Annotated in this window: 56 protein-coding genes (2 of these 56 cut by a window edge); 22 read left to right on the top strand and 34 right to left on the bottom strand. The window is 66.2% G+C overall.

The annotated features are described in order from the left end of the window. From bamB to ndk, 8 genes are all read right to left on the bottom strand, one after another. A protein-coding gene (gene bamB / locus GV068_RS22935) for an outer membrane protein assembly factor BamB (protein ID WP_159703452.1) crosses the window boundary here: on the bottom strand, window positions 1-757 show its 5' portion. 407 nt of this gene lie to the left of the window's left edge; only the first 757 of its 1,164 coding nucleotides appear in the window; it begins with the start codon at window positions 755-757; its stop codon lies beyond the left edge, outside the window. Between the two features lie 85 nt (window positions 758-842). After that, window positions 843-1,505 (bottom strand): tetratricopeptide repeat protein, encoded by a 663-nt coding sequence (locus GV068_RS22930; protein ID WP_159703450.1) that lies wholly within the window; start codon window positions 1,503-1,505, stop codon window positions 843-845. 49 nt (window positions 1,506-1,554) lie between these two features. Continuing rightward, window positions 1,555-2,910, bottom strand: a complete 1,356-nt coding sequence (hisS, locus tag GV068_RS22925; protein WP_159703448.1) for a histidine--tRNA ligase — start codon at window positions 2,908-2,910, stop codon at window positions 1,555-1,557. Window positions 2,911-3,023: 113 nt separating this feature from the next. Then, the gene (gene ispG, locus GV068_RS22920; protein WP_159703446.1) at window positions 3,024-4,319 is read right to left on the bottom strand and encodes a flavodoxin-dependent (E)-4-hydroxy-3-methylbut-2-enyl-diphosphate synthase; all 1,296 of its coding nucleotides are present in this window, start codon (window positions 4,317-4,319) and stop codon (window positions 3,024-3,026) included. Window positions 4,320-4,334: 15 nt separating this feature from the next. Next, window positions 4,335-5,357, bottom strand: a complete 1,023-nt coding sequence (locus GV068_RS22915) for a helix-turn-helix domain-containing protein (protein ID WP_159703444.1) — start codon at window positions 5,355-5,357, stop codon at window positions 4,335-4,337. A 10-nt stretch (window positions 5,358-5,367) separates the two neighbouring features. Then, on the bottom strand, window positions 5,368-6,177 hold the full coding sequence (pilW, locus tag GV068_RS22910; protein WP_159703442.1) for a type IV pilus biogenesis/stability protein PilW: 810 nt from the start codon (window positions 6,175-6,177) through the stop codon (window positions 5,368-5,370). Next, entirely contained in the window at window positions 6,177-7,346 is a 1,170-nt protein-coding gene (gene rlmN / locus GV068_RS22905; protein WP_201303338.1) for a 23S rRNA (adenine(2503)-C(2))-methyltransferase RlmN, read from the bottom strand. The genes pilW and rlmN overlap by 1 nt, the downstream gene beginning before the upstream one ends. A gap of 84 nt (window positions 7,347-7,430) precedes the next feature. Then, the gene (gene ndk, locus GV068_RS22900) at window positions 7,431-7,844 is read right to left on the bottom strand and encodes a nucleoside-diphosphate kinase (protein WP_159703440.1); all 414 of its coding nucleotides are present in this window, start codon (window positions 7,842-7,844) and stop codon (window positions 7,431-7,433) included. A 220-nt stretch (window positions 7,845-8,064) separates the two neighbouring features. Here ndk and GV068_RS22895 point away from each other — a divergent pair, with 220 nt between their 5' ends. Then, entirely contained in the window at window positions 8,065-8,760 is a 696-nt protein-coding gene (locus GV068_RS22895; RefSeq protein WP_159703438.1) for a Bax inhibitor-1/YccA family protein, read from the top strand. 173 nt (window positions 8,761-8,933) lie between these two features. Here the strand turns inward: GV068_RS22895 and rlmD are convergent, their stop codons facing one another. The 7 genes from rlmD to GV068_RS22860 all read right to left on the bottom strand — a co-directional run bounded on the left by rlmD (window position 8,934) and on the right by GV068_RS22860 (window position 17,031). After that, complete coding sequence (rlmD, locus tag GV068_RS22890; RefSeq protein WP_159703436.1) at window positions 8,934-10,322, bottom strand: 23S rRNA (uracil(1939)-C(5))-methyltransferase RlmD; 1,389 nt, start codon at window positions 10,320-10,322, stop codon at window positions 8,934-8,936. Between the two features lie 127 nt (window positions 10,323-10,449). Then, window positions 10,450-11,442, bottom strand: coding sequence for an RNA polymerase sigma factor RpoS (gene rpoS, locus GV068_RS22885; RefSeq protein ID WP_159703434.1), 993 nt, complete (start codon window positions 11,440-11,442; stop codon window positions 10,450-10,452). Between the two features lie 10 nt (window positions 11,443-11,452). Further along, window positions 11,453-12,388 carry a peptidoglycan DD-metalloendopeptidase family protein gene (locus GV068_RS22880; protein ID WP_159703432.1) on the bottom strand — a complete coding sequence of 312 codons (936 nt, stop codon included), beginning with the start codon at window positions 12,386-12,388 and terminating at the stop codon, window positions 11,453-11,455. A 194-nt stretch (window positions 12,389-12,582) separates the two neighbouring features. Continuing rightward, the gene (locus GV068_RS22875) at window positions 12,583-13,485 is read right to left on the bottom strand and encodes a protein-L-isoaspartate(D-aspartate) O-methyltransferase (RefSeq protein ID WP_159703430.1); all 903 of its coding nucleotides are present in this window, start codon (window positions 13,483-13,485) and stop codon (window positions 12,583-12,585) included. Next, the gene (surE, locus tag GV068_RS22870; protein WP_159703428.1) at window positions 13,482-14,216 is read right to left on the bottom strand and encodes a 5'/3'-nucleotidase SurE; all 735 of its coding nucleotides are present in this window, start codon (window positions 14,214-14,216) and stop codon (window positions 13,482-13,484) included. The genes GV068_RS22875 and surE overlap by 4 nt, the downstream gene beginning before the upstream one ends. 116 nt (window positions 14,217-14,332) lie before the next feature. Beyond that, window positions 14,333-16,414 (bottom strand): tetratricopeptide repeat protein, encoded by a 2,082-nt coding sequence (locus tag GV068_RS22865; RefSeq protein ID WP_159703426.1) that lies wholly within the window; start codon window positions 16,412-16,414, stop codon window positions 14,333-14,335. An 8-nt stretch (window positions 16,415-16,422) separates the two neighbouring features. After that, on the bottom strand, window positions 16,423-17,031 hold the full coding sequence (locus tag GV068_RS22860) for a toll/interleukin-1 receptor domain-containing protein (RefSeq protein WP_159703424.1): 609 nt from the start codon (window positions 17,029-17,031) through the stop codon (window positions 16,423-16,425). Between the two features lie 187 nt (window positions 17,032-17,218). On the opposite strand from GV068_RS22860, the gene GV068_RS22855 reads away from it, so the two are divergent. Further along, window positions 17,219-18,193, top strand: coding sequence for an NADPH:quinone oxidoreductase family protein (locus GV068_RS22855; protein WP_159703421.1), 975 nt, complete (start codon window positions 17,219-17,221; stop codon window positions 18,191-18,193). 177 nt (window positions 18,194-18,370) lie between these two features. Here GV068_RS22855 and GV068_RS22850 read toward each other — a convergent pair whose 3' ends face one another. Further along, window positions 18,371-20,464: an ATP-dependent DNA helicase gene (locus GV068_RS22850; RefSeq protein ID WP_373888428.1), complete on the bottom strand. Its 2,094-nt coding sequence runs from the start codon at window positions 20,462-20,464 to the stop codon at window positions 18,371-18,373. Between the two features lie 26 nt (window positions 20,465-20,490). Beyond that, window positions 20,491-20,691 carry a YdcH family protein gene (locus GV068_RS22845; RefSeq protein WP_027867157.1) on the bottom strand — a complete coding sequence of 67 codons (201 nt, stop codon included), beginning with the start codon at window positions 20,689-20,691 and terminating at the stop codon, window positions 20,491-20,493. Window positions 20,692-20,884: 193 nt separating this feature from the next. Between GV068_RS22845 and GV068_RS22840 the strand changes: the two genes are divergently transcribed. Next, window positions 20,885-21,679 carry a PP2C family serine/threonine-protein phosphatase gene (locus GV068_RS22840; RefSeq protein ID WP_159703418.1) on the top strand — a complete coding sequence of 265 codons (795 nt, stop codon included), beginning with the start codon at window positions 20,885-20,887 and terminating at the stop codon, window positions 21,677-21,679. 15 nt (window positions 21,680-21,694) lie between these two features. Here GV068_RS22840 and GV068_RS22835 read toward each other — a convergent pair whose 3' ends face one another. From GV068_RS22835 to GV068_RS22810, 6 genes are all read right to left on the bottom strand, one after another. After that, on the bottom strand, window positions 21,695-22,381 hold the full coding sequence (locus tag GV068_RS22835) for a hypothetical protein (RefSeq protein WP_159703414.1): 687 nt from the start codon (window positions 22,379-22,381) through the stop codon (window positions 21,695-21,697). A 14-nt stretch (window positions 22,382-22,395) separates the two neighbouring features. Continuing rightward, window positions 22,396-23,493 (bottom strand): cell division protein ZapE, encoded by a 1,098-nt coding sequence (zapE, locus tag GV068_RS22830; protein WP_159703411.1) that lies wholly within the window; start codon window positions 23,491-23,493, stop codon window positions 22,396-22,398. A gap of 171 nt (window positions 23,494-23,664) precedes the next feature. Further along, complete coding sequence (gene lpdA, locus GV068_RS22825; RefSeq protein WP_159703408.1) at window positions 23,665-25,095, bottom strand: dihydrolipoyl dehydrogenase; 1,431 nt, start codon at window positions 25,093-25,095, stop codon at window positions 23,665-23,667. Window positions 25,096-25,291: 196 nt separating this feature from the next. Beyond that, entirely contained in the window at window positions 25,292-25,639 is a 348-nt protein-coding gene (locus GV068_RS22820) for a PspC domain-containing protein (protein ID WP_159703405.1), read from the bottom strand. Between the two features lie 64 nt (window positions 25,640-25,703). Next, window positions 25,704-26,954, bottom strand: a complete 1,251-nt coding sequence (gene odhB / locus GV068_RS22815; RefSeq protein WP_159703402.1) for a 2-oxoglutarate dehydrogenase complex dihydrolipoyllysine-residue succinyltransferase — start codon at window positions 26,952-26,954, stop codon at window positions 25,704-25,706. Window positions 26,955-27,022: 68 nt separating this feature from the next. Further along, entirely contained in the window at window positions 27,023-29,878 is a 2,856-nt protein-coding gene (locus tag GV068_RS22810; protein ID WP_159703399.1) for a 2-oxoglutarate dehydrogenase E1 component, read from the bottom strand. A 300-nt stretch (window positions 29,879-30,178) separates the two neighbouring features. On the opposite strand from GV068_RS22810, the gene GV068_RS22805 reads away from it, so the two are divergent. The 5 genes from GV068_RS22805 to GV068_RS22785 are packed head-to-tail and all read left to right on the top strand — an operon-like array spanning window position 30,179 to window position 34,577. Then, on the top strand, window positions 30,179-30,841 hold the full coding sequence (locus tag GV068_RS22805; RefSeq protein WP_159703396.1) for a PepSY-associated TM helix domain-containing protein: 663 nt from the start codon (window positions 30,179-30,181) through the stop codon (window positions 30,839-30,841). Between the two features lie 47 nt (window positions 30,842-30,888). Next, window positions 30,889-31,392, top strand: a complete 504-nt coding sequence (locus tag GV068_RS22800; protein WP_159703393.1) for a DUF2271 domain-containing protein — start codon at window positions 30,889-30,891, stop codon at window positions 31,390-31,392. A 21-nt stretch (window positions 31,393-31,413) separates the two neighbouring features. After that, window positions 31,414-32,229, top strand: a complete 816-nt coding sequence (locus GV068_RS22795; protein WP_159703390.1) for a DUF4198 domain-containing protein — start codon at window positions 31,414-31,416, stop codon at window positions 32,227-32,229. Window positions 32,230-32,232: 3 nt separating this feature from the next. Further along, window positions 32,233-33,237, top strand: coding sequence for an FAD:protein FMN transferase (locus GV068_RS22790; protein WP_229464431.1), 1,005 nt, complete (start codon window positions 32,233-32,235; stop codon window positions 33,235-33,237). Further along, window positions 33,234-34,577 carry a sulfite reductase subunit alpha gene (locus tag GV068_RS22785; protein ID WP_159703387.1) on the top strand — a complete coding sequence of 448 codons (1,344 nt, stop codon included), beginning with the start codon at window positions 33,234-33,236 and terminating at the stop codon, window positions 34,575-34,577. Before GV068_RS22790 ends, GV068_RS22785 begins: the two co-directional genes overlap by 4 nt. A gap of 36 nt (window positions 34,578-34,613) precedes the next feature. Here GV068_RS22785 and GV068_RS22780 read toward each other — a convergent pair whose 3' ends face one another. After that, window positions 34,614-34,985 (bottom strand): KGG domain-containing protein, encoded by a 372-nt coding sequence (locus GV068_RS22780; RefSeq protein WP_159703384.1) that lies wholly within the window; start codon window positions 34,983-34,985, stop codon window positions 34,614-34,616. A gap of 268 nt (window positions 34,986-35,253) precedes the next feature. On the opposite strand from GV068_RS22780, the gene GV068_RS22775 reads away from it, so the two are divergent. The 8 genes from GV068_RS22775 to GV068_RS22740 all read left to right on the top strand — a co-directional run bounded on the left by GV068_RS22775 (window position 35,254) and on the right by GV068_RS22740 (window position 40,588). Beyond that, the gene (locus tag GV068_RS22775) at window positions 35,254-36,795 is read left to right on the top strand and encodes an ATP-binding protein (RefSeq protein ID WP_159703381.1); all 1,542 of its coding nucleotides are present in this window, start codon (window positions 35,254-35,256) and stop codon (window positions 36,793-36,795) included. Continuing rightward, on the top strand, window positions 36,792-37,454 hold the full coding sequence (locus GV068_RS22770; RefSeq protein ID WP_159703378.1) for a response regulator: 663 nt from the start codon (window positions 36,792-36,794) through the stop codon (window positions 37,452-37,454). Before GV068_RS22775 ends, GV068_RS22770 begins: the two co-directional genes overlap by 4 nt. 75 nt (window positions 37,455-37,529) lie before the next feature. Next, complete coding sequence (locus tag GV068_RS22765) at window positions 37,530-38,597, top strand: S41 family peptidase (RefSeq protein WP_159703375.1); 1,068 nt, start codon at window positions 37,530-37,532, stop codon at window positions 38,595-38,597. A 38-nt stretch (window positions 38,598-38,635) separates the two neighbouring features. After that, on the top strand, window positions 38,636-39,097 hold the full coding sequence (locus tag GV068_RS25040) for a hypothetical protein (RefSeq protein WP_201303337.1): 462 nt from the start codon (window positions 38,636-38,638) through the stop codon (window positions 39,095-39,097). A gap of 50 nt (window positions 39,098-39,147) precedes the next feature. Then, on the top strand, window positions 39,148-39,537 hold the full coding sequence (locus GV068_RS22755) for a BlaI/MecI/CopY family transcriptional regulator (protein WP_159703372.1): 390 nt from the start codon (window positions 39,148-39,150) through the stop codon (window positions 39,535-39,537). 1 nt (window position 39,538) lies between these two features. After that, complete coding sequence (locus tag GV068_RS22750; RefSeq protein ID WP_159703369.1) at window positions 39,539-39,715, top strand: oxidoreductase-like domain-containing protein; 177 nt, start codon at window positions 39,539-39,541, stop codon at window positions 39,713-39,715. 82 nt (window positions 39,716-39,797) lie between these two features. Next, window positions 39,798-40,262: a DUF421 domain-containing protein gene (locus tag GV068_RS22745; protein WP_159703366.1), complete on the top strand. Its 465-nt coding sequence runs from the start codon at window positions 39,798-39,800 to the stop codon at window positions 40,260-40,262. Window positions 40,263-40,453: 191 nt separating this feature from the next. Further along, window positions 40,454-40,588: a CHRD domain-containing protein gene (locus GV068_RS22740; RefSeq protein ID WP_229464429.1), complete on the top strand. Its 135-nt coding sequence runs from the start codon at window positions 40,454-40,456 to the stop codon at window positions 40,586-40,588. A gap of 61 nt (window positions 40,589-40,649) precedes the next feature. Here the strand turns inward: GV068_RS22740 and gluQRS are convergent, their stop codons facing one another. Both gluQRS and GV068_RS22730 read right to left on the bottom strand, forming a co-directional pair. Further along, a complete protein-coding gene (gluQRS, locus tag GV068_RS22735) occupies window positions 40,650-41,561 on the bottom strand; it encodes a tRNA glutamyl-Q(34) synthetase GluQRS (protein WP_159703363.1) in 912 nt (303 codons plus the stop codon). 22 nt (window positions 41,562-41,583) lie between these two features. After that, window positions 41,584-42,084: a nuclear transport factor 2 family protein gene (locus tag GV068_RS22730; RefSeq protein ID WP_159703360.1), complete on the bottom strand. Its 501-nt coding sequence runs from the start codon at window positions 42,082-42,084 to the stop codon at window positions 41,584-41,586. A gap of 248 nt (window positions 42,085-42,332) precedes the next feature. Between GV068_RS22730 and GV068_RS22725 the strand changes: the two genes are divergently transcribed. The 5 genes from GV068_RS22725 to GV068_RS22705 all read left to right on the top strand — a co-directional run bounded on the left by GV068_RS22725 (window position 42,333) and on the right by GV068_RS22705 (window position 47,178). Further along, the gene (locus GV068_RS22725) at window positions 42,333-42,713 is read left to right on the top strand and encodes a hypothetical protein (RefSeq protein ID WP_159703357.1); all 381 of its coding nucleotides are present in this window, start codon (window positions 42,333-42,335) and stop codon (window positions 42,711-42,713) included. Between the two features lie 32 nt (window positions 42,714-42,745). After that, complete coding sequence (locus GV068_RS22720) at window positions 42,746-43,435, top strand: response regulator transcription factor (protein ID WP_159703354.1); 690 nt, start codon at window positions 42,746-42,748, stop codon at window positions 43,433-43,435. Further along, window positions 43,422-44,642, top strand: coding sequence for a sensor histidine kinase (locus GV068_RS22715; RefSeq protein WP_159703351.1), 1,221 nt, complete (start codon window positions 43,422-43,424; stop codon window positions 44,640-44,642). Before GV068_RS22720 ends, GV068_RS22715 begins: the two co-directional genes overlap by 14 nt. Before the next feature lie 87 nt (window positions 44,643-44,729). Next, window positions 44,730-46,367 carry a phosphoethanolamine transferase gene (locus GV068_RS22710; protein WP_229464428.1) on the top strand — a complete coding sequence of 546 codons (1,638 nt, stop codon included), beginning with the start codon at window positions 44,730-44,732 and terminating at the stop codon, window positions 46,365-46,367. Beyond that, window positions 46,348-47,178, top strand: coding sequence for a phosphatase PAP2 family protein (locus GV068_RS22705; protein ID WP_229464426.1), 831 nt, complete (start codon window positions 46,348-46,350; stop codon window positions 47,176-47,178). The genes GV068_RS22710 and GV068_RS22705 overlap by 20 nt, the downstream gene beginning before the upstream one ends. Here GV068_RS22705 and rnk read toward each other — a convergent pair. The 6 genes from rnk to GV068_RS22675 form a co-directional block, all read right to left on the bottom strand. Continuing rightward, window positions 47,123-47,530, bottom strand: coding sequence for a nucleoside diphosphate kinase regulator (gene rnk / locus GV068_RS22700; protein ID WP_159703345.1), 408 nt, complete (start codon window positions 47,528-47,530; stop codon window positions 47,123-47,125). The two genes, GV068_RS22705 and rnk, sit on opposite strands and share 56 nt — an antisense overlap. Window positions 47,531-47,829: 299 nt before the next feature. Beyond that, the gene (locus GV068_RS22695; RefSeq protein WP_159703342.1) at window positions 47,830-48,774 is read right to left on the bottom strand and encodes a hypothetical protein; all 945 of its coding nucleotides are present in this window, start codon (window positions 48,772-48,774) and stop codon (window positions 47,830-47,832) included. 122 nt (window positions 48,775-48,896) lie between these two features. Beyond that, window positions 48,897-51,155 carry an aldehyde oxidoreductase molybdenum-binding subunit PaoC gene (gene paoC / locus GV068_RS22690; RefSeq protein WP_159703339.1) on the bottom strand — a complete coding sequence of 753 codons (2,259 nt, stop codon included), beginning with the start codon at window positions 51,153-51,155 and terminating at the stop codon, window positions 48,897-48,899. A gap of 15 nt (window positions 51,156-51,170) precedes the next feature. Further along, the gene (locus GV068_RS22685) at window positions 51,171-52,121 is read right to left on the bottom strand and encodes a xanthine dehydrogenase family protein subunit M (protein WP_159703336.1); all 951 of its coding nucleotides are present in this window, start codon (window positions 52,119-52,121) and stop codon (window positions 51,171-51,173) included. Continuing rightward, window positions 52,118-52,768, bottom strand: a complete 651-nt coding sequence (gene paoA, locus GV068_RS22680) for an aldehyde dehydrogenase iron-sulfur subunit PaoA (protein WP_159703333.1) — start codon at window positions 52,766-52,768, stop codon at window positions 52,118-52,120. Before paoA ends, GV068_RS22685 begins: the two co-directional genes overlap by 4 nt. Window positions 52,769-53,014: 246 nt before the next feature. Beyond that, window positions 53,015-53,341 (bottom strand): TfoX/Sxy family protein, encoded by a 327-nt coding sequence (locus tag GV068_RS22675; RefSeq protein WP_159703330.1) that lies wholly within the window; start codon window positions 53,339-53,341, stop codon window positions 53,015-53,017. Between the two features lie 113 nt (window positions 53,342-53,454). On the opposite strand from GV068_RS22675, the gene GV068_RS22670 reads away from it, so the two are divergent. Next, window positions 53,455-53,880, top strand: coding sequence for a hypothetical protein (locus GV068_RS22670; RefSeq protein WP_159703327.1), 426 nt, complete (start codon window positions 53,455-53,457; stop codon window positions 53,878-53,880). Window positions 53,881-54,108: 228 nt separating this feature from the next. Here GV068_RS22670 and GV068_RS22665 read toward each other — a convergent pair whose 3' ends face one another. Next, on the bottom strand, window positions 54,109-55,050 hold the full coding sequence (locus GV068_RS22665) for a prolipoprotein diacylglyceryl transferase (protein ID WP_159703324.1): 942 nt from the start codon (window positions 55,048-55,050) through the stop codon (window positions 54,109-54,111). Between the two features lie 145 nt (window positions 55,051-55,195). After that, window positions 55,196-55,236, bottom strand: partial view of a citrate synthase gene (gene gltA, locus GV068_RS22660; protein WP_159703321.1) — the end only. The gene runs 1,261 nt beyond the window's last position; the window shows 41 of its 1,302 coding nt (coding positions 1,262-1,302); its start codon lies off the right edge, out of view — the gene reads right to left on this strand; the stop codon is at window positions 55,196-55,198.

Below are 55,236 nucleotides of genomic sequence, written 5' to 3'. Positions count from 1 at the left end.
AGACGTCGCTTTCGAACAGCACCGGGGTGCCGCCGATGTCGGTCACGCGTTCCAGCTCGGTGGCGCCGCGCGCCACGCCGACTTCGACGTCCCAGCGCGGCGCGCCGGTGGCCAGCAGCATTGACGACAGCTTGCCGGCCGGCTGGGCGACGATCACGTCGGTGTTATTCACGATCATGCCCGGCGAAGTACGCAGGGTCAGGGCCGGCGCAGTGCGCTGCACGGTCCATTTCTTTTCGCCGGTCTTGGCATCCAGGCCGACGATGCGGTTGTCCAGGCTGCGCGCAACGACGATGCCCTGGCCGACCACCGGCGAGGACAGGAGTTCGCTCGACAGCTGGGTGCTCCACAGCTTCTTGCCGTCCATGTCGAAGGCCAGCACGGTGCCCTTGGCGCCGCCGACCACGATCAGGTTGCCGTCGGTGCCGACGCCGCTGGAGAGCTCGCTACCAGCCTTGGTGCGCCACATCAGCTTGCCGCTGACGGCTTCGACGCGTGCGATATCGCCGCCGGCGCTGGCCACCACCACCGTGTTGCCGGCCAGTGCAGGCGAGAACTGGTAGGCGCCGGCCTTGCCGATGTCGAGCTTCCACGCGGTGCGCACGGCCATCGAGGCTTTCAGCTCGACGAGGGGCGCCGGCTGGTCGGTCTTCGACTTCGACGAGAACGGATTCAGCGAGCTGAGCGAAGGAAGGCTCGAGCAGCCCGTCATCAGGGCCAGTACACCAACACCAACAAGTTTGCTGCTAATACGCATATTCTTTAACCTTGTTCCTTGGACTGTAGAGGACGAAAGCCCGCGCTCGCCATTTGGGCGGACGCGGGCCTGTCAATCTTAGATCTTACGCAGCTGCTTTCGCGTCTTTCGCTTCCGGCACCGAGCCGCCGATTGCTTCAAGCTTGACCTGGACCAGCTGGCGGCCCGGGTTATTCTTGTCCATCGCGGCATACGCGGCAATGTAGGCCTGACGTGCTTCGGCCAGCTTGTTCTGCGCCACCAGCACGTCGCCTTTGCGGTCCGACACTTCAGCCGAGAACTGCGCCGGGTAGGTCTCGTTCAGCAGCTTCAGGGCGGCGTCGAAGGACTTCTCGTCCAGCAGCACGCCGGCCAGGCGCAGCTTCGCGACCGCCTTGTATTCGTCGTTGCCATGGTCCGCCACCCACTGCAGCTGGGTTTTGGCGGTTTTGAGGTCGTTCGCCTCGAAGGCGGTCTTGGCGGCGCCCAGCGCGGCCATCTGCGCGTAGACGGTGCCGTCGTACTTCTTCTGGATGTCGCCGGCGATGCGCTGGGTCTTGGCGTTGTCGTTCGCCGCCAGCGCCGCCTGCAGTTCGTCGTACAGCGCCGAAGCCTCGACGGCCTGGTTGCGCTTGTGCGAATTCCAGAAGTTGTAGCCCGCATAGGACAGCAGCGCGACGATCAGCACGCCCATGATGAGGTTACCGAATCGGGCCCAGAAGGCCTTGAAGTTCGCTATCTGTTCCTGTTCTTCGAGGTCGTATGCCATGTTCTGCTCTGTTTTTTATCGTGGTGGTGGATCGGGTGCTACGGGAATCTTAGTGGTGGTGATGGCCGTGCTCGTTGCAGTTCTCGTCGTCGCAGTCGTGTCCGCCGCCGCCGACGATCTGGTCGACCACGTAGTCGACCACTTGCTCGAAGGCGACCTTGGCCTGCTGCTGTTCGCCGGCTTCGCCGCGCATCGCCTTCACGGCCGCCTGGCCGGACGCGATCTCGTCTTCGCCGATGATCACGGCAAACGAAGCGCCGCTGCCGTCGGCCTTCTTCATCTGGCTCTTGAAGCTGCCCGCGCCTGCCGGCGTTGCGCAATGTAACACAACATCCAGGCCGGCATCCCGCAGGCGCTCGCCCAGGATGAAGGCCTGCAGCTGCGCTTCCTCGCCCTGATGGACCAGGTAGACGTCGCACTGGCTCGGGCTCTGGGTCTCGCCCAGGCCCTTCATCAGTTCGATGATGCGCTCGATGCCCATCGCGAAACCGACCGCCGGGGTCGGCTTGCCGCCGAACTGCTCGATCAGCGGATCGTAGCGGCCGCCCGCGCAGATGGTGCCCTGCGAGCCGAGCTCGTCGGTGACCCACTCGAACACGGTGCGGTTGTAGTAATCCAGGCCGCGCACCAGGCGCGGGTTGATGGTGTACTGCACCGCGTTGCGGTCGAGGATGTTCTTCAGGCCGTTCAGGTGCGCCAGCGATTCTTCGCCCAAGTAATCCAGCAGCTTCGGCGCCGCGTTGACCATCTCCTGCATGGCAGGGTTCTTGGTGTCCAGGATGCGCAGCGGGTTGCTGTGCAGGCGGCGCTTGGCTTCGGCGTCGAGGATGTCCTCGTGCTTTTCCAGGTAGGCGATCAGGTCGGCGCGGTGGCGCAGGCGCTCGTCGGCATTGCCGATCGAATTCAGCTCGAGGCGCACGTTCTGCAGGCCGAGGTCGTCCCACAGGCGGCGGCACAGCATGATCAGCTCGGCGTCGATGTCCGGGCCCGAGAAGCCGACGGCTTCGGCGCCGAACTGGAAGAACTGGCGGTAGCGGCCGCGCTGTGGACGCTCGTGGCGGAACATCGGGCCCTTGTACCACAGGCGCTTGGGGCCGTCGTACACGAGGTTATGCTCGATCACGGCGCGCACGGCGCCGGCGGTGCCTTCCGGACGCAGGGTCAGCTGGTCGCCGTTCATCGAGTCCTCGAAGGAGTACATCTCCTTCTCGACGATGTCGGTGACGGCGCCGATGGCGCGCGCGAACAGCGAGGTGTCCTCGACGATCGGGGTGACGATCTTCTGGTAGCCGTAGCTCTTCAGGATGGTCTCGGCGGTGTTCTCGAACAGCTCCCACATCGGTGCATCTTGCGGGAGGATGTCGTTCATGCCTTTGACGGCGACGATTTTTTCTGGTTTGGACATATTGTTACCCTAAAGACCGTCGTTCCGGCGAAGGCCGGAACCTAAGTTTGCGGGCAGACCGGCTGCTCGACGAAACTTGGGTCCCGGCCTGCGCCGGGACGACGTTGTATATCTTATTGTGCGACCGCCTCTTGGCGCCCGTAATTCTTCTGCACGTAGTTCAGCACGATGGTCTTGAACTCCTCCACGATGCGCTCGCCGCGCAGGGTGGCGAACTTCTGGCCATCGACAAACACCGGCGCCGCCGGCGATTCGCCCGTACCCGGCAGGCTGATGCCGATGTTCGCGTGCTTCGATTCGCCCGGGCCGTTGACGATGCAGCCCATCACGGCCACGTTCATCGCTTCCACGCCCGGATAGGTCTTCTTCCACTCCGGCATCTGCTCGCGCAGGAAAGTCTGGATGTTGTCCGCCAGCTCCTGGAACACGGTGGACGTCGTGCGGCCGCAGCCCGGGCAAGCGATCACCATCGGGGTGAACTTGCGCAGGCCCATGGTCTGCAGGATCTCCTGGCCGACCACCACTTCCTTGGTGCGGTCGCCGCCCGGTTCCGGGGTCAGCGAAATGCGGATGGTGTCGCCGATGCCTTCCTGCAGCAGCACCGACAGCGCCGCGGTCGAGGCGACGATGCCCTTGCTGCCCATGCCGGCCTCGGTCAGGCCCAGGTGCAGCGGATAGTCGCAGCGGCGGGCCAGCTCGCGGTAGACCGCGATCAGGTCCTGCACGCCCGACACCTTGCAGCTCAGGATGATCTTGTCGCGCGCCAGGCCGACTTCTTCGGCGCGCATGGCATTCTCGATCGCCGAGGTGATCAAGGCTTCGTACATCACGGCCTGCGCGCTCCACGGCGTGGCGCGGGCGGCGTTCTCGTCCATGATGCGGGCCAGCAGCGACTGATCCAGCGAGCCCCAGTTGACGCCGATGCGCACCGGCTTGTCGTACCTGGCGGCGATCTCGATCATCTGGGCGAACTGGGTGTCGCGCTTGGCGCCCTGCCCCACGTTGCCCGGATTGATGCGGTATTTCGACAGCGCCTGCGCGCATTCCGGATAGTCGCGCAGCAGCAGGTGGCCGTTGTAGTGGAAGTCGCCCACCAGCGGGGTGTCGATCTCCATGCGGTCGAGCTGTTCGCGGATTGCCGGCACCGCGGCGGCCGCGGCCGGCGTGTCCACGGTGATGCGGACGATCTCGGAACCGGCGCGCGCCAGTTCCTTGACCTGGATCGCGGTGCCGATCACGTCGGCCGTGTCGGTGTTGGTCATCGACTGCACCACGACTGGCGCGTCGCCGCCGACCCAGACCTTGCGCTGACCGTGCGAGACCAGCACCTTGCGGCTGGCGCGGCGCGCCAGCGGGCCGGAGGGAATCGGTCGGGCCGCGCCAGGCTCGCCAATGCAGCGTTCGTTCATGTTCTGTTCCATTGCTTACTTCAATGCCACTTGCGCAAACTTCTTGCCCGGCGCTTCCTGCAGGGCGACAGCAGCGCCGCGCAGGGTCGCCGTCACGGCGCCCGGATTACCGACGGTCAGCACGCCCGGACCGGTGACGTCGATCGTCTCGGTCGCACCGGCCTTGACTTCGCGCCAGAGGACACGCTTGCCGCCGACGACGACGCCGATCCAGGCATCTTCGCGCACGTTCAGCACCAGCGCGTTGCCGCCGGCGGCTGCGGCTGCCGGAGCAGGTGCGGCGGTGACGGGTGCGGCCAGCGTCGCGGCAGGCGGCGTGGCGGCGGCCGGTGCGGCCGGCGTGGTGGCAGCCGGCGCCGCACTTGGCGCCGTCGCCGGAGCCGTGCCCGGCGCGGCGGCCGGGGCAGTAGTCGGGGCAGCTGCAGGCGCGGTCGCGCCCTCGCCTGCCGGCGCCGGCACCGAGATCAGCGGCACGGACGGATTCTGCAGCGTGTCGTGGCCCGCGGCCGGCGCGGTGGTGCTCGGGGCCACCACCGGCGATTCGAGGACGGCCTCGCCTTCGGTAGCCGACTGCGGGCGGCTGCCCGGGATCAGGCCGAAATGCCACAGCGCGGCGCCGGCGGCGATCACGGCGATGGCGCCGGCGATCAGGCCGACCGGCACTTTATTGCGCTTGCCGCCGATCGGGAAACGGCTTTGCGAGAACGAGGCCGGGCGCTGTTCGCGGCGCGGGATCGAGGCGGTCGCGCCGGCTTGCGCTTCCGGCGGCATGTTCATCTCGATCTTGGCCACCAGCGGGGCGGCGTCGATCTTCAGGAGCTTGGCGTAGGCGCGCACGAAGCCGCGCGTCACGGCCGGGCTCGGGAGCGAGGCGTAGTCGCCGGCTTCCAATGCCACCACCTGGCGCGGCGCCAGCTTCAGCTGGTCGGCCACTTGCTCCACGCTCCAGCCCATCGCTTCGCGCTGGGATTGCAGGGTCTTGCCGGGAAGGCCCGCGTCATTGCCCGGCGTCGCCGGCTGGTCTGCATGCTCGTTCATGGTTCTTGTCTCACTCATCAAATGCGCCGCGCTCGAAGGCCGCGTACTCCGGCGAACCGGGGAAGCGCCGCCGCAGCTGGGCTGCGAGGCTGGCTTCATTGGACCGGTCGCCCGTCTTGCGCTGCACGCGCAGCGCCAGCCACAGTGCGTCGGCCGACAGGGTGTCGAGTTTCGAAGTCTCGATCAGGCGGTTAATGAAAAAACCGGCGCGCTGGTAATCGCGCCGCTCGTAGTAGATCCGTGCCAGGCCGGCGTTCGTGGCCTGCAGGTCCGGGTTGTAGCGCACGGCCTCGAGCAGGTAGCGCTCGGCGGCCTGGTGGTTCTTGCTGCGTACGCTGCACAGGCCCGCGTTCACCAGCGCGCTCACTGGGGTCTGGTAGGCCGGGTTGCGCAGCGCCGTGTCGAAGTAAGGCATGGCCTGGGCCGGCTTGTTCAGCGACTGGCACAGGAAGGAGCCGTAGTTGTTCGACAGGTCGGGATTGCCCGGCTTCAGGCGCAGGGCCTGCTGGTAGTTGTCGTCCGCCAGCTGCAACTGGCCCATCGCGGTATAGACCAGCGCGCGCACGCCATAGGCTTCGGCGTAGGACGGGTCGGCGGCGATCGCCTGCTTGACCTCGTCCAGCGCGATCTCGTACTGGCCGTTCTGGTAGTAGCCGACCGCCAGCTGCAGGCGCAGCGAGGCGCGTTTTTCCGCCGCGGTGACGTCGGACGCGGTCTTCAGTTCGCCGCCGCCATTGCTGGCGCAGCCCCCGAGCAGAGCGAGAGTTGCCAGGAACGCCGCCAGAGGCGCGGCGCAAAACCCTACCGCGGCGCCGCGCATCAGGAAGGGATCTCCACGATACGCCCGAAGTCGGCGCCGAACTTTTTCTGGTACTCGGCCATCTTCTCCATGCGCTGGGCCACACGGGTGCGGTCCTGCACCTCGCCGGCCAGCTGGCCGCAGGCGGCGTCGATGTCGTCGCCGCGCGTCTTGCGCACGGTGGTGACGATGCCGGCGTCTATCAGCACCTGGGCGAAGGCCTTGATGCGCGGGTTCTTCGAGCGGGTCAGGCCCGATTCCGGGAACGGGTTGAACGGGATCAGGTTGAACTTGCAGTTGATACCGACCACCGGGTCATTCACCAGGGCGATCAGCTCGCGCGCGTGCTCGTCGCTGTCGTTGAAGCCGTCGAGCATGCAGTATTCGAAAGTGATGAAGTCGCGCGGGGCGAATTCCAGGTAGCGCTTGCACGCGGCCAGCAGCTCGCGCAGCGGGTATTTTTTATTCAGCGGCACCAGGATGTCGCGCAGGGCGTCGTTCGACGCGTGCAGCGACACGGCCAGGGCCACCGGCGCGTCCTGCGACAGCTTGTCGATGTTCGGAACCACGCCCGAGGTCGACAGGGTCACGCGGCGGCGCGACAGGCCGTAGGCGTTGTCGTCCAACATCATCTTGAGCGCGGTGACGGTCGGCTCGTAGTTCAGCAGCGGTTCACCCATACCCATCATGACCACATTCGTGATCTGGCGTTCCCCCTTCGGACCCGGCTCGATGCCCTTGGTACGGCGCAGCTCGAACTCGGCCATCCACAGCTGGCCGATGATTTCGGCCACGGTGAGGTTGCGGTTGAAGCCCTGCTTGCCGGTCGAGCAGAAGCGGCAGTTGACGGCGCAGCCGGCCTGGGTCGAGATGCACAGCGTGCCGCGGTTTTCTTCCGGGATGAACACGGTTTCCACGGCGTTGCCATTGCCGACGTCGACCAGCCACTTGCGGGTGCCGTCGGTCGAGGTATGGTCGCTGATGATGCCCGGGGCTCGGATCTCGGCGCGGGTCTGGAGTTTTTCGCGCAGCGACTTGGCCAGGTCGGTCATGTCGTCGAAATTCGACGCGCCGAACTGGTGGATCCATCGCTGCAATTGCTTGGCACGGAACGGCTTCTCACCCAGCTCGGCGCAATAGGCGACCAGTTGCGCGGGATCGAAGTCCAGCAGATTGGTGAGAGTCGTCATGATAAATCCTGTAACTTTTCCAAATATCCCCGCTCGCACCGGCCCTGGGCCGCGGACGAGCGGTTCTTGATGCAATAAAACCGATTACTTCAGTTCTGGGAAGAAGTAAGCGATTTCGACTTTGGCAGCTTCGACAGCGTCCGAACCGTGCACGGCGTTGGCATCGATCGAATCGGCGAAATCGGCGCGGATGGTGCCTTTCTCGGCCTTCTTCGGATCGGTCGCGCCCATCAGGTCGCGGTGCGCCAGGACGGCGTTCTCGCCTTCCAGGGCCTGGATCATGACCGGGCCCGACACCATGAAGGTGACCAGGTCGTTAAAGAAGCCGCGCTCCTTGTGGGCAGCGTAGAAGCCTTCAGCCTGTTCGCGGGTCAGCTGGGTCATGCGGGCAGCGACGATCTTCAGGCCGGCGTTTTCAAAACGGGTGTAGATCTGGCCGATCACGTTTTTCGCGACTGCGTCAGGCTTGATGATGCTCAGGGTGCGTTCGATTGCCATGTAAAAACTCCAATAAAAAGAAGGGTTTAAATCGAGAACTTGATTAAAATTTGGAACTCAATCAACCTTTAATTTTACCACAGCTCCCTCACATATCCGATATTGCAGCACTGGCAAGCGAAGTGGTAGAGTTGCGGGGCAAAACCGTCCTGTTTTAAGGCTTTACTAAGCATCAGCTTGTATGGTTTTCAGTGACGCTCATCCACCAACCGGAGGCACCATGTTCCCTAATTCGCAACCACGCAGTACGATCGACCTGACCAAGGCTGGTCGGGGCCAGGTTACACGCAACAACGTCCTGCGCAATACTTACTGGCTGCTGGCGCTGTCGATGATCCCGACCGTGCTGGGCGCATACATCGGCGTCTCGTTCGACCTGATGGCTTCGATCGGCGGCCTCGGCTTCCTCGGCCTGATGCTCGTCGTGTTCGGCTTCATCTTCGCGATCCAGAAGTTCAAGGACTCGGCCGTCGGCCTGGGCCTGCTGCTGGCCTTCACCTTCGTCATGGGCCTGCTGCTGACCCCGCTGCTGCAGCATACCCTGGGCTACTCGAACGGCGGCACCCTGATCATGACCGCGTTCGGCGGCACCGCCTGCGTGTTCGCCGTGATGGCCAGCATCGCCACCACCACCAAGCGCGACTTCTCGGGCATGGGCAGCTGGCTGATGGCCGGCGCGATCATCCTGATCCTGGCCGCGGTCGCCAACATCTTCCTGCAGATGACGGCCCTGACCATCGTCGTCTCGCTGATGGCCATCGGCATCTTCTCGGCCTTCATCCTGTTCGACGTGCAGCGCGTCGTCAACGGCGGCGAAACCAACTACATCACGGCCACGCTGTCCATCTACCTCGACGTGTACAACATCTTCACCAGCCTGCTGCGCCTGCTGGGCATCTTCGGCGGCGACGACTGATCACCCCGCCGCAATGACAAAGCCGACCTCAGGGTCGGCTTTTTCTTTGGCCTTCCATCCGCCCAACACCGGGGTCAGGTCTAACATTTCTACACAAGCTCTTCCGTACCGGACTCGCACGCTTGAGCCCGTGTTGGAATGTTAGACCTGACCCCGGGTTGCGCGAATTGCGGTTACGCGGCTTCGGCGGGCACTTCGTAGGCGGCGGCCGCTGCCGGCTTCTCGCCCAGCTCGAACACCGCGATCGACTCCACGTGCGAGGTGTGCGGGAACATGTTGCAGACGCCCGCTTTCTTCAGCACATAGCCCGCCTTGTGCACCAGGATGCCGGCGTCGCGTGCCAGCGTGGACGGGCTGCAGGACACGTACACGATCCGCTGCGGCATCAGCTCCTCGTGCGTCTCGCGCAGGTCGGCCAGCGCCAGCGACAGGGCCATGGCGCCGTCGCGCGGCGGGTCGACGAGCATGCGATCGAATTTGCCGAGGGCGACCAGGTCTTCCTTTGTGACTTCGAACAGGTTGCGGGTCGAGAACGAGGTCTTGCTGGCCAGGCCGTTGGCCTGGGCATTCTCAAGCGCGCGCGTGGTCAGCGCGGTGCTGCCCTCGATGCCCACCACTTCGCGCGCCTGGGTCGCCAGCGGCAGCGTGAAGTTGCCCAGGCCGCAGAACAGGTCGGCCACGCGCTCGCCCGGCTGCACCTCCAGCAGGCGCAGCGCCTTGGCGACGAGCACGCGGTTGATCTGGTGGTTCACCTGGGTGAAGTCGGTCGGCTTGAAGGGCATTTTGATGCCGAATTCCGGCAGCGTGTAGTACAGCTCCTTGCCCAGCGGGTAGTATGGATAGGCCGTGTCCGGGCCCTTCGGCTGCAGCCACCACTGGATGTTCCATTTGTCGGCGAAGGCTTTCGCAAGCTGTTCATCCGCCGGGCTGAGCGGCGCCATGATGCGCAGCACCAGCACCGTGACCTCTTCGCCGATCGCCACTTCGATCTGCGGCATCTGGTTGTAGATCGACAGCTGACCGACAAATTCGCGCAGCGGCGCGATCAGCTGGGCGACGTGGTCCGGCAGGATTTCGCAGTAGGTGATGTCGGCCACGTAGGACGAGGCGCGCTCGTGGAAGCCGACCAGCACCCCGCCCTTCTTCGCCACATGGCGCACCGACAGGCGCGCGCGGTAGCGGTAGTCCCAAGTCGGGCCGTACATCGGGCGCATGATCATCTCGGACTTCACCTTGCCGAGGTGCCAGAGGTTGTCCTCGAGGACGCGCTGTTTCATCGCGACCTGGGCCGAGGGTTCGAGGTGCTGCATCGAGCAGCCGCCGCAGTAGCCGAAGTGCTTGCACTTCGGCTCCACGCGCATCGACGAGGCGCGCTGCAGGGTGACCATGCGGCCCGACTCCCAGTTCTTCTTCTTGCGCAGGGTTTCAAAGCTGACGCGCTCGCCCGGCAGTGCGCCTTCGACGAAGATCACCTTGCCCGGGCTGCCGTCTTCGTTCTCGAGGTGGCCGACGCCGCGCGCGTCCGCATCCAGGGATTTGATGTCGATGAAAATTTCTTGCATGGTCGCTGAAAAAGGGAGTGGGCACAGGATAGGCTGTGCAGGAGTTCGCAAATAAAAAATGGGCGCAAGCGGCCCGGCGGGCATGATAGCAAGGAAACGGGGTGGGCGCTACCGGGGCGCTTGCCGCCTACAGAAGGGAATCGCGCACGACGCCGCGCGCCGCCATCGCCCGTTTCAGCTTGATGAGCGCTTCCTGCTGGATCTGGCGCACCCGCTCGCGCGTCACGCCCATCTCTTCCGCCAGGGTCTCCAGCGTGGCCGGATCGTCGTTGTCCAGCCCGAAGCGGCGCGTCACCACCTGCCGCTGCTTGTCGGGCAGGCGCGCCAGCCAGTCGCGCACCAGGGCCGTCATCTCGTGCTGCTCGGCGCGCGCGTCGGGGCTGGCCTCGCCCTCGTCCGGCAGCATGTCCATCAGGCTGGAGCTGGGGTCGTTGTCGAGCGGCGCATCGAGCGAGGCCGCGTGTTCGGACAGGGCCAGGATGTCCTGCACCTCTTCCACCGGCCGCCCGACCAGGCTGGCGATGTCCTCGCAAGAGGCTTCCTTGCCGTCGTGCTCCTTGGCCTCGAGGTGGTACTTGGCGCGCAGGACCTGGTTCAGCTCGCGCACCATGTGCACCGGCAGGCGCACCGTGCGCGCCTGGTTCATGATGGCGCGTTCGATGCTCTGGCGGATCCACCAGGTGGCATAGGTGGAGAAACGAAAGCCCCGTTCGGGCTCGAACTTGTCGATGGCACGCATCAGGCCGATGTTGCCCTCCTCGATCAGGTCGAGCAGGACGACGCCGCGGTTGATGTAGTGCTTGGCGATCGAGACGACCAGGCGCAGGTTATGCTCGATCATCTTCTGGCGCGCCGCGAAGTCACCCGCCTTGGCCAGCGTGGCGACCTGGGATTCCTCGCTCGCGCTGAGGAGCGCGCGGGTGCCGATCTGGTTGAGGTAGTGCTGGGTGGTGTCGGTGGCGAGCTCGGCCTGCAAGACCTTGCGCAGCTCGTCCACCGTAGCGACTTCGGGCGTGGGCAGGACCTCTTCGCCCTCGCCCGCAGACGCGCCGCCGTGCTCCGGTTCGTCCGGAAACTCGTCTGATTCCTGCTGGTCCAGCGAGTGCGGCGGCTGCATCATGTACTACCTTTTATCGACCGGGCAGGAACCTCGACGGATCGACTGGTTTGCCCTGTTGGCGTATCTCGAAGTGCAATTTCACCGAATCGGCATCCGAGTCGCCCATCTCTGCAATGACCTGGCCCTTGGCGACGTTATCGCCTTCCTTGACCACGATCTTGCGGTTGTGCGCGTATGCCGACAGCAAGCTGTTGTTGTGCTTGACGATGACGAGATTACCATAACCCCGGATACCACTGCCAGCGTACATAACCTTGCCGGCGCCGGCGGCGACCACCTGCTGGCCGGCGCGGCCGGCGATATCGATGCCCTTGTTGCGGCCTTCGTCGAAGGTGGCGACGATACGGCCGTCCGCCGGCCACATCCAGCTCAGCTTGTCGTCGTCGTTCGCGCTGACGGTGGCGCCGGCGGCGATTGCCGGGGCCGGGGCGGCCGGCGCAGGAGCCGGAGCGGCGGGGCGCGGCGCTTCGCTGCGCGCGGCCGGTTCGGCCGGGGCGCTCGCGGTGTTCTCGTTGTACGGCTGCTTGTCGGCGCGCGGCGTGGTCTTGCGCGGCGGGGTGGCGGCGGGCGGCGTCGGCACCGGCTGCGTCTGCATGTTGGCAGTGCGCTCGCCACGCTCCGGCTGCGCCACGCGCAGGGTCTGGCCGACCTTGATGTCGTCCGGATCGGCCAGGTTGTTCCAGGTGACGAGGTCGCGGTAGTTCTGGCCGTGGTCCAGGGCGATGCGGATCAGGGTGTCGCCGCGGCGCACGGTATAGGTGCCCTTCTCGTCCTCTTTCTTCGGCTCTTCGGCGCGCGCGGCCTGGGTCGGGCGTGGACGCTCGACGGTCGGCAGCGTCGTGCGCTCGACCACGGGGGCCTGGCGCGTCAGCGAGTTACAGCCGGCCAGCAGGCTGAGGGCGAGGGTGAGCAGTGCGAGGCGGGGCAGATGGGGTGCTTGGTTCATTGTCTTTCTGTTTTCTTTTCATGTTCTGTGGCGCGCCGCCCGGGCGAAACGCGCCGGCGGACACCAGGCCGTGGACGGCCATGCCAGTCGGACCAGGCTGTACAACGCTGGTGGAACCAGTAGCGTTGACCCGGCAGTATCGATACCAAGCCGCCGTGCGATGCGGGCATCGCCACGGCAGGCTGCGCGGCGCGCTAGATGGTACCGGGACGCAGCGGCACGAAATGGCATGCTTCCAGCGTTTCGCTGGCCCATTCGTTCTTGCCGATGCGGGTAATCCGTTCCAGGTGCTGGACCTGGGCGCCAACCGGTGCGACGAGGTGCGCGCCGATGGCGAGTTGTTCGAGCAGGGCGCGCGGCACTTCGAGGCCCGCCGCGGCCAGGATGATGCCGTCGAAGGGTGCAACCTGCGGCAAGCCTAGCATACCATCGCCGTATTGCAAACGCAGGTTGGAAATCCTCAGCGGCCGGAGGTTGGTCTTGGCCAGTTCGTGCAAGGGCTTGATGCGCTCGATCGAGTACACCTCGCGCGCGACAAAAGACAGCACCGCGGCCTGGTAGCCGCAGCCGGTGCCGATCTCGAGCACCCGGCCCATCTGCGCGCCGGAGGGCAGCGAAGCGCGCATCGCTTCGATCATGCGCGCCACGATGTAGGGCTGCGAAATCGTCTGGTTGTGCCCGATCGGCAGCGAGGCGTCGATGTACGCCTGCGCCGACAGGGCCGGTTCGATGAACAGGTGGCGCGGCACCGCTTCCATCGCGCCCAGCACCACGCCGTCCTTGACGCCCTGCTTCGCCACGCGGCCCACCATGGCACGCCGCACCGCTTCGGAGGCCATCAGGTCGGAACGCTGGGCCACCGGGGCGCTCGGCGCGTGGGCATGGGCATAGCCCGGCGGACGCGGCGACGGCGCCGGCTGCGCAGGGGCAAAGCTGGCGCGCGTCCCCGTGCTGGCCGCGCTGCTGGCATTGCGGGTTGCGGTCTGCGGCGTGGCGACCGGCGCCGGTGCCCCGGGCTTGCGGGTGGCGCCGCCGGTCACCGAAGACAGCGGCAAGGGGAAGGTGCTGCGCTTGTCGGGGCTGCGCTGGTCGCTCATATCATGCCTCGCAGCAGTTCCAATTGGGTCTTGTGGGTCAGGTCGATCTGCAGCGGCGTGATCGACACGCAGCCCTGCGCCGTGGTGTGGAAATCGGTGCCCTCGCCCGCATCGCGGCAGGCGCCGGGCGCGCCGATCCAGAAGATCTCGCGGCCGCGCGGATCCGTCGACCGGATCACCGGCTCGGCCTGGTGGCGGCGCCCGAGGCGCGACGGTGTCAGGGGGCCGATCTGCTCATACGGCAGATTCGGAATGTTCACGTTCAACAGGAAGGGCGACTCGAGCTTGTCGAAGCGGCGCTCGACGATGTCGCGCGCCACGCGCGCGGCGGCGTCGACGTGGGCCCAGCCCGAATGCACCTGCGAGAAGGCGATCGCCGGGATGCCGAACAGGTAAGCCTCGGTGGCGGCCGCGACGGTGCCCGAATACAGCGTGTCGTCGCCCATGTTCTGGCCGTTATTGATGCCCGAGACCACCAGGTCCGGCGGCGCATCCCCCATCGCGGTCAGGGCGATGTGGACGCAGTCGGTCGGCGTGCCGTTAACAAAATGAAAACCGTTTGCCGCTTTCTGCACCGTCAGCGGACGGTCCAGCGTCAACGAATTCGACGCGCCCGAGCGGTTGCTGTCGGGAGCGACCACCACGATGTCCGCGATCGCGGACAAGGCATCGGCCAGCGCGCTGATACCAGGCGCCAGGTAGCCGTCGTCGTTACTGATAAGAATTCGCATGTCTGCGATTTTACCTGAAGCAACGCCAGCTTCGGTCGCCGGTGGCGCGTTTTTTGTTTCCCGACGGCGATTTTTTTAGCTCGCCATCGGTGCCGTGGATCGCTGAAAACTTGCCTTTATCGCAACATATGCGACTGGTCGAGGCCGGTCTGGAACAACGCTCCCTCCAGTGACGAAACGAGGTTGCGGTTGAGAGCCAGCGCCGCGTCCTTGTCGCCTTGCTGCAGGTAGACCTGCTCGATCATGGCGGCGGCGCGTTTGCGTAGCGGATGTGCCACAGTGCGCCAGGGCACCGAATGGTGCAGCTTGTCGGCCAGGGCGCGCGCCTCGTCCCGGCTTTCGCGGTCGATCAGGTCTTGCAGTTGGGCGACCTGGTGCTGGAGGCCGTCGAAGGCCGGATGCCCGTCCGCCGCATCCTGTTCGCGCACCCTGGCCGGCGCGGCCTGGATGCTGCGCACGGCCGCCATGTCGCCTTGGGCGGCGAAGATCTCGGCCAGCGCGTCCCGCGCGCGCAGCGTCGGCAGTGCCCAGGCCCCGTCGTAGCGTTCGCGGGCGCGCAGCACGGCTTCGAGCAGCCGCCGCGCATTGCCGAGCTCGCCCATTTCGCCCAGCAGCTGGGCCAGGCGCTGGGCGCAGCGCAGCGTGTCCTCGTGATCGCCGCCCTGCAGCCGGCGGCGGCCGTCCAGCACGCGGTCGAACAGCACCCGCGCGCGTTCGTTCTCGTGCTGTTCGGATAAGCTGGCCGCCAGCGCTTCGAGGCTGTCGAGCGTGGCCGGGTGGAGGTCGCCCCACAAGCGCTCGCAGGTGGCGACGACCTGCTCGTGCAGCGCCAGCGCGCGCTCATGCTCGCGCAGCCGCCCGAGCGTGGTGGCCAGGCCCGAGCGCGCCGCCAGCGTGTCGGGGTGATCGGCCCCGACGCTGCGCGTGCTGGCCTGGGCCAGCACTTCGTAGGCATGGCGCGCCTTGTCCAACTGGCCGTCCGCGAGCTGCAAGGCTGCCACCGCGGCCAGGGCCGCGCGCGTGTCCGGATGCTCGTCGCCCAGGTCCGCGAGGCGCAGCGCCAGGCTTTCGCGCAGCAGCTCGCCGGCTTCTCCCGTGCGCCCTTGCGCCTCGCACAGTGCGCCGAGCCGCGCCAGCAATCCAGCCAGCGCCGCGCCGGGCTGCGCCTCCGCACGCTTCTGCGCGATCGCCATGCGCAGGCGGAATTCGGGCGGCGAGTGCCAGGGGAAGTGACCGTGCACGAACCAGGACATCAGCTGCGCGGCCGGCCGCGCCAGCGCGCCGCCATCGATGCCGGGACTGGGCACGGCGGCGTCGCATATGGGCAGCTGGACCCCGTCGAACCAGCTGTCCAGGTGCGGCAGCTTGACGCCATAAGCCTCGCGCAGCAGCGCCTCGAGGCGCGGCTGGTAACCGGCAAGCCCCTGCGCGGGGTCGCCGCGGCGCCAGCGCTGGATCGGGTCGCTGCGCGCTCCGTCGGCGGCGCAGGCGACCGGATACAGCAGCAGCGGCCGCTGTTCTTCTTCGTGGGTGCAGCGGTACTCGATGGCGCGCCGTACCACGCCTTCCAGGCCATCGAGGCTGCCTGGCGCCGGCGTGAACAGGCCGACCAGGCGGTCCGGCACGAGTGTGGTGCAGGCGCTCACCGCCGCCGAACGGCCGGCGCGGCTGGCCACCAGCACGTGGCGGAAATGGCTGGCCATGCGCGCGGCGAAGCGCCGCAGCAGCGCCGGACAGGCGTCGAACAGCGCGATCCAGTCGAGCTGCCCGGCACGCTCGGCGTAGCTGTCGTCGAAGCGGCCGGCGCGCATCAGGTACAAGGGGCGGCGGCCGTCGGCGCGTTCCACGTACGCGCGCCAGTCGACCGCATCGAGCACGGCATCGGCCACGGCATCCGCGCTGCCGCCGGACTTGCGGCCCTGGCGCAGCGCCTCGCGCAGCGCGCCCATGTAGTCGACCAGGCCGGGTGCCTGCACATCCACATCGTCGTCGCGCCAGGGGCCCAGGTAGTGGTGCAGCGCGGGCGATTCGAGGTCCCAATCGATCACCAGCACCGGCCCCTGGGCGGGGTCGGATGCGAGCTGCAGCGCCAGTGCGGCCAGCAGGCCGTTGCGGGCCGGGCCGCCTTCGTAGGCATAGAAGGTGGTCACCGCGCCGGGGCTATCCAGTTCCGAGAGCATTGTGTGGTTCTTGTCCATGAGGCTCCTCATTTTTTTGGGAAGGTCAGGCTCGGGCCCTCACGCCATTCTGGTGGGACATCGGGAAGCACGAATTGGTTGCAATCATGACCTGGCGGGGTATGCTTTTTTTGTTGCTGGTAATGCTCGGCAATACGCTTGACCATCTTGTCGATGTCCGGCAGGAAGTCGGGGTTCGATTTGAGGTCGGCCGTCGCCATGGTGAAGTGCGAGAAGTCGACGTAGAACCTGTTCTCGGTGATTTCCGGCGGCAGCGAATCCGGGTGCCGCGTCATGATGACGGGAATGATCAGGCGGCTGGCCAGCGGATACCAGGACGCTCGCTCGTGCTCGAGCTGGAGCATGGCGGCGTATTCGCGCCGGGTGTAAGCGTGGGCCTCGTACTTGGGCGTATAGATGAGGATCATGCAGACGCTCTCGCACATCGCGCGCGCGATCTTGTGGTCGAGGTCGTCGCCGCCGCCCAGCTGTTCGGTGTCGATAAACAGTTCGTCTTCGTTGTCGAAGTAAGGTTCGAGATAGCAGCGCAGCGCATCGGCCAGGGCGGTCTTGAACCGTTTCATCAGGTCGTGCCTGCCGTGTGCGTAGCTGAAGAAACACCCGTAACGGATCGCCATTGCCTGTCCCCTATTCCAATGCGCTAAGGCGGATTCCTTTGACTCTAGCGTCAGCGACCTCGGCCACTTTGCGGACGCACAAGCGCGTCGGCGGACTCGGCCGTATCGATGAAAAGTAGCGTGAAATGCACCTTGAGGCATAATGCCGCCGATTATCCAAGGACCTATTCGACCTGAAGGAGAGCCAATGAAAGCCGTACGTTGCAAGGATTGGGGCCCGATCGACAGCCTCGTGATCGAGGACCTGCCCGACCTCGTGCCGGGACCGGGTGAAGTCGTCGTCGACGTGAAAGCAGCCGGCGTCAATTTCCCCGACGTGTTGACGGTGCAGGGCAAGTACCAGGTGCGGCCCGAATTGCCCTTCACGCCCGGTAACGAATTCGCCGGCACCGTACGCGTGGTGGGCGAAGGCGTCACCGGCTTCGCACCAGGCCAGCGGGTTATCGGCTTCACGCGCACTGGCGCCTTCGCCGAACAGGCCGTGGCGCCGGCGGAAGCCTTGATGCCGATGCCGCCCGGCATGGACTTCGACATCGCCGCCGCCATCACCCTCACCTACGGCACCTCGCACCACGCGGTGGTCGATCGCGCGGCCCTGCAGCCAGGGGAAACCATGCTGGTGCTGGGCGCGGCCGGCGGCGTCGGATTGGCGGCGATCGAGATCGGCAAGGCCCTGGGCGCGCGCGTGATCGCGGCGGCGTCGAACGACGAGAAGCTGGCGATCTGCCGCGCGCACGGTGCGGATGTCGTGATCAATTACGAGAAGGAAGACCTGCGCGAGGCGCTGAAGGCGGCGACCGGTGGGCGCGGACCGGACGTGATCTACGATCCGGTCGGTGGCAAGTACAGTGAACCGGCAATGCGCTCGATCGCCTGGCGCGGCCGGCACCTGGTGGTGGGCTTCGCGGCCGGCGACATCCCCAAGCTGCCATGGAATCTGATGCTGCTGAAGGGCGCGTCGGTGGTGGGCGTGTTCTGGGGCGACTTCGTGCGGCGCGAGCCGAAGGCGAACCTGGCGGCGATGCGGCAGATGCTGGGGTGGATGGCGGAGGGTAAGCTCAAGCCGCTGGTGTCGCAGCGTTACAGGCTGGAGGAGACGACGCAGGCGCTGAATGACATGGCGGCGCGGAAGGTGACGGGGAAGGTTGTTATCACTCCCTGAAAGCTCAGGGACTTATTCCGCCCATTAGCTCTAGCACGTCATTCCGGCGAAGGCCGGAATCCAATTTTGCTCGCGTACCACCACAGTGAAGCGCTTGCAATACGCAACGAACTTGGGTCCCGGCCTGCGCCGGGACGACGTGCTTAAGCTAACGGTCAAGTTTGAATTAGCGGCCAATCAGGCGTTCAAATCCGCCGCGTCCGCAATCGCCCCCGGCTGGAAGAACTCGATCACATCCGCCTGCACCCGCGTCCGGCGGAACGGCGGCAGGCTTTGCCAGATGCGGCGCCCGTAAGGCTTGGTGATGATGCGCGGGTCGCAGATCATCAGCACGCCGCGGTCTTCCACGTCGCGGATCAAGCGCCCTGCCCCCTGCTTGAGGGTGATGATCGCTTCCGGCAGCTGATGGTGCATGAAGCCGTTCAGCCCCTGCTTTTCCATCACCTCGATGCGCGCCGCCAGCACCGGATCGTCGGGCGGAGCAAAAGGCAGCTTGTCGATGATGACGAGCGACAGCGCGTCGCCGCGCACGTCCACGCCTTCCCAGAAGCTCTGGCTGCCGACCAGCACCGCATTGCCTGCGTTGCGGAAGGAATCCAGCAGTTCGGTGCGTCCACGCTCGCCCTGCACGAACAGCGGGAAGTCCAGCCCGCGCGCCGCGAACTCTTCGCGCAGGCGCTCGGCCACCTTGTTCACGGCGCGGATGGTCGTGCACAGGAAGAAGGTGCGGCCGCCCGCGGCCTCGATCACCGGCAGCGCGGTGTCGACGCAGGCATCCGTGTACTGGAAGGAATTTGGCTCCGGCAAGCCGGTCGGCACATACAAAATGCCCTGCTCGCCGTAGTTGAACGGGCTCGGCCAGGTCATGGCCGGCTCGCCGGTCAGGCCCATCTGGTCGGAGAAATGCTTGAAGTCGTTCTTCACCGCCAGCGTTGCCGAGGTGAAGATCCAGCTACGCGGCGTGCCTTCGCGCTGGTTCGAGAAGATCGGGGCGATCGACAACGGCGTCTTGTGCAGCTGCAGCGAGGAATTGAAGGCCTCGACCCACAGCACGGCGGCGTCGTCTCCCTCCACGACCTTGCCTTTCTTCGGGTCCGGCTTCCACCCCTCGAAGGAGGCGATCAATTCATGGGCGCGCACACGGCAGGCCTCGATCGTCTCGGCCCGGGCGGAATGCTCTTCCAGCACGGTAATCATGCCGGACAGCTCTTCCTTGAGCTTATCCAGCGCCGGGAAGAAGGCCGAGGTCGGCAAAATCTGCGGCAGCGACAGGCGGGTGCCGCCTTCCGGGAAGGTCAGGCGCAGGTCGCGCGCAGCTTTCTCGACCACGGTGACGACCTTGGCCCAGTCCGGACCGCGCGCATGCGCCAGGCCCTCGGCCAGCACGTCGCGGCACAGTTCCAGCACCTGCGAGGTGGAGACCGACTGGCCGAAGAACAGCGTGGCCGTGTCCGGCAGCTGGTGCGCCTCGTCGAAGATGATGGTGTTGGCCGAGGGCAGCAGTTCGGCGACGCCGGTGTCCTTCAGCGCCACGTCGGCGAAGAACAGGTGGTGGTTGACCACGACCACGTCCGCCTGCTGGGCTTCACGGCGCGCCTTCATGACGAAGCAGTCCTGGTAGTACTGGCACTCGGCGCCCATGCAGCTGTCGCGGGTCGAGGTGACCAGGTTCCAGACCGTGGCGTTTTCCGGCACCTTGGCCAGCTCGGCCTTGTCGCCCGAGTTGGTCATCTTGATGAAGCGCGAGATCTCGCGCAGGTGGCCGACGTCGTCGCGCGAAGTCAGGCGGCCGTTGTTCAGCGTGCGTTCCAGGTGGAAGTGGCAGACATAGTTGGAGCGACCCTTGAGCAGCGCCACCGAGACCGGCGCGCGCAGGGCGGCGCGGATGGTCGGGATGTCGCGCAGGAACAATTGATCCTGCAAGTTCTTGGTACCGGTCGAGATGATGGTCTTGCCGCCCCACAGCAGCGCAGGGACAAGATAAGCGAAGGTCTTGCCGGTGCCGGTGCCGGCCTCGGCCATTAGGACCTTCTGCTCGGCGATCGCCCCGGCAATGGCCTTGGCCATCTCGGTCTGGGACTGGCGCGGCTTGTAGGTGCCGACGTTGGGCGCGAGCGGGCCTCCCGCCCCGAACAGGCGGTCGAGTTCTTCGTCGTATTTACCCACGGGACGGGCGCTGGCCGGGAGAACGTCGCGCTGCGGCGACGCTTCCGCCGGCTCGGCGGCGCTGACGCCGGAGTCTACGACAGATGCGGGGAGATGTTCGGTCAAAATACTTTGTTTCCAGGAAGCCTGTCTCAGGCCGGAATATCGGGCACCAGCTGCATCTTCAGCAGCGTAATATGATCCTTGAGCTGCAGCTTACGCTTTTTCAAACGGCGCAGCTGAAGCTGGTCGGCATGGCCGTCCGCGGCCAGCATCGAGATGACGGCATCGAGGTCGCGGTGTTCCACGTCAAGTTCAATGATGCGGCGCTGGATGTCCTGGACGTCGGTCATGATGGCTGTTCCAAACAGTTCTGTACAAGGCGTTTGCGGGAGCTCGGGCGATGGCGCCGGCGGGCGGGCGGCGGCGCAAGGTGCTTGCCGCTGTGTTCGGCTTGCAACACCACGGCTTCTCGGTGCATAGTTTAATCTACGCTGAGGTTGCCGCCAACAAAGATTGGCGCGAGCGCTACGGAAATAAAGGTTTATGACAACATACAAGATCGAAGCCGGGACCGCGCAGCACATCGGGAACCGTCCGCAGCAGAACGACCGCGTTGCCCTGCTTACCGGCGCCCGTGCGCCCGGCTACGTGCTGGCCGTGCTGTCGGACGGCATCGCCGGGGCGTCGGGCGCGGACCAGGTGCTGCACACCGCGCGCCAGGTCTTCGACGAATTCAAGCCTGGCGACCACCCGAGCCTGGAGCGCCTGGGCGAGCTGCTGCGCGATATCGTCAACGAGACCCACCTGATCATCAAGATGAACGCGGTGGCCACGCAGGCCGAAGCGCACGCCAGCTTCGTCGGGCTGGTCCTCACGCCGCACCAGGAAGCTGTCTGGGCCCATGTCGGCGATTCGCGGCTGTACCGCTTCCAGGACGGCAAATGCGTGAGCCGCACCAACGACGCCGCCTATGTCGAGCACTTGATGTCCACCGACAGGCTGCCGGAAGAAGCGGCCAGAAACCACCGCAAGTCGAAACTGCTGCTGAATGTGCTGGGAAACAGCCGCAAGGACCCTTTCGTGACCATCGGCAGCCATACGGGGCTGGCGCCGGGCGACGGCTTCCTGCTGGCCTCGGACGGGCTGTGGCATTTCTTCACGGACGCGGAACTGGCGACTGTGACAGTCAAGGCCACGCCGCGGCAAGCATCGGAAATGCTGATCAACAAGGCGGGTGAGCGCTCCCAGGGCAAGGGCGGGAACTGCTCGATGGCGATCGTGAAGCTGGTGAAAGCGGTCCAGGATGGACTGGCGGGGAAAACCGGGCGCGTGGTTTAACGCCCGGCGTCGACCTTATTTGCCGGCGGGCGGCACGGCTGCCTTGGCCTTCTTCTCTTCCTCGGCCCTGCGCGCCGCTGCCTTCGCCTCGCGCTCGGCGACGCGCTCGGCGACATCCTTCTGCTTCTGCTCCGACTTGCGCTTGCGCTCCTCGAACTCGCGGACATTGGCGGCCGCCTTCGCCGCCTCTTCCGGCGCACGGGCGGCTTCTTCCTTGGCTTTGGCATTGCGGCGCGCCATGCGCGAGGCGGCCGGGGACGGCCTGGTGGCCGGCAAGGCCGTGGTATCGCGCGGGGGCGGCGGCGGTTCGGCCGCCAGCCGCGCTTCCTCGGCCTTGTATTTGGCGTCCGCGGCTGCGATTTCCTTGTCGCGCTCCTCGACCTTTGCGCGGCGCTTGTAGCGATCAGCTTCGATTTCGATATTGCGCTGGGCCACCAGCGCTACCCGGCGGCGCTCCTTGGCTTCGTCCAGGCAGTGGTTCACGAAGAATTTCTCGTAGCAGACCGCTTCGCGCTCGGCATAGCGCGCCTCGATGGCTGCGCGCTCGCGGGCGACGGCGGCCAGGCGCTGGTCGGCCTGTTCCACCGAGGTGGTAGGGTCGACCGTTTCCACCGCGGGGCCCGGCGCCACGCTGGCGCAGGCGGACAGCGCGGCTGCAAGCACGGCTGCGGCGAAAGCGCGCATTACTGGAAGACTCGTCATGGTTTCCTTTCGATTCAGGCGATGGCGTCGGCCGCACCGCGGCGCTCGGCGAGCATGTACTCGCGCGACTGCATTTCAATGATACGCGAGACGGTGCGGTGGAATTCGTTCGCGAGCATACCCGTGGTGTACAGCTCTTCCGGCTCCACCGCCGCCGACATGATCAGCTTGACCTTGTGGTCGTAGAACACGTCGATCAGCCAGGTGAAGCGGCGCGCCTCCGAGGACTGGCCCGCCGACATGGCCGGGATCCCGGACAGGACCACGGTGTGGAAGCGCGAAGCCAGTTCCAGGTAGTCGTTCTGCGAACGCGGCCCGCCGCACAGGGTGGCGAAGTCGAACCAGATCACGCCGCCGGCGCGGCGCAGCGCGCGGATCTCGCGGTTCTCGATGTGGACGATCGGGCTCTCGTCGGCGGTGTCGGCGACCTTGGCGTAGGCTTCGCGCAGCATGTGGTCCGAGGCGGCGTTGAGCGGCGTGTAATAGGCCTCGACCTGCTCCAGCGCGCGCTTGCGGTAGTCGTTGCCGGCATCGACGTTGAGGATGTCGAGCTTTTCCTCCAGCAGCGCGATGGTCGGCAGCATGCGGTCGCGGTGCAGGCCGTCCGGATATAGCGTGGACGGCTCGTAGTTCGAGGTCATCACGAAGCTCACGCCGTTGTCGAACAAGGCCTTGAGCAGGTTATACAGGATCATCGCGTCGGCGATGTCCGAGACGTGGAATTCGTCGAAGCAGATCAGGCGGTACTTCTTGGCGATGCGCTTGGCCACTTCGTCGAGCGGATCCGCCACGCCTTTGAGCTCGTCCAGCTGGCCGTGCACGGCGCGCATGAATTCGTGGAAGTGCAGGCGCGTCTTGCGCACCACCGGCACCACCGAATAGAAGGAGTCCATCAGGAAGGACTTGCCGCGCCCCACCCCGCCCCACATGTAGACGCCTTTCGGCACGTCCGGACGGTTGATGAGGCGCTTGAAAGCGGACGACCGCTGGGCCTTGTACTGGACCCAGTCGTCGTACGCCTGCTGCAGGCGGTCAACCGCGGCCTGCTGGGCCGGATCGGATTTGAAACCACGCTCGGTGAGGGCGTGTTGATAGTACTCTTGGACGTTCATGGAGAGCCAGGTGTTAAACGTAGGGTGGGCGGGTCTCCCGCCCACGCGTTCAAATCTCGTGTCCCGGCCCGCTTCGTGGCCTGCATACGTGCGTTGAACGCGTGGGCGGGGAACCCGCCCACCCTACGGGGGACACATCCGCCAACAACGATGGTGGGTGTCCGGTGATGCTTAGAAGTTCAGCGAACGCTTGTCCACCGCCAGTGCGGCTTCCTTGACGGCTTCCGACAGCGACGGGTGTGCGTGGCAGATGCGGGCGATGTCTTCCGACGAGGCCTTGAACTCCATCGCGACGACGGCTTCCGAGATCAGTTCCGAAGCGACCGGGCCGACGATGTGCACGCCCAGGATTTCATCGGTGACTGCATCGGCCAGGAACTTCACCATGCCCGAGGTATCGCCCAGCGCGCGCGCACGGCCGTTGGCCATGAACGGGAAGGTGCCGGCCTTGTAGGACACGCCTTCGGCCTTCAGCTGCTGCTCGGTCTTGCCGACCCAGGCGATTTCCGGCGAGGTGTAGATGACCCACGGGATGGTGTTGAAGTTGACGTGGCCGTGCTGACCGGCGATGCGCTCGGCAACCGCGACGCCCTCTTCTTCCGCCTTGTGCGCCAGCATCGGGCCGCGCACGACGTCGCCCACCGCCCACACGCCCGGCAGGCTGGTGCGGCACTCGTCGTCCACCACCACGAAGCCGCGCTCGTCCAGCTGCAGGCCGACGGTCTCGATGCCGAGGCCGTTGGTGTTCGGCACGCGGCCGATCGAGATGATCAGGCGATCGAACGTCGCCTTCTGCTCGGCGCCGGTGCTGTCGGCGTATTCCACGGTGACGTCGTTGGCGCCCTTGGTGATCTTGCCGATCTTGCAGCCCAGGTTGATCTTCAGGCCCTGCTTGGTGAACAGCTTGTGCGCTTCTTTGGCGATCTGCTCGTCGACCGCGCCGAGGAAGGTCGGCAGACCTTCCAGCACGGTGACGTCGGCGCCGACGCGGCGCCACACCGAACCCATTTCCAGGCCGATGACGCCGGCGCCGATCACGCCGAGCTTGCCCGGAACCGCATCGATCGCCAGTGCGCCGGCGTTCGACAGGATGATCTTCTCGTCGAATTCCGCGCCCGGCAGCTGGCGTGCGTTCGAACCGGTCGCCACGACCACGTTCTTGGCGGTGATGGTGTCGGTCGTCGGACCGGTCACGTTGATGGTGTAGCCCTCGCCAGCCTTGCCTGCGAACGCGCCGCGGCCGTGGAAGAAGGTCACCTTGTTCTTCTTGAACAGGAACAGGATGCCATCGTTGTTCTGTTTGACGATGGTGTCCTTACGCTTGAGCATGGTCGGCAGGTCGAGTTCCAGGCCGCCCACCTTGATGCCGTGGTCGGCGAAGGCGTGACCGGCGTGCTCGAAGTGCTCCGACGACTGCAGCAGCGCTTTCGACGGGATGCAGCCGACGTTGGTGCAGGTACCGCCCGGAGCCGGCTTGCCGGCTGCGTTGCTCCACTCGTCGATGCAGGCGGTCTTGAAGCCCAGCTGCGCTGCACGGATGGCAGCGATGTAGCCGCCAGGACCGCCGCCGATCACGACGACGTCAAATTGTTTGTCACTCATGTTTTTTCCTAGTTGAGTCGATCCGCATCCACTCACCACTCAAGGATGATCCGTCGTCCCCGCGAAGGCGGGGACCCAATTTCGTCGCGTCGAGCTAGCGCGTCATGCCGGTGGCTGCTCGGCGAACTTGGATTCCGGCCCGCGCCGGAATGACGGTCTGGAAGCTATAGGTACTAAACCTGCAGACCGAACGTGTTTATTCTTCGGGAACAAAAATCCACAACAGCAGGTACACCAGCACGCCGAAACCAAAGGTCAGAGTGAACAGCACGAAGATCAGCCGCCACACCCAGGAGTCGACCCCGGTCGCCGGCGCCAGTCCGCCGCACACGCCGCCCAGCCAGCGGTCGACGCGCGAGCGGCGCAGGTTGTTCAGCTCTCCGCCGAGCGAAGCGCTGCCGCTGCCCTTGTTCAGGTTAACCCCAGGCCCGGTGCTCGCAGATGCCGACAGCACCCGCGTCTTGGCCTGTTCGAATTCGGCGTCGCTCAGCGCGCCGGCCTGGTGCAGCTCGTGCAGCCGCTTGATTTCGTCCGACAGATTCATGCCTTACTCCTTCAAACTGCTGCAGGAAGCGCCAGGCAGCGCGCCCTGCGTTGTGGGTAATGAATTACAGGTCGAGCAGCAGGCGTGCCGGATCTTCCAGCGCGTCCTTCATGGCCACCAGGCCCAGCACGGCTTCGCGGCCGTCGATGATGCGGTGGTCGTAGGACATCGCCAGGTAGTTCATCGGACGGATCACGATCTGGCCGTTTTCGACCACGGCGCGGTCCTTGGTCGCGTGCACGCCCAGGATTGCCGACTGCGGCGGGTTGATGATCGGGGTCGACAGCATCGAGCCGAACACACCGCCGTTCGAGATCGAGAAGGTACCGCCGTTCAGGTCTTCCAGGGTCAGCTTGCCGTCTTTTGCCTTCTGGCCGAATTCGCCGATCTTCTTCTCGATCTCGGCGATCGACAGCTGGTCGGCGTTGCGCAGGATCGGCACCACCAGGCCGCGTGGCGAACCGACGGCGATACCGATGTCGAAGTAGCCGTGGTAGACGATATCGTTACCGTCGACCGACGCGTTCAGGATCGGGTACTTCTTCAGTGCGGCGACGGCGGCCTTGACGAAGAAGGACATGAAGCCCAGCTTGACGCCGTGTTCTTTCTCGAACTTGTCCTTGTACTTGTTACGCAGCTCCATGACCGGAGCCATGTTCACTTCGTTGAAGGTGGTCAGGATGGCGTTGGTCTGTTGCGACTGCAGCAGGCGCTCGGCGATACGGGCGCGCAGGCGGCTCATCGGCACGCGCTCTTCCGGACGGTCGCCCAGGCTGGCGCTCGGTGCGGAAATTTGCTGCAGGGCCGGTTTGGCGGCAGGCGCCGGTGCAGCGGCTTGCGCCGGCTTGTTGGCGACAGCGGCCAGGGCGTCGCCCTTGGTCACGCGGCCGTCGCGGCCGGTGCCGGTGGCATCCGAAGCGCTCAGGTTGTTGTCGGCCAGGATCTTGGCGGCGGCCGGCATGGCGACGTCGCCTTTCGAGCCGGTAGCAGCTGCTGCCGGAGCGGCTTCGATCGGTGCATTCGGTGCAGCCGACGGGATCGCTTTGACTTCCAGCGGGCTGGTCTGTGCCGAAGCTTCGGTATCGATGATGGCGATGACTTCGCCCGACACGACGGTGGCGCCGTCGGCCTTGAGCAGCTGGACGATCACGCCTTCGTTCGGCGCCGGCAGTTCCAGGACCACCTTGTCGGTCTCGATGTCGATCATGTTCTCGTCGCGCGAGACTTTCTCGCCGACTTTCTTGTGCCAGGACAGCAGGGTCGCTTCAGCAACCGATTCCGACAGTTGGGGTACCTTGACTTCGATTTGTGCCATTTTGATGTAGCTCCGTTAAGTATTCTGTGCAAAAGCCCCGGACCGCAGCCCGGGGCGTGTTTTTCTTATTACTTCGTCAGGATGAAACCTTTGAGCTTCGAGAACGCGGTTTCCAGCAGTTCCTTCTGCTGCGCCACGTGCTTGTCGGCATAGCCGACCGCAGGCGACGAGGAAGCCGGGCGGCCGGCATACGCCAGGCGCTGGCCGTCTTCCATGCTTTCGAAGACGTTGTGCTGGATCTGGAACCACGGACCCTGGTTCTGCGGCTCGTCCTGCACCCACACCACTTCCGTCGCGTTCGGGTACTTCTTCAGTTCGGCGGCGAAGGACTTGTGCGGGAACGGGTACATCTGTTCGATACGAACGATCGCGACGTCGCTGACGCCACGGGTCTTGCGGGCGTTGACCAGGTCGTAGTAGACCTTGCCGGAGCAGACCTGCACGCGCTTGACCTTCGATGCGTCGATCTTCTCGTCCACTTCGCCGATGACGGTCTGGAAACCGCCCTTGGCCAGTTCGGTCAGCGGCGAGCCGGCGTCCTTGTTACGCAGCAGCGACTTCGGCGTGAAGATCACCAGCGGCTTGCGGAACTGGCGCACCATCTGGCGGCGCAGCAGGTGGAAGATCTGGGCGGCCGTGGTCGGCTGCACCACTTGCATGTTGTTGTCGGCGCACAGCTGCAGGAAGCGCTCGATACGGGCCGACGAGTGCTCCGGACCCTGGCCTTCGTAGCCGTGCGGCAGCATCATGACGAGACCCGAGGCGCGACCCCACTTCACTTCGCCCGAAGCGATGAACTGGTCGATGACGACCTGGGCCCCGTTGACGAAGTCGCCGAACTGGGCTTCCCAGATGGTCAGGGTGTTCGGTTCGGCGGTCGAGTAGCCGTACTCGAAGCCGAGCACCGCTTCTTCCGACAGCACCGAGTCGATCACGGTAAAGTTGGCCTGGTTGTCCGAGACGTTGGCCAGCGGCAGGTAGATGCCCTGGTCCCAGCGCTCGCGGTTCTGGTCGTGCAGCACGGCGTGGCGGTGCACGAAGGTGCCGCGGCCGGCGTCCTGGCCCGACAGGCGGATCGCGTAGCCCGAGGACAGCAGCGAAGCGAAGGCGAGGTGTTCGCCCATGCCCCAGTCGAGGTTCATCTCGCCCTTGCCCATGGTGGCGCGGTCGTTCAGGACCTTCTCGACCAGCGAGTGCGGCTTGAAGTTTTCCGGCACCTTGGTGATGCGTTCGGCCAGGCGCTTCAGTTCGGTCATCGGCACGGCGGTGTCGGCGGCGTCGGTCCACTTCTTGTTCAGGAACGGCGCCCAGTCGACGGCGTACTTGTTCTTGAAGTTGGTCAGCACCGGATCCACGGTGTGCTTGCCGGCGTCCATCGCGTTGCGGAACTCGGCGACCAGCTGGTCACCACCGTCGGCGGCGATGGTGCCCTGCGCAGCCAGCTTTTCCGCGTACAGCTTGCGGGTGCCCGGATGCTTGGCGATCTTCTTGTACATCAGCGGCTGGGTCAGCGCCGGGGTGTCCTGCTCGTTGTGGCCCAGTTTGCGGTAGCAGACGATGTCCACGACCACGTCCTTGCCGAATTCGGTGCGGTAGTCCATCGCCAGCTGCGAGGCCAGCACGACCGCTTCCGGATCGTCGGCGTTCACGTGCAGCACCGGTGCTTCGATCATCTTGACGACGTCCGAGCAGTAGATGGTCGAACGGGCGTCGCGCGGGTCCGAGGTGGTGAAGCCGATCTGGTTGTTGATGACGATGTGGACGGTACCGCCGGTGCCGTAGCCGCGGGTCTGGGCCAGGTTCAGGGTTTCCATGACCACGCCCTGGCCGGCGAATGCAGCGTCGCCGTGCACCAGGATCGGCAGCACTTCCTTGCCCTTGCGGTCGCCGCGGCGTTCCATACGGGCCTTGACCGAACCTTCGACGACCGGGTTGACGATCTCGAGGTGGGACGGGTTGAAGGCCAGCGAAAGGTGGACCGGGCCGCCCGGGGTCGAGATATCGCTCGAGAAGCCCTGGTGGTATTTGACGTCGCCCGCAGGCAGGTCGTCGGCGTGCTTGCCTTCGAATTCTTCGAACAGGTCGGCCGGGCTCTTGCCCAGGGTGTTGACCAGCACGTTCAGGCGGCCGCGGTGGGCCATGCCGATGACGATTTCCTGCACGCCCTTTTCACCGGCGCGCTGGATGACTTCGTCGATCGAGGCGATGAAGGATTCGCCGCCTTCCAGCGAGAAGCGCTTGGCGCCGACGTACTTGGTGTGGAGGTAGCGCTCCAGGCCTTCGGCCGCGGTCAGGCGCTCGAGGATATGCTTTTTCTTTTCGCCCGAGAAGGTCGGGGTCGAGCGGATCGATTCCAGGCGTTCCTGCAGCCAGCGCTTTTCGGTCGGGTCGCTGATGTACATGAACTCGGCGCCGATCGAGCGGCAGTAAGTGTCACGCAGCCAGTTCAGGATGTCGCGCAGCGGCGCGGTTTCCTTGCCGAAGTAGGTATTGCTGATGTTGAAGACGGTGTCCAGGTCCGCTTCGGTGAAGCCGTAGAAGGCCGGGTCGAGTTCCGGCAGCGGCGGACGTTCCTGGCGCTGCAGCGGGTCGAGGTTGGCCCAGCGCGAGCCGAGGTAGCGGTAGGCAGCGATCAGCTGGGTGACGGCCACGCGCTTGCGGCCCATTTCCGGGTCGGACGAGGCGGTGACGGTGCGGATCGGGCCCTGCTTCGCGCGTTCCGCGAACGAAGCGACGACCGACGCGTGGACCACGTCCGGGCGGTTGGTACCGTCCACGGCAGGCACGTGCTGCATCTGGTCGAAATAAGCGCGCCAGTTTTCCGGGACCGATCCTGGATTGTCCAGGTAGGCTTCGTACAACTCTTCCACGTACGGTGCATTACCACCGAACAGGTAGGAGTTCGCTGTTTGTTGCTGCATCATTCTTGCTCACCTTTCTTCGCGCTTCGCGAGTTTGGGGCGGGTTTAGGTAACCTTCCGCGGCACGGCCTGACCGGTTAGCGGATCGCACTTACTACTCAAGTTGTGGGGGAAGGACGAATTCTGTTACTGCAAATGCATGCCACGAGGCAACAAATCTGCCTTTTAGCGCACGATATTGTAACGCAAGCGACTGCGTCAAGCAGAGCCTCAATTTAGAAATGTTTTATTTCTATTTGTAAATCCTGTCCGGGATCCGCTTATCTGGTTGACCACGTAAATGATAATCGTTATCATTTGAAGATGAGCTCAACTGGACCGACCACTTCTCTTCCCCAGAATGCCTTGCCGGGCCCGCGCCGTGCCGTCTATCTCAGGCAGCTGCACCAGTGGCACTGGATCAGTTCGGCCATCTGCCTGATGGCCATGCTGCTGTTCAGCTTTACCGGATTCACCCTGAATCACGCGGCCCAGATCGAGGCCAAGCCCCAGGTCACCCGCCTGAAAGCCACGCTGCCGGCGCCGCTGCGCGCCCAGCTGGAGAAGTACGCGGCCGAACACGCCGACGCTGAAGTGCCGCTGCCGAGCGAGATCGCGGACTGGGCCAACGCCTCCTTCCCGGTCGACGTGCGCGGCAAGCGCGCCGAGTTTTCCGAAGAGGACGCCTACGTCGCCCTGCCGCGCCCGGGCGGCGACGCCTGGCTGCGCATCGCCGTCGCTGGCGGCGCCGAATACGAGGCTACCTCGCGCGGCTGGATCTCCTGGCTCAACGACATGCACAAGGGCCGCAATACCGGCGTCGTGTGGAGCTGGTTCATCGACATCTTCGCGATCGCCTGCGTGATCTTTTGCGTCACCGGCTTCCTGATCCTGAAATACCACGCCGCCAACCGGCCGTCGACCTGGCCGGTGATCGGCTTCGGCATCGTGCTGCCGGCCGTGATCGCGTTGCTTTTCGTCCACTAATTTATAAGCTTATCTTCTAGTTACCCTACTATCTATAAGGCGATCTAATGAAACTGTCTCACTCGCTCGCGCTGACCCTGCCGTTCGTATCAAGCTGGGCCGTGGCAGCCGACCTGTCCGTGAAGTTCGAACTGCCGCAACTGCAGGTGGCGGAATACCACAAGCCCTACGTCGCGATCTGGATCGAAAAGGGTGACGGCGCCGTCGCCTCCAACCTGGCCGTGCTGTACGACGTCAAGAAGAAGGACAATGCGGGCGAAAAGTGGATCAAGGACCTGCGCACCTGGTGGCGCAAGGGCGGCAAGGACGTCAAGCTGCCGCTCGATGGCGTGAGCGGCGCGACCAAGGCGGCTGGCAGCCACAGCATGAACTTCGCCGGCGCAACCGATAAACTGCCGGCCGGCGACTACAAGCTGGTGGTCGAAGCGGCGCGCGAAGCCGGCGGCCGCGAGCTGGTGCGCGTGCCTTTCACCCTGCCCGCCAAGGGCAAGCTGGCGGCCAACGCCAGCGGCAAGGAAGAACTCGGCGCCGTTTCGATCGCCGTCCAGTAAGCGCACCCGGAGACCAAGCACATGAACCACCTCGTCAAGAAGACCATCCTGTCGCTGGCGCTGGCCAGCGTTTCCTTCGCCGCCAGCGCCCACCGCGGCTGGATGCTGCCCTCCACCGGCTTCGTCGAGAAGGAAGAAGCCTGGGTCACCATCGACGGCGCGATCTCGGAAGGCCTGTTCGAGTTCGACCACATGCCCCTGCGCATGGACGGCGTGACCGTCACCGATCCGGACGGCGCGACGACGCCGGCAACCGGCGCGGTGCTGGGCAAGGTCCGCTCGACCCTCGACCTGCGCCTGCCGAAGGACGGCACCTACCGCATCGCGATGGTGTCGAACAACGTGATGGGCAGCTACAAGCTCAATGGCGAAGAAAAGCGCTTCCGCGGCACCGAGCAAAGCGTGGCCAAGGAGATCCCGGCAGGCGCGACGGACGTCAAGAAATCGACCACCCACACCCGCATGGAGACCTTCGTCACCGCCAACAAGCTCTCCACCGGCGCCCTCAAGCCAAGCGGCGAAGGCCTGGAGCTGGTCCCGGTCACCCACCCGAACGACCTGCGCGCCGGCGAAACCGCCAAGTTCCGCTTCCAGCTGGACGGCAAGCCGCTGCCCAACTTCCCGTTCTCGCTGGTGCCGGCCGGCGTCAAGTTCCGGGGCACCATCAACGAAATCCGCCTTACCACCGACGCCAAGGGAGAAGCCAGCTTCAAGCTGCCGGAACCGAACCGCTACTGGATGAGCGCCAAGTACCCGGTCGAGCAGCCGAAGGGTCCGGGCGAGCCGGGTTCGCGCCGCTACGCTTATTCGGCGACCTTCGAGATCCTGCCGGAATAAGCAGTGCGCGCAGTTCTCGTTCCGCATGCGATCGACCTGGCAATGCCTGCCGCAGGCAGCACACTGCACCAGGCCGCCGGCCGCTCGATGGGTACCAGCTGGTCGGCGCGGATGCTGGTCCCGCCGCATCTGGATGCCGACATCGACGCGGCGCTGCAGCGCGAGCTGAACGAGATCGTCGCGCAGATGAGCCATTGGGAGGAAGCCTCCCTGCTCTCGCGCTACAACCGCGCCCCCGGCGGCAGCTGGCATGCGCTGCCGCCGCAGTTCTTCGACGTGATCGACTTCGCGCTGCAAGTGCATGAAGACACGGCCGGCGCCTACGACCCGGCTGCGGGTGCGCTGGTCAACCTGTGGGGCTTCGGCTCTTCGGCGCGCCACGATCAAGCGGACTTCAGGGCGCCCGGTGCGCACGAGGTGGCAGCAAGGCTGGCGCGCCGTGCGCAGGCCACGCCGCAGCTCGACCGCGCCGGCCGACGCCTGCTACAGCCGGGCGGCGCCATCCTCGATTTCTCCTCCATCGCCAAGGGCTACGGCGTCGACCGCCTCGGCATCTGCCTCGAACGCCTCGGTGTGCGTCACTACCTGGTCGAAGTGGGCGGCGAACTGCGCGGCGCCGGCGTCAAGCCGGGTGGTGAACCGTGGTGGGTCGAGATCGAAGGCGTGCCGGACGGCGGCGCCGGACCGGAAGCCGTGATCGCCTTGCACGGCCTGGCGATCGCGACCTCGGGCGACTACCGCAGCTACTTTGATCATGGGACGCAGCGCGCCTCGCATACGCTCGACCCACGCACCGGGCATCCGATCGCCAACGGCGTCGCATCCTGCACCGTGGTCGCCGGCACCTGCATGGCCGCCGACGCGCTGTCCACCGCGCTCACCGTGATGGGCACGCAGGCAGGGCTGGCCTTCGCCGATGCGCGCGGCATCGCGGCGCGCTACCTGGTCCGCAATGCCGGTGGACTGCAGGAACACCTGTCTACCGCCTGGCGCGAGCTGCTCCAATGACGCTGACCATCGATCCCGTGCGCCTGGGCGGCGCCCTCGCCCTCTCCAGCGGCTACCTGGCCATGTGCCTGGCGATCTGGCGCGCCCGCGCCATCCGCCGCAGCCTTCCGGCCGGCGACGCCGACTGGCTGGTGGTGTACGCGAGCCAGACCGGCAGCGCCGAATACCTGGCGGGACGCACCGCCGACACCTTGAACACCGGCGGGCTATCGGCGCGCGCGGTCTGCATGTCCGACCTGCCCGCCGGCGCACTGGCGCAAGCCGGCCGCGTGCTCTTCATCGCCAGCACCTATGGCGAAGGCGACGCACCCGATACCGCTGCGCGCTTCGCCGGCGAGACCATGAGCGCCAGCGCCGACCTCGCGCAGCTGCACTACGCCGTGCTGGCGCTGGGCGACAGCAGCTACACAAATTACTGCGGCTTCGGCCGCGCGCTCGACGGCTGGCTGGCCGCGCATGGCGCCACGCCGCTGTTCGACCGCATCGACGTCGACCGCGGCAATGCCGACGCACTGGCCGCATGGCAGCACCACATCGGCCGCCTGGCCGGCACCGCCGATGCCCCGGATTGGGAAGCCCCAGGCTACGGCGAATGGCGCATCCTCGAACGCGAACTGCTGAACGCGGGCAGCGCCGGCGCCCCGCTCTACCGCATCGCCCTGGCGCCGTGCGCGGGCGCGCTGCCGGCCTGGGAAGCGGGCGACCTGGCGCAGGTCAGCGCTCCAGGCGACCCGGAGCACCCGCGCGAATATTCGATCGCCTCCCTGCCTTCGGAAGGCCGATTGGAACTGATGGTGCGCCTGCAACGGCGCGAGGACGGCAGCCTGGGCGCCGCGTCCGGCTGGCTGTGCGAGACCGCCTCCAGCGAGGACGTGATCCGCCTGCGCCTGCGCGCGCACCAGCGCTTCCGCCTGAACGGCAACGCCGCGCGTGGGCTCATCGCGATCGGCAACGGCAGCGGCCTGGCCGGCCTGCGCGCGCTGATCAAGGCGCGCATCGACGCCGGCAACGGCGACAACTGGCTGCTGTTCGGCGAACGCAATGCGGCTTGCGATTTCCTGCGCCGCGACGAGCTGCAGGGATGGCTGGCCGGCGGCGGTCTGGCCCAGCTCGACCTGGCCTTCTCGCGCGACCAGGCGACACCGCGCTACGTGCAGCACCTGGTGCGTGAACACGCACAGGAACTGCGCAGCTGGGTCGAGGAAGGCGCCGCGATCTACGTCTGCGGCAGTTTGCAGGGAATGGCCGGCGGCGTGCACGAGGCCTTGGCCGAGGTGCTCGGCGCCGGGAAGCTCGACGTGCTCACGGCCGAAGGCCGCTACCGCCGAGACGTTTACTGATCACCCGCCCATGACGGGCGGGTGTAGAGGTGCTGCTTAACGCTTGTCGTTCTTGTGGCTCTGCGAGCCGGCCTTCGCATGCTGTTCCGGCGAGCCGCCGCGGGTGTTGCCGCTGCTTGCCTGGTTGCCGCCACGGTCACCGCTCTGCTGGCCGCCACCGCCGCCGCTTTGCTGGTTACCGCCGCCGCCACCGCCGCCGTGGCTCATCGAGCCCGCACGACGTGCTTCTTCCGAAGTGAACTCGTGGGCATTGCCCGATGCGTGCGCCGCACGGCCGCCTTCGGAAGCGATTTCACGCTGCTTCTGTGGATCCATCGATGCGAAACCGCGGTTGCTGGTATCGCCGCTCTGCTTGTTGTTGCCGCCCTGGTTGCCGCCCTGGTTGCCGCCTTGGTTTTTCGATGCCATAGTTGCCTCCATACATTGTCAAAGGATCAGCCGGAAGTGGCTGAGACAGGTTCATCCTAACGAAGGCAGGCACAGCGGACCACGGAAGTTCGGCACACATTTTGTAGGAATGCGCCTTGCACCATCCTGGCGCATTCTCTGTCAGACATTGAGAAATTGAATGTTCAATATTTTCCATTTTGACCACGCTTAGAATAGGATGATCGTGCGTTTGCGATTCACAGAACGAATTCTCCCGATCCACGTAGTCCCACGCTGACCTGACATTGTGAAATTCTCCATCGGCCACCGCCTGTTCCTCTCAGTCTTGCTCGCCATCCTGGCGGTGGCGGCGGGGGCGGTCTACCTGCTGCGCCAGAACGTGCTGGCCGGTTTCGGCGACTACGCCGTGGGCATCGAACTCGACCGTCTCGACGAGCTCTCGGGCGCCCTGGCCGCGCGCTACCAGGCCGAGGGCGGCTGGCAGTTCCTGCCCGCCGGCGACGCCCGGCGCGGCTGGATCGCGGGCGAGCTGGCGCGCCTGCAGGACGAACGCCGGCGCCGCCCGATCGCCTTGCCCGCAGCCCCCGCTGCGCCGGCCGCCCCGGCAATGCCGGCGTCGGTAGTCGGTGTGGTCGCGCCACCCGCGCCCCCTGCACCGCCCGCTCCGCCCGCTCCGCCCGCGCCGCCTCTGCCGCCACCGCGCCTCGACGCCCCGCGCGCCGACGGCGTCACCTACGACCTGCACCAGCGCGTCACGCTGTTCGATGCCGAGGGCAGCTACCTGGCCGGCCGCATCCCCGGCGCGCTGCCGCTCGCGCGTAGACCGATCGAGGTCGATGGCCGCACCGTCGGCTACCTGGGCGTGGCGCGCAGCCACCGCCCAAGCGACGCGATGGCCCTGGCCTTCCTCGAACAGCTGCGCAGCAGCCTATGGCTGATCGTGGCGGCCGCGGTCGCGTTGAGCGCGCTGGCCGCGATCCTGCTGGCGCGCCACTTCCGCCAGCCGATCCGGCAGCTGGCCGAAGGCGCCGGCGCGCTGGCCGGCGGCCGCTTCGATGTGCGCCTGCCGGCCGCGCGCAGCGACGAGCTGGGGGAACTGGCGCGCCACTTCAACGCGCTCGCGCAGCAGCTGGAGAGCGCCGAGGGCGCGCGCCGCCAGTGGGTGGCCGACACCTCGCACGAACTGCGCACGCCGCTGGCCGTGCTGCGCGCGCAGCTCGAAGCGGTGCAGGACGGCGTGCGCAGCGCCACGCCGGAGACGCTCGAGGCCATGCTGCGCCAGGTGCTGGCACTGAACAAACTGATCGACGAGCTCTACGCGCTGGCGCGCGCCGACGTGGGCGCGCTCGACTGCAAGCCGGTCGCGCTCGACCTGTGGGACTTCGCGAGCGCGCAGGCACAGGGATTCGCGGCGCGCCTGCAATCTGCTGGCCTGGGGCTGGACCTGGGCGCGGCGCCGTCGCAGCGCGTGGTGCTGGCCGACCCCGACCGCCTGCGCCAGGTGCTCGACAACCTGTTCGAAAACAGCCTGCGCTACACGACGGCGGGCGGACGCCTCGCCCTGCACGCGCACGCCGATGCGGGCCAGCTGCATCTCGTCCTCGACGACAGCGCACCCGGCGTGCCGGACGACGCCCTGTCCCGACTGGCCGAACGCTTCTACCGCGTCGACGCCTCGCGCAGCCGCGCCCACGGCGGCGCCGGCCTCGGCCTGGCGCTGTGCCGCCGCCTGCTGGAGGCCCAGGGCGGCAGCCTGCTGTTCGCGCACTCGCCGCTCGGCGGCCTGCGCGTGACCGTCTCCCTGCCGATGGCGGGAGGCGCAGCATGAGCCAGGCCATCATGATCGTCGAGGACGAACCGGAACTGGCCGCGCTGGTGGCCGACTACGCGCGCGCCGCCGGCTACACGCCGCAGGTCTTTGGCGACGGCCGCGAAGCCCTGGCCGCGATCCGCGCCAATCCGCCCGCGCTGGTGGTGCTCGACCTGATGCTCCCTAGCCTCGACGGCCTGTCGCTGTGCCGCGCGCTCCGCGAAACCAGCGAGCTGCCGGTGATCATGGTGACCGCCCGCGTCGAGGAAATCGACCGTCTGCTCGGCCTGGAAGCCGGGGCCGACGACTACCTGTGCAAACCCTTCAGCCCGCGCGAACTGATGGCCCGCATCAAGGCCATCCTGCGCCGCGCCGGCGCCGCGCCGAGCGCACCCGTGCTGGCGATCGACGACACGGCGCGCCTGGCGCGGGTCCATGGCCAGCCGCTCGACCTGACGCCGAGCGAGTTCGCGATCCTGGCTGCGCTGGCGCGCCGTCCGGGCCAGGTGTTCTCGCGCGCCCAACTGCTCGACGCCGCCCACGCCGACAGCCTGGAGGCCACTGACCGCGCCATCGACAGCCACATCAAGAACCTGCGGCGCAAGATCGACGCCGCAGCACCCTGCCTCGAACCGATTCGCTCGATCTACGGGCTTGGCTACCGGTTCGACCTTTAGGGAGAGGATTGAACGGGAACTTTCTTGCTTCATCGCGGCAATACCGGTAGAGCCTTTACCATCGCAAGGAAGCACATGACATACCTACGCCTGCTCGCCGCGCTTCTCCTTGGCGCAGCCTTGTTCCTCCCGTCCCCGGCCGCGCTGGCCGACCGCGGCGCCGTCATCGACCGCACAGCCCAGATCCTGCGCGAACGCTACCTCGACGCCGCGCTCGGGGCCAGGCTGGCCGAAGGCCTGCTGGCGCAGATAACCGAGCTCGACAAGGTGTCCGACCCGCAGGCCTACGCCAAGGCGGTGACCCAGGCCATGCAGGCGATCCAGCCCGACCTGCACCTGCGCATGAGCTACGAACCGCAGTCCGATTTCGTGCCGGGTACGACCGCGCCAGGCGCCGTGACGGTGGCCGGGCCCGGCGGGCAGGTCCGCCAGGTCATGCGCACCGGCCGCATCGACGGCCGCGACAGCGCCACCATCGCCCGCACCAATTTCGGCTTCGACGCGGTCCAGCGCCTCGACGGCAACGTCGGCTACCTGCGCCTGTCGTCCTTTGTTCCTCTGGACCTGTCGCGCGCGACGGCGGAAGCGGCGATGCGCTTCCTCGCCAACAGCGACGCCCTCATCATCGACCTGCGCGGCAACTACGGCGGCTCGCCCGACACGGTCGGGTTCATCCTGAGCCACTTCTATGCGCCGGAAGCGCCGCCGATCTTGCTGCATGCTTCCGAAAACCGGGCAGCCGGCATCCGCAGCGAGGTGAAGACAGACCCGGGGCTGGGCAGCAAGTCGCTGGCGAACGCGCCGGTGTACGTGCTGATCGATCGCCGCAGCGCATCGGCCGCCGAGATGCTTGCCTACAGCGGCGCGCGCGTGGGCCGCGTCAAGGTGATCGGGGAGACCTCGGCCGGCGCCGGCAACGGTGGACTCAAATATTCGGTGGGTGACGGTTACGCCTTGTTCATCGCCGAGTGGAAGCTACTCACCGGCCCCGGCTGGGAACGCGTGGGCGTCAAGCCGGACGTGGCGGTGGAGCCAAGCGCCGCGCTGGCCACGGCCCATCGGCTCGCGCTGCAGAGCTTGGTCGAGCAGGCCGGCGTTCCCGCCTTGCGCGAGGAGCGCGAGCGGGCGTTGAAGAAGCTCTAATCCATCTTTTCTCCACATTTGGCAGGCAGGATGTCTCCATGGCCCGCCGCACCGTGCGGGCCGCAGCCAAGGAGACCACCATGCATACCAAGAACCAGGCCATCGCCCTCGTCGCATTGCTCGGCTTCGTCGCCGCCGCCGGCAGCGCCCAGGCCGGCGTCCACGTCCACTACAAGTGCGAATCGACCGTGAAGTGCCCGCCGCCTCCGGCCCCGCCCGCGCCGCCGGCGCCCCCTGCTCCGCCGGCCCCGCCTCACCTCGCCATGGCCCACTTCGCACCGCCGGCGCCGCCCGCTCCACCTGCCCCGCCGGCGCCGCCCATGCCGCCATCGGTGGAGCTGCCCGAGGTGCCCGCCGCGGCCCATGCGGCCTGCGCCGGCAAGGCCGAGGGCACCCGCGTCACCCACGTGCTGCGCAAGGGCGAGACCATGACCGGGGTGTGCGAGCGCGAAGACGGCAAGAACGTGTTCCAGCTGCGCGAGTACAGCCTGAAGGACTGATGTGCAGCTGAAGGCTCGACTTGGCGGTCTAGATCATTTATTCTAGATCCATGACGAACCCCGACGTACCCGCCAAGCCGACCCCATCCGAACTGGAAATGCTGCGCCTGCTGTGGCAGCTCGGCCCCGCCGCCGCGCGCCAGGTGCACGAGGCGGCGGTCGAAACGCGCCCCGACATGGCGTACGCCAACGTGCTGCGCCTGCTCCAGGTAATGCACGCCAAAGGCCTGCTGTCGCGCGACGAAAGCACCCGCGCCCACGTCTATGCGCCGGCCCAGCCGCAGGACAGCCACCAGTCCAGCCTGATCAAGGACCTGATCCACAAGGCCTTCTCCGGCTCCGGCAAGGAGCTGGTGCTGGCCGCCCTGCGCGGCCACGTCAGCAAGAAGGATCGCGAGGAAATCCAGCGCATCCTGAACGGCGACAAGGCCGGCAACTAGCATGCGCCCGCGTCCCGTCCCGCCGCTGCAGCCCGAGCTCGAGGACTGCTGCCGCAGCGGCTGCATGCCCTGCGTGTTCGACCTCTACGACGAAGCGCTGGCACGCTACGAGCGCGAGCTGGCCATTTGGGAAGCCGAGAACGCCGCCACCACGCCGGCGCCACCCGCTGCCTCCTGAACCTGGCAGCAGCGCACGCTTGAAATCGAAATATTGACGTTTTGATTACAATGAACCCATCGGTGTTTTGCACGGAGGGGTTATGTTCGACATGGATCTTCCATGGTGGGAGTTCATCGTGCGCGGCCTGGCCGTGTACCTGCTGCTGCTCGTGATGGTGCGCCTGTCCGGCCGCCGTACCGTCGGCCAGTTCACACCCTTCGACCTCCTGGTCGTCATGCTGCTGTCCGAAGCCGTGTCCAACTCGCTCAACGGCGGCGACAATTCGCTGATCGGCGGCCTGATCGCGGCCGCTACCCTGGTGGCCATCAATTCCGCCGTTGCCCTGGTGAACTCGCGCAGTCCGAGCATCGAAAAGCTGGTCGAGGGCAGCGCCATCCTGATCGGACGCGACGGCGTGTTCTTCGAGAAGGTCGTGCGCAACTGCCGCCTGTCTGATTCCGACCTCGAAGAAGCCCTGCGCGAGCACGACTGCACACGCCAGGACATGAAATGCGCCTTCCTCGAGACCGACGGCGAAATCACCATCCTGCGCAAGCCGCACTAGCCAAGCAACACCCTTTTTTTTTGCGCTTATTCCCGAGGTACGTTCATCCCCCGTACGGTGTGGACGAGGCGAAATTTGTTGCGCTACTTTCTTCTGCAGTACGCCCGCCGGGTGTGCTGTTGCATTCATTCCTGATCAGGAGCTTCAATCTAGTAGCTAATGAGACAGGCCTATGTGCGCAAATGTGACGCTTGCGCGCCGGCGCGGCGCTGCTCGATGCCATGAACGACAACCGGGCTTACCTCAACATCCACACGACGCAGTATCCGAACGGCGAGATCCGCGGTTTCGTGGTGTCGGCGCCGATTTCGGAACCGGCCACCTGAGGCATGCTGGGAGCCGGCCTGGTCGGACTGGCGGTGATGTCGCGCCGCCGGCCCGGCATGGTCAAGTGATTGATGCACCCGGGTGCCGGGCCAGCAACTGGCCCCAGGCCGGTATCGCCGCGCGCCAGAAGGCGTCGAGCGACGCCGGCCGCTCCAGCGCCAGGCCGAGGAAACGCGCGGCCTGCAGCAGGGCATCGATCGCCCCCGCCTCGTCGCCCGGCGCCACCGCCAGCGCGCCGGTCTGCTTCGACAGCTTTTCGCCGTTCTCGTTGCGCACCACCGGCACGTGCAGGTAGCGCGGCGTCGGCGCCCCGAGCACGCGCTGCAGGAAGATCTGGCGCGGCGTCGAATCGAGCAAGTCGGCCCCGCGGACGATATCCGTGACGCCCTGCTCGGCGTCGTCCACCACCACCGCCAGCTGGTAGGCCCAGAAACCGTCGGCGCGCTTCAGGACGAAGTCGCCGGATTCGCCGCTCAGGCGCTGGACCACCTCGCCCGCGAAGCGGTCGATGAATCCGATCACGTCGTAGCCCGGTTCCGGCACGCGCAGACGCAGGCTGCGCATGTTGCGGCCCTCCTGCAGGCCGTAGCGACAGGTGCCGGGATAGATGGCGGCGCCGTCGGGCGCGAAGCCGAGGCGCGAATCGGCGATCTCGCGCCGGTTGCAGCCGCAGGGATAGGTGTGTTCGACGATGCGCTCGGCGGCGGCCTGGTACAGGTGCTTGCGACGGCTCTGCCAGACGATCTCGCCATCGGCATGCATGCCGAGCGTGTCCAGCAGCGCCAGGATGCCCTCGGCGGCGCCGGGCACGCTGCGGCCTTCGTCGATGTCCTCGATGCGCACCAGCCAGGCGCCGTGGTGCCAGCGCGCGTCGAGGTAGCTGGCCAGTGCCGCGACCAGCGAGCCGGCATGCAGCGGGCCGGTCGGCGATGGTGCGAAGCGGCCGATGTAGGGGGGATTCAGTTGCGACATGCGGCGATGATAAGCGCTCCGCTTATTTACCGGCTGGTTTGCCGGCCTTCTCGTGCTCCGCGATCAGCTTGGTCACCTGCCCAGCCACCTCGTTCGGCACCGCCATCGACAGCTGGTAGTGCACGATCTCGAAGCCCTTGGCCGTTTTGCGGATCACGCCGCTGGCCATGCAGGGCCCCATGTTCGGCGTGTCGAGCAGCTCGTCGAACCAGATCAGCAACTTGTCCGCCGAGGCATACACGTTGCGCCGGGTGGCCTTGAAGCTCCAGGCGGATTTGCGCTCGAAGTATTTCTTGGCCCAGGCCTTGAAGTCGTCGCGCTGCCACAGCTCGGTGCGGTCGGTGCCGATGTAGACGCCGTCCTTGGCCATCTTGTCGAAATAGGCCATGCGCGCATTGGCCGCGTCCTCGTGCCACTCGTCCACGAAAGCGTTGACCTGCTTGGTCAGGGCGGCATCGGTTTCGGCATGGGCGAAGCTGAACAGGCCCAGGCACAGGAAGGCGGCGGCAAGGAATCGTTTCATGGTCTCTTTCTTTAGTTGTTTGTCATTAAACGGTCAAACGCGCCAACGATAATCTAAAGAAAACAGTTTGCCAACGCCGGGGCGCACCCCTGTTCCGTTTGCTTTACTTTAACGCTTTCTTAACATCCGGCGGCCTACGCTTCAGTCAAAGCCATGTGGCTATGACAACATTCCTTCAAAGGCAACACGTAGTGAGCAAGCCCTTGCACCTCCGTTCCGATGCCATATCAATCCAGCAACTGTTGGTATTGGAAGGCATTGCGCACCGCCTGACAAGGAAGTACCCGCCCGACTGGCTGGAACGCCAGGGTCGCTCGCTCTACCTGGCCACCGTCGCCACCTCCTTCCTGACGGCGGTGCTGCTGGGCCTCGCCTGGGGCCCGTGGTGGGGCTTCCTGGTGCCGCTCTTCATGCCGACCTGCGTGCTGGTCTTCCTGCCCTGGCTGCTGTGCGGACGGGTGACCGGCCGCCCGCGCTGGGCTCACCCGCTCGCCGTGCTGGACCGCCCGGACGCCGAACTCCTGCGGCGGGTTGTTGCATCTGTGGAATATGGCCAAACCGTTAGTGGCGAAGCCTTCTTCACCATCCTGTGCCGGGCCCACCGCGCCGCCAACTATCGCCATGGCTGACTGCACACGCGCCTCTGCACTAGAATAGGCGGATGCGCATCCTCATCGTCGAAGACCATCCGGACATCCTCGCCAACCTGTACGGTTTCCTGGAACCCAAAGGCCACCAGCTCGATTCCGCCCGCAACGGCTATGGCGGGCTGGCGCTGGCTTCCGAAAACGACTACGACGTCATCATCCTCGACGTCGGGCTGCCTGGCCTGAACGGCCTGGAGCTTTGCCAGAAGCTGCGTACCGAGCTCGGCAAATCGACCCCGGTGCTGATGCTGACCGCGCGCGACAGCCTGCCCGACAAGGTGGCCGGCTTCGACAGCGGCGCCGACGACTACCTGGTCAAGCCCTTCTCGCTGGTGGAACTGGAAGTGCGCCTGAAGGCGCTGGTGCGGCGCTCGGCCGCCACCCACGCGCTGCACACCACCCTGCGCTTCGGCGAGCTCAGCTACGACCCGGACATGCAGGAAGCCGCGCGCGCCGGGGTGCCGGTGCAGCTCACCAAGACCGGCTACATCCTGCTGCGCTGCCTCCTGGTGGCGGCGCCACGCATCGTCACCCGCGAAACGCTCGAGCAGGCCGTGTGGGGCGAGGACCGCCCCGACAGCGATGCCCTGCGCACCCACATCCATGCGCTGCGCCAGGCCATCGACAAGCCTTTTGCGACGCCCATGCTGCAGACCGTAGCCGGGGTCGGCTACAAGCTGGTGCAGGCGGATGCGAAGCGCTGATTCCTTAAAACGGCGCATTGTCGTCGCATTCGTCCTGTTCGGCCTTGGCGCCTCGACCTTCTTCGCCTTCATCGCAGCGGTGGCGGTTGAAGGCATCGAGGTGCAGCTGGTCGACAAGCGGCTCGAGGCGGCGGTCGCCTGGGCCGCGCCGCGCCAGGCCGCTGGCCTGGACGTCGACATGCCGGCCGGCCTGCGCTTCCAGCGCAATGAAGCCATTCCCGCGCCGCTGCGCAACCTGGCCGACGGCGTGCACAAGGTCGACGTCGGCACCACCCGCCTGCACGTGCTGGCCGGTCACGACGCGCGCGGCAACTGGGTGCTGGTCGACCATGAAAGCGATTACGACAAGATCGAAGTGGTGGTGTACTCGATGTTTGCGGCGGTGATCGTCGGCTTCGTGCTGCTCGCCACGATGCTGGGCGGCTTCCTCGGCACCCGCGTGGTGACGCCGATCAGCGAGCTGGCGCTGGCGGTCGGCAGTGACAGCGCCCCGGCCGCCCTCACCGGCCGCAAGGACGAACTGGGCGTGCTGGCGCGCGCGCTGGTGGCCCACACCACCGAGCTGCGCGCTTTCCTGGACCGCGAACGCTACTTCACCGGCGACGTCAGCCACGAGCTGCGCAGCCCGCTCACCGTGATCATGGGCGCCGCCGAGATCCTGATGCAGGAAGCCGCGCCTGCCGTGCGCGGTCCGGCCGAGCGCATCTACCGCGCCGCGCGCGAAGCGGCCGAATGCGTCACGGTGCTCCTGCTGCTGGCGCGCGCGCCGCAGCTCGGCACGCTGGCGCCGGTCCCGCTCGAGCAGGTCGCGGAAGAGGAAGTGGAAAAATACCGCATGCTGGTGGCCGGCAAGCCGGTTGCGCTGCGCTTCGTCGACGGCCCGTCGCTGGAGGTGCGCGCCCCGCGCGAACTGTGCGCGGCCGCGATCGGCAACCTGGTGCGTAACGCCTGCCAGTACACCGACCGCGGCGAAGTCGTGGTGCGCCTGCTGCCGGGCCAGGTGGTGGTGGAAGATACCGGCCCCGGCCTGCCGCCGGCGGTGGTCGCCACGCTGGGCAGCGGCGGCGCACCGTCGAGCGGCTCGGGCGGTACCGGACTCGGCCTGGCGCTGGCGCGCCGCATCTGCGATTTCCTGGGCGCCGGCTTCGCCTACGAAGCGCGGGTTGATGGCGGCAGTCGTTTTACGCTCACGTTCACACAGCCTTAACATCCTGCTGACGAGCGGCTCACGAGCCGTTTCGTATCCTTCAGGAATAGCGTGGCCATTCCGGCCACCTGCTCAGAAGTGATACAAGTGCAAAACGTCCTGTCCCGGCGCATCAGCGCCAACCTGCTCGTCTTTACCGTCGCCCTGCTGCTGGCCACCGTCGGCAACTTCAATTTCTGGTCCAACTTCGTCCATGCGGTCGGCGGCTTCTCGCTCGCGCGCCTGCCGGTGCTGGCCGGCAGCTTCGCCATCGTGGTGCTGCTGTTCTATGCGCTCCTGACGCCCTTCAGCTTCCGCTTCGTCGTCAAGCCGGCGCTGATCGCTTTCCTGCTGACCGCCTCGGCCTCGGCCTGGTTCATCAACCAGTACGGCGTCGTGATCGACAAGGCCATCATCCAGAGCATCTTCGAAACCGACACCCGCGAAGCAACCGAGTTGCTGAATTGGCACATGGTGCTGTTCGTTGCCGTGACCGGCGGCCTGCCCTCGCTTCTGGTGGCACGTGCGAAGTTGCAGTACCCGCAAGGCGTGCGTGGGATCGCGCAACGCGCTGGCATCTTCGCCGGTGCGCTGGCGCTGGCGGCGCTGCTGCTGGTCCTGCTGTTCAAGACCTTGGCGCCGGCGGTGCGCGAACACCGTGAACTGCGCTACCTGCTCACCCCGACGAATGCCGTGCAGGCGCTCAACGGCTACCTGCGCAACCGCTGGAGCACGCCGGTTCCGCTGCAGGAAATCGGCCGCGACGCTACCAAGGGCAGCCGCTGGGCCGGCCAGACGCGCCGCACCGTGACCGTGATCGTGGTCGGCGAAACCGCACGCGCCGCCAACTTCTCGCTCAACGGCTATGCGCGCGAAACCAACCCGCGCCTCGCGCACGAGGATGGCCTGATCAATTTTGCCAAGGTCGAGTCCTGCGGCACGGCCACCGCGGTATCGGTGCCCTGCGTGTTCTCGGCCATGACGCGCGAGCGCTATGACGACAACAAGGCCAAGCACCAGGAAGGCCTGCTCGACGTGCTCAAGCACGCCGGTTTCCGTGTCCACTGGCGCGACAACAACTCGGGCTGCAAGGGCGTGTGCGACCGCGTGGAATTCGTCGACGTCTCCAACCCGAGCACCGGCAGCCGCAATTGCGCGGGCGACGAATGCTATGACCAGGACCTGCTCGAGGGCCTGCCGAACCTGATCCGCCAGTCGACCAAGGACCTGGTCATCGTGCTGCACCAGAAAGGCAGCCACGGCCCCGCCTATGCGCACCGCTATCCCGCCGGCTTCGGCCGCTTCGGCCCGGTCTGCAACAGCAGCGAATTCGAGACCTGCACCCGCGACTCGATCGTCGCGGCCTACGACAACACCATCCTCTACACCGACAGCTTCCTGGCCGACACCATCGACCTGCTGCGCAAGACCGCCAGCGAGTCAGGCGTGGACACCTCGATGCTGTACTTCTCGGACCACGGCGAATCGCTCGGCGAAGGCAATATGTACCTGCACGGCGCGCCCTACCTGTTCGCCCCCAGCGAGCAGACCCACGTGCCGATGATGCTGTGGATGTCGGACGGCTTCAGCCAGCGCTTCCGCATCGACCGCTCTTGCCTGCAGGCGCGCGCCGACCAGCCGCTCTCGCACGACAACGTGTTCCACTCGGTGCTTGGCATGCTGAATGTCGAAACCGCCGTCCTGAATCCGAAACTGGACCTGTTCCATGCCTGCGTACGTAACTGAAGCAGAAGACGCGGGCGTATCGGAAGTGATGAAAGTGCGAGGTCGGGAACAACTGCTGGAGACGGCGACCGCGATCCGGCTCGCCCTCTTGCTGCTGCTGACGGCGCTCCTGATCTACGCGCTGGAGGCGCGCACCGACATCGACCTGCGCATGGCGGATGCGCTATACGACCGGGTGACCGGCGCCTTCCCCTGGCGCGAAGCCTGGCTCACCGCGACCTTCAGCCACCGCATCGCCAAGACCGCGCTGACGGTGTGCGCCGGCCTGCTCATCGCGCTGGCCGTGGGCGATGCGATCTGGCCGCAGGCGGCGTTTGACCGGCCGCTGGCGCGCTTACGCCTGCGCGTGGTCGCATGGTCGGCCGTCCTAGTTCCGGTCATCACCAGCCTGCTCAAGCAGTCCAGCAACGCCCACTGTCCCTGGGACCTGGCGCGCTACGGCGGCAAGGAGCCCTACCTGCGCCTGTTCGAGGCGCTGCCACCCGGCATCCTGCCCGGCCACTGCCTGCCGGCGGGACACGCCTCCAGCGCGCTGTGGCTGGTGTCGCTGGTGGTGCTGTGGTTGCCGGGTCCTGGACGCAAGGCCTGGCGGGTCTTGGCCGCCTGCCTGGCGCCGGGCTTGGGCCTGGGATGGATGCAGCAGATGCGCGGCGCGCACTTCCTGAGCCACACCCTGTGGTCGATGTGGATTGCCTGCGCCATCGTGCTGGGGCTGGTGGTGGTGTTGCAGGCGCGAGTCAAGCGCCTGCCCACGCTCAGCGGTGATACTGCCCGTCGCGCTCCGGCTGGTACTCGATTGCCCGGACGCTGACATTGAACAGGGCGCCATCCGGGCGCTCCCAGCTGATGGTGTCGCCTACCTTCAGGCCGAGCAGCGCGGTGCCGACCGGGGTCAGGATCGACAGCTGCTCGGGGTTGCCGTTCATGTCTTTCGGATAGGTCAGCGTCATTGTCACGTCCTGCCCGGCGTCGTCGAAGGCGAAGCGCACGCGCGAATTCATGGTGACGACGTCGGGTGGCATCTCCCAGGGTTCCGCAAGTCCGGCGCGGCCCAGTTCATCGAGCAGCGCGTCGCGCGCGTCGGCCTGGGCGGCAGGCAGGGAATCCAGCATGCGGTCGAGGCGGTCCATATCCAGCCATGACACGAGGATGGTCGGTTTCATTGTTCACTCCTGATCGTGCCCGCACGGCGGCGGGCAATTGGCGATGACGGCTGCGATGGCAGCCGCCGGTATCGGTGTGGAGTAGGCTCGGGAGGACGGCTAAACGCGTGCAGAGGTCCTCACCGAGCCCGGACGAGCCAGGCGAGGTTGCGCGACGACTGCTGCACCGCTCGGGAGACGGCGGCGCAGTCACGTTCCACGGACGCGGCAAAGCCCCTGCCCTGCTGGCAGGCGGCGTTGGCCGGCAATGTGAAGCGTGGTGGATACATGAGGGCAGTATAGCCCTTATCCCGCATCCGTCAACGGCGTTGGCCGAATCCCCAATGCGCGCAGGCCGCGAACGGCACCAGGAAGGGATACAGTCCCCACACCGCGCGCCCGTCGACGCGCACGCACAGCGCCGCGTACAGCGGCGGCAGCGCCATCAGCACGAGCAGGCTGGCGAAAGGCCGCAGCGCTTGCGGCGCGGCGCGCCAGCCCAGCAGCGCCAGCGGCACGATCGGCAGCGCGGCGCCGATGATCGTGGCCAGCGAGCGCCAGTCGCCCAGCGCATGCAGCACCTGCTCCCAGCGCGGCGACCAGGTGTAGCTTGGCAAGCCCGTGACCAGCCACCAGCGCACCGCCATGATCCAGGCGCCCGCCGCGGCGAGGAAGGCCAGGCCCGGCAGGATGGCGATGCGGCGCATCGCGACCAGCCACACCAGCAGCAGGATGTTCTCCTCGCGCACGGCGGTCCCTAACAGGCCGGCAACAGCGGCCAGCCAGGGCTGGCCGCACAGCAGCGCCAGCACGAAGGCGGCGCGCGCGCACACCGAGCCCGGGTCGACCACCAGATAAGGTGCGAACCAGAAGGTCGGCACCGAGACGATCATCAGGAGGCCCGCCATGACCGCACGCCGCGGGCCGAGTCCCACGCGTAGCGCGCAGGCCGACATCAGGCAGGCGCCGCTCGTGACCAGCAGCCAGTTCAGCATCGCGAAGCCGTTGTGCAGGTCGCCGGGGATGATCGAGGCCACGGCCGGCACCAGCAGGCGGTAGGGGAAAGGCGCCACCAGGGTGCTGGCCGGGATCTCGCCGCGCAGCCAGCGCGCGGTATCGTAATAGGCCTGCGAATCGGCGACGGTGCCACCCCAGCGCCATACCATGACCACGCAGGCCAGCAGCGCGAAGCCGGCGGCCAGCTGGATCCAGTCGATGCGGCGGATGGGAACGAGAGAGGTGGTGCTACCTGGTGCTGACAGCATCGTACTATGTGCTTGAGACGTCAAAGCGCAGGAGGATAACAGAAGCACAAGCGGATATTTACGCGCATTTTCACTTTGACGGAAATGCGCAGGGGTGGCCGGTACGCCGGCCACCCCTCACATCACACCGACAAGGGCATCTTGGCGATCAGCTTGTCGAGCGTGATCGGATACTCGCGTACCCGCACGCCGGTGGCGTTGTACACGGCGTTGGCGATCGCCGCCGCCACGCCGCAGATACCCAGCTCCGCGATGCCCTTGGCTTTCATGGGCGAGGACATCGGATCCACCTCGTCCAGGAAAATCACTTCCTGGTGCGGGATGTCGGCGTGCACCGGCACCTCGTAGGTGGCGAGATCGTGGTTGACGAAGTAGCCAAGGCGCTTGTCGACCGCCAGCTCCTCCATCAGCGCCGCCCCCGCCCCCATCGTCATCGCACCGATCACCTGGCTGCGCGCCGTCTTCGGGTTCAGGATGCGCCCGGCCGCGCACACCGCCAGCATGCGACGGATGCGGATCTCGCAGGTCCCCGCATCGACGCCGATTTCCACGAAGTGGGCGCCGAAGGTCGATTGCTGGAAGCGCGTGTTGATGTCGCCGTACTCGATCATGTCTTCGGCGACCAGCTCGCGCTCGCCCACCGCCTGTGCCAGCGGCAGGCTGCGCTCACCGACGCGGATCAGGCCATCGGCAAAGATCGCGCGTTCCGGTTCGAAGCCGGCCTGGCGCGCGACAGCCTCGCGCAGCTTCATGCAGGCGGCGTATACGCCCGCCGCCGAGTTGTTGCCGCCCCACTGCCCGCCCGAGCCGCAGGAGGCCGGGAAGCTGGAGTCGCCCAGGCGCACCCGCACCCGCTCCAGCGGCACGCCCATCATCTCGCTCGCGGTCTGCGCGAGGATGGTATAGCTGCCGGTGCCGATGTCGGTCATGTCGGTTTCCACCGTCAGGATGCCGCGCCGGTCGAGGCGTACGCGCGCCGCCGACTTGGTGAGCAGGTTGTCGCGGAAGGCCGCGGCCATGCCCATGCCGACCAGCCAGCGGCCGTCTCGCACGGAACCCGGCTTGGCGTTGCGGCGTTCCCAGCCGAAGCGCTGGGCGCCGGTCTGCAGGCACTGGATGAACTGGCGCTTGGAGAACGGCGGATGCGGATTGTGCTTTTCCTTCTCCGGCTTCTTCGACTGCGGGTCGTTCGAGGCCGGCTTTTCCGGATTGTCCGGCACCACCTGGGTGTCGTTCGCGATGCGGAACTGGACCGGGTCCATGCCCAGCTTCTCCGCCATCTCGTCCATCGCGATCTCGAGCGCCGCGAGGCCCGGCGCCTCGCCCGGCGCGCGCATCGCGTTCGCTTCCGGCAGGTCCATCTCGGCCACGCGGTTGGCGGTCATGCGGTGCTCGCCCGCGTACAGGGAGCGGGTCTGGGTCGCGGCGTTTTCCGGCGAGCCTTCCTTCAGGTTGCCGGACCAGCTTTCGTGCGCGATCGCCGTGATCTTGCCTTCGCGCGTGGCGCCGATGCGGATGCGCTGCAGGGTCGCCGAGCGGTGCGTGGTGTTGTTCGGGATGAGCGCACGCTGCAGCGGCACGCGTACCGGCCGCCGCGCCGCTTTTGCCCCCAGCGCCGCCAGCACCACGTCGGCGCGCAGGAACAGCTTGGAGCCGAAGCCGCCGCCGATATAGGGCGACAGCACGCGCACCTTGTCCTTCGGCAGGCCCAGAGTCTTGGCCAGGTCGCCCTTGGCCCAGGCAATCATCTGGTTCGAGGTCCATACCGTCAGCTGGTCGCCATCCCAGGCCGCCACGCTCGCATGCGGCTCCATCATCATGTGCGACTCGTGCGCGGTATGGTACTCGGCGTCGAGCTTCACCGGGCTCGATGCGAAGGCGCCGGTGAAGTTGCCGACCTTGGTCTCGGCCGCTTCCTTCTTCGGTGCGATGGCCTTGCTTTGTACCGCCTTCAGGTCGAAGGCGCCCTTGTCGCGTTCGTACTTGATGCGCACCAGGGCCGCGGCGTCGCGTGCCTGCTCGAAGGTCTCGGCCACCACCAGCGCCACCGCCTGGTGGTAGTGCTCGATGCGCGGGCCGCCCAGCAGCATGGCGGTGTTGAAGTTACCCTTGGTGAGCTTGCCCGCGTTCTGCGCGGTGACGATCGCGATCACGCCCGGCGCGGCCTTCGCGGCCGCCAGGTCCATCGAGACGATGCGGCCGGTCGGAATGGCGGAGCCGATCACGTAGCCGTGCGCCTGGTTCGGCATCACGTCGTGGCGGTCCATCGCGTAAGGCGCGGTGCCGGTGGTCTTGAGCGGGCCGTCGATGCGGTCGATCGGCTGGCCGACTACCTTGAGCTGGTCGATCGGGTTGGTCGTGGCTGGTTCGTTGAATTTCATGGCTGTCCCTTCCGCTTATGCTCGTGCATCGGCGATGGCTGCGGCCAGGGCGCGCTCGACGAGCGGCACCTTGAACGCGTTGTCCTCGGTCGTGCGGGCGCCCTGCAGCACACCGCCGGCGACCGCCTGGGCTCCGCGCGCGAAGGCGCCTTCGGCCGCCTCGACGCGCCACGGCTTGTGGGCCACGCCGCCGAGCGCCACCCGGCCGCTGCCGTCGCGCTGGATGATGGCTGCCACCGACACGATCGCGAAGGCGTAGGACGCGCGGTCGCGCACCTTGCGGTAGCTCTGCACGCCCCCTAAGGGCGGCGGCAGGGTCACCGCGGTGATCAGTTCACCGGGCTTCAGGTTGTGATCGATGTGCGGGGTGTTGCCCGGCAGGCGGTGGAAGTCGGCGATCGGGATCACGCGCGTCGCGCCGCCCGGAGACACCGTCTCGACTTGCGCGTCGAGCACGCGCATGGCCACTGCCATATCGCTCGGGTGGGTCGCGATGCAGGCATCGCTCTGGCCGACGATCGCATGCAGGCGGGTGAAGCCGCCGATGGCGCTGCAGCCGCTGCCCGGCTTGCGCTTGTTGCAGGGTACGTTGGTGTCGTAGAAGTAGGGGCAGCGGGTGCGCTGCAGCAGGTTGCCGGCGGTGGTGGCCTGGTTGCGCAGCTGGCCCGAGGCGCCGGCCACCAGGGCGCGCGTGAGCACGCCGTAGTCGCGCCGCACGCGCGGGTCGGCCGCCAAGTCGGAATTGCGCACCAGCGCGCCGATGCGCAGGCCGCCATTTTGCGTTGGCTCGATGCGGTCGAGCGCCAGGTCGTTGACGTCGATGAGGTGGGACGGCGTTTCGATCTGGAGCTTCATCAGGTCGAGCAGGTTGGTGCCGCCCGCGACAAAGCGCGCGTTCGGGTGGCGCGCGGCGGCGTCGGCGGCTTCCTGGGGCGTCCTGGCCCGTTCGTAGGTAAAGGCTTTCATCGCTTCACTCCCGCCACTTCGGCAATCGCTTCCTGGATGTTGGAATAGGCGCCGCAGCGGCAGATGTTGCCGCTCATGCGCTCGCGGAATTCCATGTCGGTGGCTTGCAGCGGCGCGTTCAGGTCGGCGGTGACATGGCTCGGCATGCCCATCCTCACCTCTTCCAGCATGCCGACGGCGGAACAGATCTGTCCCGGGGTACAGAAGCCGCACTGGTAGCCGTCGTGCTTGACGAAGGCGCGCTGCAGCGGGTGCAGGTTGTTCGGGGTGCCGAGGCCCTCGATGGTGGTGATCTCATGGCCTTCCTGCATCACGGCCAGCGTCAGGCAGGAGGTGGTGCGGCGGCCGTCGATCAGCACCGTGCAGGCGCCGCACTGGCCCTGGTCGCAGCCCTTCTTGCTGCCGGTGAGGTGCAGGCGGTCGCGCAGCGCGTCCAGCAGCGTGGTGCGCGGATCGACCTGCAACTGGTGCTCGATACCGTTGACTTTCAGGCGGACGTTCATGGTGGTCGGGGTAGCCGAGTTGGCCGGTGGAGCGGCGGGCGCAGCTTCGGCGGGCGCCGCGAGCTGGGAAGCCACGGCGACACCACCGACGGCGACAGTGGACGCCTTGAGCAGCTGCCGCCTGTTTGGATCGAAGTCGGGCATCGTTCTTCCTTTCTTGGGCATGGGCAATATGGACCACCGCGCTTCCGAATTGACGAAAATGCGGTCGCGACCGAAGCCAAGAACATAACGCTTTTTACAATTTCGAGGCGTGCAGTTCGCCTGCGCGGCGGCTATCCGATTGTAGGCGCGTAAAAGGAGGTTTTTTCGTGCGAAAAATGCAAGGGCTTATGAATGTGGCTCATGAATACGAGCCACTTATCAGTACAGGGCGTACTGAAAGGACGCTCAGGCTTTGAGCTTCTTCGGTTTGGGCAGCGGCATCAGCGCCGCGGTGTCCTCGATCAGGCGGCGGAGCAGCTGGGGATCGTCGAGCAGCTCGTCGGCGATCGGATAATCCTTGGCGCCGGGATATGGTGGGCCTTGCGGCAGGTCCGGGGCGAGCGCCGCGACGGCCTTCGAAGGCTTGATGTACAGGCTGTTATCGCAGGCGAAGGCGACCACCTTGCCGTCGAGGTAGAGGGCGAACTCGCCGAACATCTTCTTGTGCGTCAGGCGGCTGCCCAGCCCGGCTACTTCGGCCACGTAGTCCACGAAACTCTGCTCGGTTGCCATCCTCTGCTCCTCTTTATTCACTGCTCATAATCGTGCGGGCCTTCATGCACCCATAAGTATTCTGCCAATACTTTTGGATACAGTCAGCAACTCATCCACTCCACGACACGACGATGAAAGCCTGGCTCCCAACGATCCTCGTACCGCTCTGCCCCGTCTTTGTCGCCTATGCGGACGCACCACCGGCGGCCAGGAACACGCTGCAGGACCCGTTCGCCCTCCCCGCCCCTCAGCCGGCGCCGCAGCCCGGCGCGCGGCCAAGCGACGAGGCGATCCGGGCCGCCGTTCGTGCTACGCTGGAGGAGATGCCGGAGACGCCGATGCCCGCCACCGGCCAGGCACTGGGTGGCGGCGCCTATCGCGAATTCGCGCGCCAGTTCTCCCAGGCGGAAAAGCCGCACTGCATGGGACCGAACCCGCTGAAGCATCAACCGCCCGGCTTCAGCACCAAGAACTGGAATTTCGGTTTCACCGGCATCATGGCCCTGCCCTTCTGGGGCGCCGCTATCTTGAGAGGAAAGTGCAATTGGACCCGCTAAAGCCTGACGACACCGAAGCACACCACCACGATCATGACCGAGACGCCGAGAGTCCGCCAGAACCTTGGCTGCGGCCAGGGGAAGGCACGGAGCATGGGCAAGCCCCGCACGACATACCAGAATGCGCTTCACCCGTGACTGGCGAGCTTTGCCGCGGACTCGTTCGCGATAGCTAGCCAGCCAAAGCTCAGAGCTTGGGCTGAATGTCTGCCGGCCCGACCTGCTTGATCATGCCGCCTCCTCAGGCATGCGGCGCGCCGGCTGGTCTGCCTTTGCACGGGTCAGGAGAGTGACGCCGACCAGCCCCGCGCAGATCAGCGCCGCGGCGATCAACTCGGCCTGGGTCGCCTTGAACAGGCCCAGATCGTACGGCGGGTTGACCCGGATCTGTTCGATCAGCAGGCGCTCGATGCCGGCAAGGACGAGGTAGACCGCGAACAGCCAGCCGGTCATGAACGGATGCTTGCGCAGCTTCCACAGCAGCGCAAAACACAGCATCGCCATCACGGACTCGTAGACAGGCGTCGGGTACACGCCCGGCGCCGCGATCACCTCGCCATAAATATTGTTCTGGTAGGTCTGGGCCCAGAACCAGGTCGGCAGCCAGTCCGGCTTGAGCGCCATGTTCGCCGCGATACCCCAGTCGCCGTCACCCGATATCTGGCATCCGACGCGCCCGATCGCATACCCCAGCATCATGGCGGGAGCGACCGCGTCGAGCAAAGGCCGCACCGGCAGCTGCCAGCGGCGCACGAAGACCACGCCGGCGATCGTACCGACGATCAGCCCACCGAAGACACTGAGGCCGGAACGGCTGAAAATGATCGACCAGGGCGAGGCCATGAACTGGTCCATGTTCTCGAGGATATGAAACAGGCGGGCGCCCACGATGCCTGCGACCATCACCACTGCGGTGAGGCTCGACACCAGCTCGTGTGCGGGAACGGTGACCCAGCTTGGCGCGCCGTCCTTGCCTTTGACCAGGCGCCGCCCCTGCAGCAGGCCTTGCGTCTCGGAGATGCGGCGCAGCTCCGCCGTGAGGCAGGCAGCCGCGGCGAACATGGCGCAGGCCACGAGCAAGCCAAAGGTCGCGAGAGGCAGCGGCAGATCGTAGCCGGTCAGCGCTTTCACGATATCGCTCAGGTAGGGATAGGACGTCGACTCGTTCATGATGGGGGAGTGTTGTTGGCTTGATTCTTTGGCAATGATAACGTATCAGGGCCTTGGATTACCGAATTGGACCCACCGTGCTTTGAACAGCGCGGACGAAAAAAAAGCGGGCCGAAGCCCGCTCCATGTTGATTCGCTTTGCGAATTAACGCTTGTCGATCGACGGCACGTCGCGCACCGGCGAAC

The organism is Massilia sp. 9I (assembly GCF_902506415.1).
Lineage (GTDB): Bacteria > Pseudomonadota > Gammaproteobacteria > Burkholderiales > Burkholderiaceae_D > Telluria.
Note: the sequence above shows the minus strand (reverse complement) of the source record. Positions and strands in the feature narration are given on the sequence as shown.

Excerpts from the sequence above, each read along its gene's own strand:
- GV068_RS22930 (WP_159703450.1), bottom strand. The coding sequence starts at position 1,505 with ATGGCATACGACCTCGAAGAACAGGAACAGATAGCGAACTTCAAGGCC.
- hisS (WP_159703448.1), bottom strand. The coding sequence starts at position 2,910 with ATGTCCAAACCAGAAAAAATCGTCGCCGTCAAAGGCATGAACGACATC.
- ispG (WP_159703446.1), bottom strand. The coding sequence starts at position 4,319 with ATGAACGAACGCTGCATTGGCGAGCCTGGCGCGGCCCGACCGATTCCC.
- GV068_RS22915 (WP_159703444.1), bottom strand. The coding sequence starts at position 5,357 with ATGAACGAGCATGCAGACCAGCCGGCGACGCCGGGCAATGACGCGGGC.
- pilW (WP_159703442.1), bottom strand. The coding sequence starts at position 6,177 with ATGCGCGGCGCCGCGGTAGGGTTTTGCGCCGCGCCTCTGGCGGCGTTC.
- rlmN (WP_201303338.1), bottom strand. The coding sequence starts at position 7,346 with ATGACGACTCTCACCAATCTGCTGGACTTCGATCCCGCGCAACTGGTC.
- ndk (WP_159703440.1), bottom strand. The coding sequence starts at position 7,844 with ATGGCAATCGAACGCACCCTGAGCATCATCAAGCCTGACGCAGTCGCG.
- GV068_RS22895 (WP_159703438.1), top strand. The coding sequence starts at position 8,065 with ATGTTCCCTAATTCGCAACCACGCAGTACGATCGACCTGACCAAGGCT.
- rlmD (WP_159703436.1), bottom strand. The coding sequence starts at position 10,322 with ATGCAAGAAATTTTCATCGACATCAAATCCCTGGATGCGGACGCGCGC.
- rpoS (WP_159703434.1), bottom strand. The coding sequence starts at position 11,442 with ATGATGCAGCCGCCGCACTCGCTGGACCAGCAGGAATCAGACGAGTTT.
- GV068_RS22880 (WP_159703432.1), bottom strand. The coding sequence starts at position 12,388 with ATGAACCAAGCACCCCATCTGCCCCGCCTCGCACTGCTCACCCTCGCC.
- GV068_RS22875 (WP_159703430.1), bottom strand. The coding sequence starts at position 13,485 with ATGAGCGACCAGCGCAGCCCCGACAAGCGCAGCACCTTCCCCTTGCCG.
- surE (WP_159703428.1), bottom strand. The coding sequence starts at position 14,216 with ATGCGAATTCTTATCAGTAACGACGACGGCTACCTGGCGCCTGGTATC.
- GV068_RS22865 (WP_159703426.1), bottom strand. The coding sequence starts at position 16,414 with ATGGACAAGAACCACACAATGCTCTCGGAACTGGATAGCCCCGGCGCG.
- GV068_RS22860 (WP_159703424.1), bottom strand. The coding sequence starts at position 17,031 with ATGGCGATCCGTTACGGGTGTTTCTTCAGCTACGCACACGGCAGGCAC.
- GV068_RS22855 (WP_159703421.1), top strand. The coding sequence starts at position 17,219 with ATGAAAGCCGTACGTTGCAAGGATTGGGGCCCGATCGACAGCCTCGTG.
- GV068_RS22845 (WP_027867157.1), bottom strand. The coding sequence starts at position 20,691 with ATGACCGACGTCCAGGACATCCAGCGCCGCATCATTGAACTTGACGTG.
- GV068_RS22840 (WP_159703418.1), top strand. The coding sequence starts at position 20,885 with ATGACAACATACAAGATCGAAGCCGGGACCGCGCAGCACATCGGGAAC.
- GV068_RS22835 (WP_159703414.1), bottom strand. The coding sequence starts at position 22,381 with ATGACGAGTCTTCCAGTAATGCGCGCTTTCGCCGCAGCCGTGCTTGCA.
- zapE (WP_159703411.1), bottom strand. The coding sequence starts at position 23,493 with ATGAACGTCCAAGAGTACTATCAACACGCCCTCACCGAGCGTGGTTTC.
- lpdA (WP_159703408.1), bottom strand. The coding sequence starts at position 25,095 with ATGAGTGACAAACAATTTGACGTCGTCGTGATCGGCGGCGGTCCTGGC.
- GV068_RS22820 (WP_159703405.1), bottom strand. The coding sequence starts at position 25,639 with ATGAATCTGTCGGACGAAATCAAGCGGCTGCACGAGCTGCACCAGGCC.
- odhB (WP_159703402.1), bottom strand. The coding sequence starts at position 26,954 with ATGGCACAAATCGAAGTCAAGGTACCCCAACTGTCGGAATCGGTTGCT.
- GV068_RS22810 (WP_159703399.1), bottom strand. The coding sequence starts at position 29,878 with ATGATGCAGCAACAAACAGCGAACTCCTACCTGTTCGGTGGTAATGCA.
- GV068_RS22805 (WP_159703396.1), top strand. The coding sequence starts at position 30,179 with ATGAGCTCAACTGGACCGACCACTTCTCTTCCCCAGAATGCCTTGCCG.
- GV068_RS22800 (WP_159703393.1), top strand. The coding sequence starts at position 30,889 with ATGAAACTGTCTCACTCGCTCGCGCTGACCCTGCCGTTCGTATCAAGC.
- GV068_RS22795 (WP_159703390.1), top strand. The coding sequence starts at position 31,414 with ATGAACCACCTCGTCAAGAAGACCATCCTGTCGCTGGCGCTGGCCAGC.
- GV068_RS22785 (WP_159703387.1), top strand. The coding sequence starts at position 33,234 with ATGACGCTGACCATCGATCCCGTGCGCCTGGGCGGCGCCCTCGCCCTC.
- GV068_RS22780 (WP_159703384.1), bottom strand. The coding sequence starts at position 34,985 with ATGGCATCGAAAAACCAAGGCGGCAACCAGGGCGGCAACCAGGGCGGC.
- GV068_RS22770 (WP_159703378.1), top strand. The coding sequence starts at position 36,792 with ATGAGCCAGGCCATCATGATCGTCGAGGACGAACCGGAACTGGCCGCG.
- GV068_RS22765 (WP_159703375.1), top strand. The coding sequence starts at position 37,530 with ATGACATACCTACGCCTGCTCGCCGCGCTTCTCCTTGGCGCAGCCTTG.
- GV068_RS25040 (WP_201303337.1), top strand. The coding sequence starts at position 38,636 with ATGGCCCGCCGCACCGTGCGGGCCGCAGCCAAGGAGACCACCATGCAT.
- GV068_RS22755 (WP_159703372.1), top strand. The coding sequence starts at position 39,148 with ATGACGAACCCCGACGTACCCGCCAAGCCGACCCCATCCGAACTGGAA.
- GV068_RS22750 (WP_159703369.1), top strand. The coding sequence starts at position 39,539 with ATGCGCCCGCGTCCCGTCCCGCCGCTGCAGCCCGAGCTCGAGGACTGC.
- GV068_RS22745 (WP_159703366.1), top strand. The coding sequence starts at position 39,798 with ATGTTCGACATGGATCTTCCATGGTGGGAGTTCATCGTGCGCGGCCTG.
- gluQRS (WP_159703363.1), bottom strand. The coding sequence starts at position 41,561 with ATGTCGCAACTGAATCCCCCCTACATCGGCCGCTTCGCACCATCGCCG.
- GV068_RS22730 (WP_159703360.1), bottom strand. The coding sequence starts at position 42,084 with ATGAAACGATTCCTTGCCGCCGCCTTCCTGTGCCTGGGCCTGTTCAGC.
- GV068_RS22720 (WP_159703354.1), top strand. The coding sequence starts at position 42,746 with ATGCGCATCCTCATCGTCGAAGACCATCCGGACATCCTCGCCAACCTG.
- GV068_RS22715 (WP_159703351.1), top strand. The coding sequence starts at position 43,422 with ATGCGAAGCGCTGATTCCTTAAAACGGCGCATTGTCGTCGCATTCGTC.
- GV068_RS22705 (WP_229464426.1), top strand. The coding sequence starts at position 46,348 with ATGCCTGCGTACGTAACTGAAGCAGAAGACGCGGGCGTATCGGAAGTG.
- rnk (WP_159703345.1), bottom strand. The coding sequence starts at position 47,530 with ATGAAACCGACCATCCTCGTGTCATGGCTGGATATGGACCGCCTCGAC.
- GV068_RS22695 (WP_159703342.1), bottom strand. The coding sequence starts at position 48,774 with ATGCTGTCAGCACCAGGTAGCACCACCTCTCTCGTTCCCATCCGCCGC.
- paoC (WP_159703339.1), bottom strand. The coding sequence starts at position 51,155 with ATGAAATTCAACGAACCAGCCACGACCAACCCGATCGACCAGCTCAAG.
- GV068_RS22685 (WP_159703336.1), bottom strand. The coding sequence starts at position 52,121 with ATGAAAGCCTTTACCTACGAACGGGCCAGGACGCCCCAGGAAGCCGCC.
- paoA (WP_159703333.1), bottom strand. The coding sequence starts at position 52,768 with ATGCCCGACTTCGATCCAAACAGGCGGCAGCTGCTCAAGGCGTCCACT.
- GV068_RS22675 (WP_159703330.1), bottom strand. The coding sequence starts at position 53,341 with ATGGCAACCGAGCAGAGTTTCGTGGACTACGTGGCCGAAGTAGCCGGG.
- GV068_RS22670 (WP_159703327.1), top strand. The coding sequence starts at position 53,455 with ATGAAAGCCTGGCTCCCAACGATCCTCGTACCGCTCTGCCCCGTCTTT.
- GV068_RS22665 (WP_159703324.1), bottom strand. The coding sequence starts at position 55,050 with ATGAACGAGTCGACGTCCTATCCCTACCTGAGCGATATCGTGAAAGCG.